Genomic DNA, 57,671 nt, shown 5'->3' on the forward strand with positions numbered 1-57,671 from the left:
GGTTGCTCAGGTCAAGGTTCAGGTCGGTCTGTTTCATGCGCTTATTGTGCCTGGCAGGCTTCGGGTTGAACAGCATGATATGGGCGAGTTTTGAACACTTTCCTTAAGCATGACTACGCGCATTTCAACTACTACTCCGACGAAGATACTATGATCGTAGAAGGAACCAGCTCGGGTACGACCAAAGATGGGGTACAGTTCACAGGCGGTCTGACATACGCCGGTTTCTTCACCGATGTTTTCGAAATTCGGGATTTCAAGATTCAGCGTCTCTATGTTTACCTGGATCCCGACTATTGGGGAAAGAACACTGCTCCTTATCCTTGGCTGACTCGCGACGAGGAGTGGCCGAAACATTAAATCGACATTCCGTAGGTGCTTGACTTAATTCTTATAAGGCGAGCACCTTTGGCATTTTCTCTACGAGAAAATCCATAAAGGCTCGTACCGATGGAAGCATACCTTGTCGAACGGGAACAAGTGCAGTAAGAGTCGATTCTCCGGCGGACCATTCAGGCAGAACGTTAATTAATTCGCCCGATTCGATTGCCCCTTTGCAGACGTAGGCGGGCAGCGCAACAATCCCCAAACCTGCCTCTGCCGCGCTCTTAAGGCTCAAAATATCCTCTGATATCAGACGCGGATTAACGCTCACTGATTGCTTGAATCCATCATCGCTTTGCAAATTCCACCCAACCGATTCCGCACACGACATCGCTACCAAAGTATTATGTTCCGACAAGTGATCGGGTTTGCACGGTGTGCCATATTCTTCCATATAGCTACGTGCAGCAAAGAGCCGCCAACTTGCAGTTCCGAGGGTTCGTTGTACGAGACTTGAATCAGGGAGTGGCTCGCTATGGGAGCGAATTGCAAGATCGAAGTTTTCCGCGACAATATCGACCGAGCGATCAGTAAGATGCTGCCAAACATCGACCTCAGGAAATCGCCCCAAGAATGCCGGTAAGAGCTTTCCAATAGCGAACTGTGCGGCCGCCACTGGCGAGGTCATTCGTATTGTACCTCGCGGCGCTACGACACGACTTCGGACAATGGTCTCCGCGGCCTTAGCTTGCCTCAGCATAAGGACCGCTTGTTTATAAAAATCAGTACCAACGTCGGTCACGCTAAACTGACGTGAGGTTCGATTAATGAGCCGAACACCTAACGCGCATTCCAGCTGCCGAATACGGTTACTAATAGTGGACTTCGATGCGAGAAGGCTCTTGCTTGCAGCGGTGATGCCACCCCGCTCGACAACTTCCACATAGTAGTGGAAATCGTTGAGATCCAACATGATTTTCCTTATTGCCTGTTACAAACGATAACAATCCACTGATATCCGACCACACCGGGTCGTGTACCCTGTCTCGCACTACCATTTGAGTTATCGAAACATCCGCAGAGACGCCCATAGCTACGATCAACACGGACATCTGATGCGCCCTCATTGCGCCGTATAACCACCGTCAATGTATAGCTCCGTACCAGTCACGAAGCTCGATTCATCCGAAGCCAAAAAAAGTGCGCCATACGCCACCTCGATCGGCTGCGCCATACGCTTCATCGGTGTTCGTGCGACAACCTCTGCACTCAATGCAGGATCCTGGCCGTCGAGAACAAGAGGGGTCGCGATAATGCCAGGGTGAATCGAGTTGGCTCGAACTCCGTCAGACGCGTATGTGATTGCTGCATTCTTGGTCAGGTTTCGGACTGCACCTTTGCTGGCATGATACGAAGCAGCGCCAACGACCGACACACTGCCCCAAATCGAGGAGATGTTGATTATCGAACCGCGTCCCTTGGCTTGCATATGAGGAATGATAGCGCGCATTCCAAACAGGACACCATCGAGATTTACTGCCATTACTTTTTGCCACGCCTCGTTCGATGCTTCGGTAATCGTGAGGTAGTCGGCAATGCCGGCATTGTTAATCAATACATGCACAGAATCAAAGGTCTCCGCGATCTCTAAAGCCAGCTCCTCCCATGCTTTCGCATCGGCGACATTAAGGCGCCTGAAATGCTGATTCTCTAGCGAAGCAAATTTAGGCTCATCACGATCGCACATAATCACTTGCGCACCATGTTCCGAAAACAGATTCGAGATCGCTCTTCCAATACCTCTGCTTGCACCCGTGACAATTGCCACCTTATCGTGAAGCCTTCCGTTTTCGGCCATTCAATGCCTCCACTCAATTCTTTGTAATATGGCGCAGAAATTAACGTCTTCCTTTTGATCTTTTCCGCTCTATGCGTTGAGGCCGCCGTCCACGGTCAGTGTTGAACCTGTGATATAGGTCGAATCTGGTCCTGCAAAAAATGAGACTGCACCTGCGATCTCGCGCGGCTGCGCGTGGCGACGTAGGGGAATTCGCTCGCGGGCTGCAGCTGCGTACTCCGTAGTTTCCGGATTCATGTCCGTATTAACGTGCCCCGGCTGCACGGCATTGACGAGGATGCCTTTAGGTGCCAAGTCTATCGCCCAGCTTTTTGTCAGCATGCTGACACCCGCTTTGGAAGCGTTATAGACGCTAAGACCAGCTACTCCGGAGCGTTCTACGAGAGAACTGGAGATCGATATAACTCGGCCTCCTGGTCTCATAACCCTGACGATCGCGTTTGTGAGCCCAAATACCGCCTCCAGGTTCACGCGCATGACGCGTCTGAACTCTTCGTGCTCGACTTCACCAATGATTCCCATTGAGAATACGCCTGCGCAGTTAACCAGGATGTCGATACGTCCAAATCCTTCCAGAACTTGCTTGACAATTCCTTGAAAAGTTTCAGGCTGGTTCAGATTGATCCCGTATGCCTGAGCCTTCACTCCATATCGCGTGATTTCCTCGCGGAACAACGACGACTGTTCAGCACTTCCCGCTTCCCCAAAACTCAAATCGAGCGCTGCAACGGCTGCCCCGTCTCGCGCCAGTCTACGTGAGATCTCACGCCCGATCCCGCGTGCTGCCCCTGTGACTACAGCCACCTTCGACTCCAACGGCTTGTATATGCCCATTTTCCGTTTCCCCTCTTGAATATCAAATTGAAACCTTTCAAGCTTGACTCAGCGTTCACTGTGCGTTCAAGGTCAGCCAAGTACTACGCTGCCTTAACCTTCCCGCCTTGCAATAGACCAAAGATCGCTGCGCCCAGTAGAGTCGCTCCGCCAACGAGAAAGTACTGCCACGCGCTGTTCATATTCAAAAAGGCCGTAATATTCAGACAGAGCTGAACAAAACATGCCGCGACTACTGTTGCCATAAATGACAGTTTTCCTCCGGTCACGCTCGCTCCACTAATGACGACCGCAGTTATTCCCATTAGCGTATACTCCGACCCTGTCGCCGCCGACCCGATACCGACTTGAGCGGCGAGCAGTAGCCCGGCTATACCAGAAAGTAATGCACTCAATACGTAGGCGCACGTGGTAATACCAGCCGACCTGACACCGAGCTGAGCCGCAACGTTGTTGTCCGATCCCCAAGCCCGCATTTGACGGCCCAGTCCTGTAGAGCGACTGAGTATGCCAAGGGCCACCATCGCAAGTAGTGCAAAAAGCAGCTGTACCGGCATTCCGAAAGACTGACTTTCGACGAGATCAATATAGTCCGGATTGATGACACCCTCCGGTTTCGGCCGTAGGTACAGAGAAACGCCACCGATTGCGACGAAGGTCGCAAGGGTTACAACGACGGACGGCAACCTCAACGCAAGCACTCCAAAAGCATGAAGTACGCCGACGCCGATTGCGATGAGCAAAATGATGCAGACTCCACCAGAAACTGACTCAACAGAGTTTCCGAGCAAAAAGGACGAAAGCACAACGACCAGTCCCGCAAGGGGACCAGAAGATAGGTCGATGCCTCCTATAATGAAAACGCAGGCCTGCCCGAGCGACACAAAAACTAGTATGGAAATCAGCGCTGCCAGCGATAGCAAGTTAATCTCTGTGAAGAAGAAGGAATTCAGTGTCGCTGTACACCCCAGAATAGCGAGACTAACAAGAGCCACCGGAAAAATCGGGAACAAATCGCCGCGACTAAATCGCTTCCACGGAGTCGACGGACGTAACGGAGCGACGCTGCTCTTCTCGTGTCCGTCGTACCCGTGACTAACCATGGCAGCAGCGATTTTGGCCTCGGTTACGTCGCTTCCTTCTAGAGTTTCGACGATGGTGCCGTTCGAGAACACGTGAACCTTGTCGCACAACCCCTGCAGTTCCAGCGAATCCGAACAAAGAACAAGTATTGCTGTCCCTTCCTCACTCAATGAGCGGAGTGCCTGGTAGATCTCGAAGCGTGCACCTACATCCACTCCCTTTGTCGGCTCATCGATTAGCAAAACCTTGGGGCTTGCCGAAAACTCTCTGACCAACAATACCTTTTGCTGGTTGCCACCGGAAAGCTGCTTGGGAGTAGCAAAAACATCATGAGCTTTTACGGAAAAATTACTGATGGCTTCCCGGGCAGAATCAATTTCCGCTCCAGTTGACAGAAAACCCCACCTGGTCATCTTGTCCAACACAGATGCCGTTACATTCTCGACAAGTGAGTGGGACATGAAAAGTCCGTCAGCGAGACGGTCATCGGTAACGAATCCGATCCCTTTCTGATGCGCACCAGCGCGATCCCCACTTTTGACTCGAACGCCGTCGCAAACGACTTGACCGTTCGAAACGGATTCCAATCCAGCCAGGGCGCGTAGAAATGACCGCTGGCCTTGCTCCTCAATACCGGCAAGTCCTACGACCATTCCTGAACACAGGTCCATATCCACAGATTTGAAATTTTTTCCAGATAGTCCTTTAACAGAAAGAACTGAGCGACCGGGGTGTACCGCTTTCTCCGGAAAAAAACGATCCATTGGTCTACCCGCAATCTTCGCGACAATTTCGCTTTCGACAACGTTCGCGCGATGGATCGTTTCGATCACTCGACCATCGCGCAGTACGGTAATGGTATCCGCGATCGTCATGACCTCCTTGAGACGATGCGAGATATAGACAACTGCAACTCCCCTGATCACCGCCCTACGAATAAGTTCGAAGAGACGCTCCACCTGTTCGCGACCGAATGGCTCAGTTGGTTCATCCAATATGAGAACCTTTGGTACAAGATATAACGCCTTTACAATCTCAACAACGTGCCATTGTGCAATGGACAAATGGGACAAGCGATCGTCGGGGTCGATGCCCATCCCGTCTTGGGCGACTTCGGCAAGTTTCTCCATCACCATCCAGCGGTTTGGAAGACCCCTTGATAAGCCGATCGCAACGTTTTCACGGAGGGTCAGGTCCGGAAGAAGTGCTGGATGTTGATGCACGACGGCGACGCCGAGTTCGCGCATAGCCGCAGTCGTGACGCTGTCGACGATTCGCCCATTAAAGAAAATCTCCCCCGTAGTTACTTCGACCGTGCCGGACGCTACGTTAATCAGCGTTGACTTCCCTGCACCGTTTTCTCCCACGATCGCGTGCACAGAGCCCGGCATAAAATCGATTGAAGCATCGGACAGCGCCATGACTGCGCCATAGCGCTTCGTAGCTCCGTCGAGCCGAAGGACAGGCGCATTCGATGTCCCGCAAGCAGTGCACGAATCGGAATTGGATGTTGGTTTCATTTTGCGGGCATCGAAGAGCGTGAAGAGAGAATGCGAGGCACAATTGCGTGAATACTCGCGCCGGCAACAACGATGATTCCTTGCATGACGTTCTGGACAGAACGATCAAATCCTGCAGCAACAAGCATCTGACCCAGTTGTGTCATAAACAGGGCCCCGACCAGTGTCGACACTGCGCTCGCTCTTCCACCCGTAAGAGAATTACCACCCAATACCACTGCCGCGACCGAGGTCAGCAAATAGATCTGGCCGACGGTAAGACTTGGAACGCTCAACAATCCCGCGAGAAGCATGCCGCCGACGCCATAGCAAATTCCTGCAAGTGTGTAGGCGCCGATCTCGATTCGTGCAGTACGCAGTCCAACTGCTTCGGCAGCAGGCCCATTGGTGCTCGCCAGAACAAATCTTCGCCCAACCTTTGTCCGCTCCAGGACCACACTAGCAATCGCGATTACAACAGCAGCAATCAGGAGCGTGTTTGGCATTCCGGCACTTCGTCCAAGTGAGAACTGTCCCAAGAGTTGCGGAGCATTGCCGGGGGTGCCGTTGGAAATCCATAGAACGAAGCCCATCAACACTCCGTTTACGCCAATCGTCGTCACAAGCGACTGCAGTTTGAACTTGACGATCAGAACCCCGTTTACGAATCCCACCGCCGCTGCAGCAAGGACGACAAAGATCAATCTGATCACGATGTCAGAAGGCGAAGCATCCGTCGCGATGCCATGGGTGCAAAGAACGCAGACAAGCGAGATTGCTCCGCCCACTGAAAGGTCAAGTCCTCGATGTTGGATGACCAACTGCTGTCCCAATGCCGCGATTCCCAGAATGCACGCAAATGGCAACATCAACAGAATCGCTTCAATATGGATTGAACTCGGAGCAACTACTGCCGAGACGACAAAAAGGAGAGCTAGACCCATCATTGCCAAGCCTGATCGACTGGTCAACAAACGGCCAACAACAAACGTAGTATTCGACGATGTTGAAGAGTCCGCGTGAGCTTGCGATAACTCCGAGCGCATCATATGTTCCTCAAATATGCGAAAGCATCTGACCGGGACCTGACATATTGGCTCCAACCCACTGCCTTGCTCCACGCAAATCCTGTTTAACGTCCGAATAGCGTCTTAAGCTGATCCGTAGTGAGATGTGAAGACAGCAGTGCGTCTGGCGGCAGTGACGTACTGCAAGCGGGCTTAAGCTTCGGATCAGGCGATAAACTATCCTCGATGAGGGGGAGATTAATGATGCTGGGCTCCGGGTCCGGGATTCCCTCGACCGCCGCTACCCCTTTACGCAACGCGATACGGACAATCCAGTTTCGACCGGAAATGTTGCCTAACTGGAAATTGGGGTTGTTAGCCTTATGATCGCGCCAGAAACAGCCAAGCTCATTTGCGTCTTGCGACGTCCAAAGGGGAATCGAACGTCCTGCCGCGACGAAGGCTCGAAGCGCGCCCACCGAACCCAAGCTGTAGTCCGAGTAGACCGCATCAATTTTTTCGTGCTTCGCCAGAAGTCCCGACATGACCCGCTGGGTTTCTGCAGGGTCCCAATTCGTCGTAACAGGACCTTCGAGCACCTTGATTCCAGGATATTTTGCAAGGTTTTCTTCCAGCCTACCGACTCGGCGAGAGTCGTGGGATTACCTGGAGTGCCCCCAAGCACAATGACGTTTCCTGTCCCATTAAGGTGCTTGGCAATCCATTCTGCCTTCACCTCACCGTTGTACTCAAGGTTCTCGGTCGCAACCATCTCGTAGTCGCGGCCACGCTTACCCGGAAAGTTCGTGCCTACCATGTACGGAATCACGACCGAACCACTCGACGTCGCTTGACGCATGGCGCGAATAACTGCTTCACCCCCATCGGGATAAACGAGAATGACATCGAATTTCTGTGCCGCTAGTCCCTGAGTCCGTATACCGGATTTCCTTGATATTGGGACACTTCTTCGCCTCATCCTCAAACTCTGCTCGCGTAATCTTTCGCCATGAGTTGCTTCCGAACCCATCTGCCAGCGCAACTTTGATCGGTTTGGTTCCGCACACCTTCGAAATATCAATCATCTGGTCTGGCCAGCCCACCTTATCTTTCGCCAGATTGACCGTGGCTTCATCTGCGGATGCTTGCGGAAGGTAGGTGCAGGTGCTGGCCGCAAACGTCATCAGCAACGCTCCCCAGAACCGCGGAGCTACCGGCTTTTTCGATGACGGCTTGAAGTACGTATTTTTGACAGCAGATTTCAACTTTATCTCCAAATATCTTCGCTGACGAAAGATGTAGTTATCGCCAACCTAATAAGGTCGCGGCGCTATCGATGTAATTTTATTTTTTTGCCTGATGGTGTGCTATTTTGGAGTGACTCTCAGTTTCACCCTTTTATTTTGTCTGCATTCCTAATCACGTTGCAGAATGAATTCCCTGTTTTGGCGCGGGGGGGGTGATTCCACTTTTAGTACGCTAAAATTGTTATAAGTATCGTTCCCGGGAATCAACACATACTAACAAACGATGGCTGTACGCCTTCGCTTCGCGGAGGCACTTACGTCGCAGCCCGTCGACGAAAGTGCCCCCGATACACCGGCGAACGGGTCAAATCAAATTTCCCATCGATGCCTGAAGGGTTAAATTTCAGTTCGCAATACGATACAGGTTGTTTAGAACTTGAGCGGCTCGAGGAACGCCATGATCTCTTCACGACGCTTAGCAAATACCGGCGGGACCTGAAACGAGCTTCCCAACGATTCATAGGGTTCGTCGATGGTAAATCCAGCCGGCTTGGAAACAGCAGCCTCGAACATCCCGCCACCGGGCGCCCTCACATAGATCGAGTCGAAGTAGCCGCGATCTTTGCGTTCGGAGGTGTCGGTCAGACCGATTGCCTCGAGTCTGGCCTTGACTGCGTCTTGCGCAGCAAAGTCGTCGACCTGGAACGCGCAGTGGTGAACGATGCCTTCACCGTACGTCCAGCTCGCTTGCGGCAACGTCGGTTCGAGTGCGAGATCAACAATCGTTCCAGTGCCGCCGTTACCAAGCTCATAGCGGCGATACTTCCCATCGCTGGCCGTCTCGCGCCCCGTCCAGCCGTCTTGCATGAACTCTTGACAGGGCTCGAATTCCCGAACCTTCACCGTGATGCCATGCGTGCCACGAATGGCGAAATCTGCAGGCACTTCGCCGTTCGAGTATGGCTTACGTGCATCGTCAGCGATTCCAACCAGCTCATATTCGATGCCACACGGGTGCGCGAACGCAAGGAGCTTCTCACCAAATCGCTCTTCGTAACGCGGGGTAAAGCCGTAGTTCGAGAGGCGTTTGTACCAGAAGTCCAGTGAAGAGACCGGCACGGAGAGACTGAGCGTACTGATGTTGCCGGCACCGCCATGTGACTTGCGACCCGATTGCCGCATCGGGAAAGCGGTGATCAGGGTGCTCTCCTCGCCGATGTCGTTACCGTAGTAGAGGTGGTAGATAGGATATGTTCCATCGTAAAGTGCGGTTTTCTTCACGCTCTTGAGCGACAGCACTTTCGTGTGAAAATCGTAGTCCTCCTGTGCGCCACCGGTACAGAGGGTAATGTGATGATGGCGGTGAATGACTGTGGAAGGGGTATTCATAACGTCTCCTTGAGGCGGGTGGGGAACCGTGCAGCCAGAAATCAACACCTCGTATGACGGTCTAGGTGGCTTGTTCGACCCGCTGCATCGCTTCAATCCGTGAATTGATATTAGGCGCGTTGAAGTTCCCTCACAATAGCTCCAACGAGAACAGACTGTTCTGGTATAAGGGTTTGCCCCACGGGCTGGGAACCCGATGCGGAATCGACGCTGAGAGCTAATAGTCGCGGTTCGGAGAGCGTCGAGGGAAGGTCTTGAGACACGCGATGCGTCGTGCGACCAGATTAAACAGCGCTGCAAAGCGAGATGCTGTCCGCGGGCCCTCGGCATCTTGGTTTCGACAAACGGGAGCCAAGCCGATAACGGACTAATGGTTACGAACTACGCAGCCCAGCAGGCATCGTGACACGCGAGACCACAGGGTCACAGTCGGTTCCCGCCGTTACTTTGAATTGCGCAAGGTCCCTCATGCGGATTGTACCTGCGAGGCAGATGCTCCCCACCGTTGCTCTGGTAGGTTTGTTGGCGGCTCGGTGGCCACCCTGGGAAGCGGTAGTTCAGTTCTCCGCGTGCCTGCGAGGGCTGGGAGCGAGAGCGCTGGGACGACCTGTTCGGCCTTACAACCTGTGCCGAATGCCGGCGTGCAGCATCGTGAGGCGACCGGTTCCGAATCGCGAAAGCCGAGAATGTCACCTTGACTCACTGCTGCATCGACTCGGCACCCAGTTCCTCTTGGCATTAGCAGCGTCTAGATCGCCGCGAGGCAGAGCTAGCGAGGCGGCTTCGCGAACTTCGGTGGCGATATAAGTCGCCGTTCATAAAGCTCCCGGTCCCAAGGCGGGTCCTCTCCCGGATTCGCGGCCAGCGCCTCGAGGAAAAGGCTAAGCTTGAGCTGCCCCCGCTGTGCAGCCGGATAGACAGCCGATAACCAGAACATGGGGATCTCATAGCCAGTCAGAACCGCCCTGAGTGTCCCGTCCAACAGCTCTCGAGCGGCAATGTACGTCGGGACGCACACAATACCGCTACCCGCTCGTGCGTAGTCCAACAGAAGCTGGACGCTATTCGTGCGGAGCGCCGCCTGGAGATTCATTTCCTCCTCTTCCGCCCCGTTCTGGAACAGCCATCGGTGCCCTGTAGGATATCGCGAATACAACCCAAGCCTATGGCCGCCTAGATCCGCAGGTCGGCACGGAACCCCATGTTCCGCGAGGTAACTGGGTGACGCACAGAATACGCCGCGCCAAGTGTAGAGCTTGCGCAGGATTAACGCTTTTGAGACTGGCTCAAACATTTGTATGACGCAGTCGAACCCCTCGCGGATTGGGTCTACGATCGCGTCGCTGACGAGTAAGTCCAATGTGATGCCGGGATAATTCCTCTGGAAACGCCCAATCACTTCACCGAAGAATCCGACAGCGAATCCCGGTAATACATGCACCCTGAGAACGCCGTGAGGTGTGCCACTTCGATCGCGCATTTCATCAAGCATTTCGGTTGCCCTGTCGACGAGCTGCGCGCACTCTTGATAGAACGCCATGCCAGCCTCTGATAGAACAACGTTACGCGTATTACGTAGCAGCAACGGCGTCCCAATAGACTCTTCCAGGTGCTGAACGCGCAAGCTCACCGCCGACTTTGCAACCCCAAGAATCCGAGCGGCGTCGGAAAAACTACGGGTTTGTGCCACTCGCACGAATGCTTCGATGCCTTGAAGTCTGTCCATTCTTTATTTGTCTGGCAAAAGTTCCCATCGTCGAAACAAGCTTGGTAGCCTTGCAAATCCTAGTCGCGCCACCAGCAGGTGGGACCTTCGACCATAACACAAATTATGATGCATAGATCATGCACCCTGCTTCCTGGTTTGACGCCTATGCGATCTCCGCGCGATGCACAGAGAATGCAGCGTCCCTCTACCGCCGCTTCTCACCCGACCTCCTTTGGCTCCGCTCTAGCTTAGAGGCCAAGACAAAATTTGTTATCAAGCTGAACGCAGCCGACATACATCGAGTGGACACACAGCCCAGCACATTCCCTACACCTCTATACGGACGTTAGCCATAACACGGACAGAACGCCCGACTGGAGCGTTCGTGCGGTGGCGATTCCAGTTGTCCCCGCCGCAGAGCGAATGCCAATCACCGTTCCGCCTTATACGATTCAGCTCATAGTGTCGCAGGGCGCCTCCATCGTTCGAATTCCTGGACGTTCCGTTCAACTAACACGTCCAATATAAGGGCTCGAACTCACACCGGAGGTGCCACAATAGAACCGATCAAGGGCAGCACTGGATTCACGCAACGGCGAGCGATCCGAAGCACGTGGATGCAAGCCGGCGTTTCGCGAGGCGCGCGCGGTGCCGTTGCATGATGGCGAAACCACCGCATCGGCCCGAGTTGTCCGCTTCTTGCTAGAAACAACCTCCACGGCCGTTCGGCGCGACTACAAGCGCAAAATTTCGCGCTGGCGCAGTGGTTAGGCGTTCCGGCGCTGCAGGCTAGCTAGACGCCCGCAACTTGAGCAACAAACATCTTTTGACCGGAGTGGGCTATGGCTTGCGAAGACTTGGACCTCTGTTACATCACGGCAACACAAGCCATCGAAGCATTCAAATCTAAATCTTTGTCGCCCGTCGAGGTTATGACGGCGGTTATCGCGAGATGCGAAGACGTCAACCCAACCGTTAACGCGTTTACTGATACGCACTTTGAACGCGCCTTGGAAATGGCACGTCACGCTGAGCGTCGCTACAGTACGGCGCCCGAGAGCGTCCGACCGCTGGAAGGCATTCCCGTCGCAATCAAGGACTTTCATCCCATAACAGGTGAGCTGACAACGTTCGGCTCAAAAGCGTTCCGAGGATTCCGCGCTGCTTACACGGCGCCAACTGTACAGCGCCTGATCGACGCAGGAGCAATCGTGCATGCGCGCACAACCACTTCTGAGTTTGCGTTTTCGGGAATCACTCGTACGCCGTTGTGGGGCGACACGCTAAATCCCTGGAATTTGAATTTCACGTCGGGGGGGTCATCGGGTGGTGCAGGAGTCGCGACTGCCGCCGGTATGACAATACTAGCTGATGGTACGGACGGTGGCGGGTCGATCCGGATTCCCGCCTCGGTCAATGGCGTCTTCGGGTATAAGCCCCCGTTTGGGCGCAACCCCCTTGACGCCAGTCACGCCGGTGAAACTTTGCTTCATTACGGTCCAATTACGCGCAGCGTCGTGGATGCAGCACTGATGCAGAACGTTATGTCGGGCCCGCACACGGACGACATCTGCTCTCTTCGAGAAAAACTTGAACTGCCAAGCACATTCGAAGGTATCGAAGGGTGGAAAGTCGGTTTCACGATGGACTTTGGCTTCATGGAAGTCGACAAGGAGGTTCAGAAAAACACGATGGCCGCCGTTGAAGTCTTTGAGTCACTTGGTTGCACGGTCGACAAGGTGGACTTCAACTGGAATCCAGGTAGTCGAGACGCATGGCTAACCCGCTGGGAAGGGATGTTTGCAGCATCGCTGGAACATCTCCTCCCGCGATGGCGCTTCGATCTGGATCCGGGACTGCTACGGCTGATTGAGCGCGGCAAAGCACTAAGTTCTACCCGATACTACAAAACGGACGAAATATGCCGCGAGATGTATCGAACACTGGGACCACTTCTTGAAAAATACGATGTAGTCATCTGCCCTACGACCGCAGTACCGGCCGTAAAAGCAGACCATGACGAGCTTGATCCTTCCTTTTCCATCAATGGAAAGCCGATCCCGTTGGGATTAGGATGGGCCATGACCAATCCCTTCAACCTCCTCAGTCAGTGCCCGGTCGCATCGATCCCTACTGGATTCGCAAGCTCTGGTGTCCCTACAGGTATGCAGATCATCGCTCGCACTTTTGATGATCTTCGCGTATTCCGAGCCTCAGCAGCTTTCGAGCGTGCCAAGCCTTGGCAGCACTTACGACCGAGCTTTGTCAAGTCATAGAGATCCCGCCATGCACCCAACCAGCACGCGCGTGCAATGGCTGGATAACGGTGCAACCTTCGCCCATTTCCCTACCGCCATCAGTGCAATCGGCAAAACTCCTTGCGCTCGTATGAGCTGTCCTCTTCATGCAGCAACAGCAGACTCTTCGTACGCAGCAAAGACGGTTCCGGTCGACGTCCATACCATGATGCCGTACTACGGATCGAGCCTTTTGCGGTCCGGTGGCTGGCGGTCGGATACCAGCGCTCCCTAGCCTCGCTCGTTACACTGCGGTCACCGCATCGAGCGCCGGATCCAGCGCCACTTATAGGTGTACGTGGCGCTATCGATGACGGGTGTTTGCCATCGCTGGACGAAAACAATCGGTCGGCTACGCGAATCGTGAGAACGCGCGCACCGTCCTGGGCCGGCGGCCCGAACTGGTGCAGAACGCAGGAGCAACTCCTCGTCACTGCGCACGAAAATAGTAGCAACGCAGGCGACCTTATGATCAGTGCATTCAGGACGAACTGTTGCAAAAATGGGCCAAAATTGCATGACGTTCATCAGTAGAATGTCTACACGCGTGTCAAAGTTTATAGAATTTCTTGCAAAGACCTTGTGACATATAAATTCGATGTGCAAGGAATCGGTGATGTTGTGGCAGACGTCGTCGATTTGTTAAAAGTCACCCTATCGACGGACCCGAACTGAGCGTGCATGACGATCCGGCAATATGCGCTGGAAAGCTGTTTCGATTCCGATGCATGTTTTCCCACGGACAATGTTTGATGCGAAGTCCAACATTCGACTGAGAGAGAAGGTTATGTCATGAAAAAAAATGACAATCAATACCTCATCGATTAACCTAATCGAATGGCAAACGACATCTACGATACATGTTTCATGGAGTAATCCCACACTTGGACGATACGAGGCTCAGACGTGGAGAGCTGGTTTAGCACGAATGTCGGGCGTTTGCGTGCTGACGGGTGCTCTGATATATAAGGGTGATGCAGTTTTCAGGCCGCTTCTTCGCACGCGCACCGATCCGGCCAATGCCCACGAAATGATCCTGATGAAAATGCTAACGCAGCAAGCTCAGATCGTCGTTCCGTAGAAGGTGCAGGATGAGAGATTGAGTTACGCGCAGCCGGTTTCTAAATTTGAGTGTCCTCCACACCGGATCCGATAGAGGTTCCTGGAGGTCGATAATCAAGTGTTCCAATAGACAAATGTCGGACGGCGCAAGTACACATTTCCTGATCCGAACATCTATGGCTCCCTGTAGAACGTTCGTGTCTTGGAATGCGCGACGCTTGAAGCAGGCGAACCCGTATCTATCAACCGTCGCGCGAAACCGAGTCGTAAATTTGTCCCCACCCTGACGGGTGGAGACATAGCATACAGCGGCAAACTTCGCTCAGATATAAATCGGCTCCAGACGACCAAGCAGCTCGTCCTTACGTCCGTGCAGCCACGGCGGCAACTGGAAATCCTCGCCATAGTGCCCCGGCTCTTCATCGACCGAGAAGCCGATGTCCGTCGTAGCGGCTTCAAACATTACGCCACCGGGCATTTTGAAATACATCGAGCGGAAGTAATTACGGTGAACGGACTCCGACGTATCGATATAGCCCAAAGCCATGAACTTCTCTTTGAGAATCATCTGTTGGTCAACGTTATCAACCGCGAATGCGACGTGATGAACCGTACCCTCACCGTAGATCGAGGAGCCTTGTAGTCGGTCCGGTTCGTGCAAAAACTCCACCACCTTTCCGGGGCCCCCACTGTCCGTTTCAAACCGGTGATACGGGCCAGATTCAGCGACAACCCGGAAGTCCAGTACTCCCCTCATGAACAGCTTAGACTCAAAGACTTCCCGCAACGACAGCGTAACGCTGTGCACGCCGCGAATCGCCACCTCGACTGGGATATCCGCAGTCGAACAAGGTTTCCGGTTGTCTTCGTCCGTTTCTACCAGGTCGAACTCAATACCGCATGGATGATGGAAGCGTTGGCGCCGCTCACCAAATCGCTCAACGGTTTCTTCTGCGTACGCTACCCCAAACCTGTGAAAACGCTCTCGCCAGAACTCTATCGAGTCGCCAGGAACCGAATAATTGATGACACGAACCTGTCCCGATCCCGGTCGAGCTTTCACGCCCCTTTGCCTGAAGGGAAATGACGTGACGAGCGACCCCGGCTCTCCGTCTGGATTACCGTAGTAAAGGTGATAAATCGGGTGCTCTCCATCCAGGAGAACCGTCTTCTTCACCAGCGCTTGGCCGAGCAATCGAACGTAAAAATTGATATCTTCCTGTGCACCGCCAACGCCTGCGGTGAGGTGATGAAAGCCTTTGATAATTGACATTTAGCGTCTCCCGCCAGTTGATCGATAACCCGTGAACTATCGGACGATTGCTCCAATGAAAGCATCGACGAGCTCTGCCCAAGTCTATGTCAGACAGAAACTATCAAGCTCGAGGTCTTCAGCAGAACATCGGCATACGTAGATTAAACGGTTCTATCTATCTGAGAAGCTCATATAGCTTAGACGCTGAGTCCAACAAGCCTGAACGATGTCGTGCTCGCGGTGAAACCCTCGACTCTCTCGAGAGAAGCGGGGAGATCGCCGGCACCACTCATGCCTCTCGCACTCCGACATGGCACGCCGCGTCGTCGTGTAATGAGCCGTAGCTCGCGCATCATGCCTACGCGCTGCCGGCGACGCTCTCTATGTCTAAAAATCTCCGCATCAATAAGAGCGCCTGGGTACGCGCGCCTGCGCAGTCACCAAAAAAGTAAAGCCAAGGATCCTTCTTCTCAAGCTCGGCTTAGCGGCTTATGCAACTTCACGACTCACCGGCGAACACCTGCCATTCTCCTCAGTGGAGGTACGCAATTTTTTGTACGATGCGTTCGAAAAAATAGACGATTCGACTGACAACCGTCGCACTGGCCAGCGAACGCGCCCATACTTCCCTCGGATCCCAGCCAGAAGAATATCAAGACTCGGATCACGTATTGTTTTTCCTCGCATCACATGGTAAAGACTAAGTTTCCCTGTAAGACACTCGGCGTGAGAAGCTAGGAAGGAAAAAAATGCTCGATTTGAAGGATGTTTACTTCTTTGTACAGGTAGTTGATCACGGGGGTTTCACATCCGCCGGTCAAATACTTAGATTGCCCAAGTCGACACTGAGCCACAGGATCCAGGAGCTTGAAACGTCTCTTGGTGTCCGGCTGATCAATAGAACGTCGCGTCAATTTTCCATGACCGAAGTGGGTGCCGAGTTCTATCAACACGCCCAAGCCTTGCTGCAGGGAGCACAAGTTGCCGAAGAGGCAATGAAACAAAGGCGTGCCGAACCCAGCGGCGTCATTCGCATAACAACAACCACTGAGATTGCGCAGTTTGTTTTACGAAACGTCCTGCCGTCCTTCTTGCAAATGTATCCAAAAGTTAGCGTCCTTGAAATTGCGACGGATAGATTGGTCGACATCGTCGGTGAAGGATTCGACCTGGCCATTAGGGGCCACACGTCCCGTTTGCAAGATTCAAATCTGGTTCAACGCCTGATCTGCAGCGCCCCGTGGTACCTCTTCGCTGGACCACGCTACCTCGAAGATCACCCACCCGTGGAACAACCAGAGCATTTGAATGCACATTCAATCATCGCGATGGTGCGAAAGGGGTCGCCCCAGTGGCAACTACAAGGCAAGGACGGTCAGCTTTCGACGGTATCAGTAGAACCGAGATTTCAGAGCAACAATATGGTTTCACTGAAAGAAGCGGCCGTTTCCAACCTCGGGATCGTCGCCCTCCCTGGCTACATCTGTTGCGAAGAGCTGCAGAGTGGAGCGCTTCGCCAGATATTGCCGGATTGGATCGCAGCCGATGCGCGGATCTCTGCATTGATCCCCTATCGTACCGGCTTGCTTCCGGCCGTGCGGTCCCTCGTAGACTATCTCGCTATCGAGATACCTAAGATCACTACCTTTTGCTCAGGCTAAACCGCATCCAAACTGACGTGGGCCGCTCATGCCTGGATAGCGCTAACGTCAAATGGTCTCCTTATGAGACCGTTGGTTGGCCATAAAGCGCCGCTTCCCGCTCGCGCTTTATAGGCCAGTTGCGGTCATAGCGAGAGTCCGACCATGGACATTCAGACGGCTGCTTCACCTTCGCAAGCAGCCGTTCGAATCGGAGTAGTAGCTAGCGTTGCGTCTCCTAAGGGCTAGGAAGACTCGACAAATCCGGCCTGGCTCGAAATACCTGTCGAACAACCCGTGCCCTCTATGAAGGCGCGTCAACGCCAGGTCATAACATCCCCTGTTCCCTCTGTTTCAGCGCCCCTGCCGACTGCTCAACTGCAACCGCTCTGCGCGACGGCGGCCCGCAAGGCCAGCAGATAGCTCTCCACACCAAACCCGCAAATCTGGCCAACGACGACCTCCGAGAAAACGGAGTGGTGCCGAAACGCCTCCCGCGCGTGAACATTGGACATGTGCAGTTCCACGACCGGGCAGGTGAGAATCGCCAGCGCATCGCGTATGCCGTAGCTGTAGTGTGTCCACGCTCCGGCGTTGATAAGCACGGCATCGCAACGCTCTTCGAAGGCCTGGTGAATACGCTCGCACATCGCTCCTTCGCTGTTCGTCTGAAACGACTCCACCTGCACGCCAAGTTCGGCAGCCAGAGCCTGCAAGCGGTTGTCTATTTCGGACAGCGTGATCGTCCCGTACTGCACCGGGTCGCGCTTGCCGAACATGTTGTGATTGATGCCGTGAAGCATGAGGACTTTCTTCATTTGTCACTCCATCGCGAAGTCATTCGAGCGGCACCGTGAGCCGCTCGATCACCGCCCGCGTTGCAGGCCGAACGCCGCGCCACCAGTCGAAGGCTTCCGCCGCCTGTTCGACCAGCATGCCCACGCCATCCGCGATGGTGAACACACCCGCGTTGCGTGCAAGCCGCAGAAATGGCGTCAAACGTTTCCCATAGGCAAGTTCATAGGCGGCGCCGTCAGGACTGAAGACACTGGGAGGAACGGGCGGCAGGTCGCCCGAGAGGCTCGCCGACGTCGCGTTCACGACCAGGTCGAATCGCCCCAGTGCTTGCAGATCGCCATATCCGCAGGCGTGAAGAGCGCCATGCGCGCCGACCTGCGCCGCGAGATCCCTGGCTTTCGCGACATCGCGATTGGCAATGAACAGGCTTTCTGGCCGTGCCGCCAGAAAAGGCAGCAGAGCGCCGCGCGCGGCGCCGCCCGCGCCGAGCAGCAGCACCCGCTTGCCCGCCATCGGCAGGCCGAGATTGACTTCGATGTCACGCACGAGCCCGATGCCGTCGAAGTTCTCGGCAATGATGCGGCCACGCTCGAACTTCATCGCGTTGACGGCTCCAGCAAGCTCCGCTCTCTCGCTGCGTTCGTCGGCCATGGCAAAGGCCTTTAGCTTGAAGGGCGCGGTGACGTTCATTCCCTTGCCACCCGCCGAGGCGAATGCGCGCACCGTATCTGCAAAAGCCTGCTCAGGTTCGAGCGGCCCTTCGATGGCCGTATAAGCCATGTCCTGCTGCGTCTCCTCTGCGAAGAGTCCATGAATCAGGGGCGATTTGGTGTGTCCGATCGGATTGCCGATCACGGCGTACTGGTCCGTCATCATGTCCTCACTTTGAAAAAAGAACGCCATCGGTCTGCATCGCATCGATCTCGGCAGCTCCGAAGCCCAGCGATTGCGCCACTTCCACGTTGTGCTGTCCGAGGTCGGGCCCGACCTGGCGAATCGTCGTGTCGCAGCCGGAAAACCGGAACGGCAGGTTCGGCAGGCGCAGGGTGCCGAAGCGCGGATGCTGCTGTTCAACCACCATGCCGCGCGCGATGATCTGCGGGTCGGCGAGCACTTCGTCGATGCGCTGCACCTTGGCGCAAGGCACGTCGACGCTGTCCAGCAGTTCGAGCACCTGCGCGACCGGCCGCGCCGCAACCCACGGCTTCACCACCGAGAGAATCTCCACGCGATTGGCGTTGCGCCCGCCGAGGGTGTGGAATCGCGCGTCGCTGCCAAAGCCAGCCGGCCCGCCTTGTGCCTCGACGAGCGCGGCGAAACGCTTCCACGCGTCGTCTACCTGCGCTGCGATGACGAGATCGCCGTCGGCGGCACGGAATACGCCATAGAGCGTCGACGTCGGCATGTCGTGACCCGTCTGTTCGGGCAGAACGCCTTGCATCGTGTAGCACTGCACCGCGTACTCGTGCATCGACACGAGGGTGTCGTAGAGCGCCATGTCGATGTGCTGGCCGCGGCCGCTCTTCTCGCGGCCCAGCAACGCGGCGTTCACTGCAGCGACCGCGTGAATGCCCGTGTACATGTCGCCGAGCGAGATGCGCATCAGCGGCGGCGGTGAACCGGGCTCGCCGATCATCTGCATGATGCCGCTCTTCGCTTCGGCGATCAGGCCGAAGCCCGCTCGATGCGCATCCGGCCCAGTATGTCCGTACGCCGAAATCGAGCAATACACGAGGCGTGGATTGCGCGCCGAGAGCGCTTCGTATCCGAGGCCGAGTTTGTCGAGCGCACCCGGGCGGTAGTTTTCGATGAATACGTCCGCCGAGTCGCACAGACGCTGCATGAAGTCCTTGCCGCGTGGATCTTTCATGTTGACGCTCACGCCGCGCTTGCCCATGTTGAGCTGCAGGAAGTAGGCGCTTTGCTGGTCGTCGAGCACGGTGGCGTGCTGGCGCCCGGCGTCGCCGCTGCCGGGGCGCTCGACCTTGATGACTTCGGCGCCGAGTGCCGCGAGACACCGCCCCACATAGGGGCCGGCGAGAAAGTGGCTGTAGTCGACGACGCGAATACCTTCGAGTGGACGGGCTTGCATCAGTACGCTCCCGGACGGCGCGGGACCATCAGGCGGTGTTCGCCGCGCTGGACGACCTGGCCGTCCTGATTGATCAGCTCGGACGGCAGCACGACAATGCCCCAGTCCGGACGGCTCTTGCTCGCACGCATCGCGCCCACGCGGAACTTCACGTGCAGTACATCATTGACCTTGATCGGCAGCAGGAAGTCCCATGTCCAGCCGAGCGACATGCCAGGCAGGAAGCGGTATTCGCTTTGCGTCTTGAGACCATCGGCAATCGACAGACCGAACAGACCGTGCGCGACGATAGAGCCGAAGTGGCTGGCGTTCGCGTATTCCTCGTCGACGTGCACCGGCGTGTGATCGCCCGTGAGGTCAGCGTAGGCCAGGATGCGCTCTTTCGTGACCGTATAGGTTGGACTCACGCATTCGTCGCCTTCGCGGGCGTCGTCCCAGTATTTCTCGATGTTCGTCATGCTCACGCCTCCGAGCGTGGGTTGATTGCCAGCGCCTGCGCGACGCATGCGGCCGGTTTCGCCTGAATCAGTTCGACCGCGAGGCCGTCTGGCAGGCGCAGCCAGTTGCGTCCCTGCGGCATTTCGGTGACGCCAAAAGGCTGCGCGTCAGCGATCGCGGCCTCGAGGTCTTCGCACATCACGCCCAGATGCGCGAGCCGTCCTTCCGGGCCGTCGTAACGTGGATCGTGGATGAATTGCAGGCCGCCGAGCGTCCAGTACTGGCGAGGCGCTTCGCGCGTGCCGTCGACCTCGCGCATGGTCATGCCAAGGACCTCTTCGAAGAAGCGAACGTGCCACTGGATGTCCTTCACCCAGATCGCGACGTGCTCCAGATACGCTTTGGTGCCGCTCATGCCGTCACTCCTTCGCGTTGCCGGTCAGCCATCGCGCGCTCGATGCCCTTGATGCATGCGACGAGCGTCGAGTTGACGGGCGTCGGAACACCCAGCCGTTCACCCCAGCGCACGACCGCCCCGTTGATGAAGTCAATCTCCGTGACCGACCCTTTCTCCAGGCTCTGCAGCATCGAGGTCTTGAATGCGGGCGAGAGTCCTTCGGATGCGAGTGTCCAGGCCTGTTCCGCATTCGTCATCGACAGACTGACGCCGGCTGCCTTTGCAGCCGCCATCGCCTCGGCTACGGCTGCCAGCGCGGTCGCCTTGAGAACGGGTTCTTCGTAGAGTTGCCCGTAGGTGAGCCGCGTAATGCCCGTCAGCGCGCCCGTCGCGACATTGATCAGCAACTTGTCCCACATCGTGCCGAGGATGTTGTCGCTAACCGTGGTCGCGAGGCCCGCCGCATTGAACGCATCGGCGATGGACTGCACCCGGTCGGTGAGCTGGCCATCCAGCTCGCCGATGTAGGTGAACTTTCCGGTCACACCGCGCTGGATATGGCCTGGCGCCCGCAGCACCCCGCCGACATAGGTCTTGCCGGCGAGCACACGCTCACGGCCCACGATGTCGCTTAGCACGTCTTCGTGGCCGAGGCCGTTCTGCAACGACAGCACGAGGGTGCCGGGTCCGATGAGATCGAGCGCGCCGCGCATCGCCGAATCCGTGTGAAACGACTTGACCAGCACGACGACCAGATCCACCGCCCCGACTTCAGCGGCGTGCGTCGCCGCGCGGACGGCGACGCGGTGGGAACCGTCGGCATCGTCGACTCGCAGGCCGTCGCGACGCATCGTCTCGACGTGTGCAGCCGACCGGTCGATCAGCCAGGTCTCGTGGCCACCTTGAGTCAGTGTGGAACCGATGGCGCAGCCCAGCGCACCGGCCCCCAGAATTGCGATCTTCATTGGCGTCTCCAGTCGGTCAGGGTGAGCGCTTTTGCGCTTACCCTGGCCCCATGCAAAGTCGATGGGTTGACGCAACGATAGAAGTCGCCGCTCATCATGGCAATGCAATGACTACAATGACCTCATTGCGTAACGTAATAATGGCCATGATCCCGACCGAACTGCCCGATCTGAAGCTGTTGCAGCTTTTCGACCTGCTGTATGACGTCCGCAGCGTGACCCGCGTGGCGGAGCAACTTGGACAAAGCCAGCCGACCGTCAGCATCTGGCTGGGGCGGCTGCGCGAATTCCTTCAGGACCCGCTGTTCATCCGCACGCCCGGCGGCATGGCGCCGACGCCGCAGGCGGACGCGCTGATCGGGCCTTGCCGCGAGATTCTCGAGTCGCTGCGGCGCTTCGCGGCGTGGGAAATCGCGTTCGATCCCGCTACCGCAAAGCGCCGGTTTCGCATTTGCATGACGGATGCGAGTCACATCACGCTGCTTCCCCGCATGCTGGCGCACATACGCGCACAGGCGCCCGGCATTCGTCTGGAGGCGGCGACGATAGATGGCAACACGGAGCGGGCGCTCGAATCCGGTGAGGCCGATCTGGCGATCGGCCATGTGCCGTGGCTAGGCGGCGGCATTTACCAGCAGCAGTTGTACACACAGGACTGGGTGTGTCTGGCGAATCCGCATCATCCGCGTGTGCGTGCCCGGTTCGGCGTGAAGCAGTACCGCGCAGAAGGGCATGTCGCGATTACGGCGGGGACAGGCGCCCAGCTGCTGGAGCAGGCGCTCTTGCGGGAACAGATTCAGCGAGACGTCGTGCTGGAGTTGCCGGGATTCCTGGGGCTCGGTGCAATTATCCGGACGACCGACCTGATTGCTACACTGCCGCGACACATCGGTCAGACGCTCGCTCAGGTCAATGACCTGTCGGTTCATCCGTGTCCGTTTCCCGTGGACGGCTTTGCCGTGCGGCAGCATTGGCACGCCAGGTATCACCACGAAGCGGGCAATCGGTGGCTGCGTGAGACAGTGGTGCAGTTGTTTGGTGGCGCGCGTTGAACGTTTGCGCATGGCTTTCGCAAAGGAATCTTTAAATGAAGGCTTCAATCCTGTGTAGGCGTCGGTTCACGATTAATATCAGGCCGGGATGGTCCACGGGTCAGTCGGTTCCGAGCGCGATCAGATTGGATAAACGATTTTAAAAACAAAATAAACTTGCCGGAGTTGCACTATGAGGGTCGCCGTTGCAGGAATTGGATTCCGTTCGAAAGACATTGATCAGGCTATCGACGAACTCTTGTCTACGCTCTTCGAGCGCCCGTGCCGGAGATTGCGCAGCCGAACCCCCATGCTTTATGAGGCGTTGGTGAAGAGTTCCAGCTTGCGGCGAAAGTCCTTTCACCGCGGCGAAGATATCTGCCGGCAAGTCCTGCAACTATGCGCGCCCCGTTTCCGTAACCGCCTACTCTGAACGTTCCATGGAACTCCGACAGTTACGATATTTCGTCAGCGTCGTCGAACACGGCAGCATGGGTAAGGCAGCGCTTGAGCTGGGCGTCGTGACGTCCGCCCTTAGCCAGCAGATCAGCAGGCTGGAGAGCGAGCTCTCGACGCGCCTGCTGCAGCGAACCTCGAGCGGGGTCGTCCCTACCGATGCAGGTCTTGCATTCTGGCGTCAGGCGCAACTTGCACTTCGCCACATCGACGATGCAGCCCTCGCCGCGCGTCAGGCTCGCCTTTCGGGCCATGTCAGCGTAGGTCTCGCACCGAGCACGACAGGGGTGCTCGGTCTCGCGTTCATGCAAGCGATGCGCGAGCGCTATCCGGATGTACGGCTGCGTATGGTCGAAAGCCTCTCCGGCTATCTGGGCGCGATGCTCGGCGCGCGGCAAATCGATCTGGCGATCCTGTTCCGTGAAGAACCCGCGCAACGCTGGAGCGTCATCCCTTTGCTGGACGAACGCCTGTTCGTAATCGGCGCTTCGACACTGCCCGGCATGCTCACGCAATCTCGGACATCAATCGCAAAACTGGCCGCTCTTCCCCTGATCCTGCCTAGCGGATCGCATGGCCTTCGGGCATTGCTCGACGCCGCATTCAAGCGCGCGGGCTACGTCCCTTGTATCGCCGCCGAGGTCGATGGTCTCGCCATGCTCATGGACGCCGTGCGCGGTGGGCTCGGCGCGACGATCCAGCCGGGAGCGGCGCTCGCACGCGCGGAGAATGCGTCCCTGGCGAGCGTCCCGCTCGTCGAGGCATACGCGACGAGGCCGAACCTGATTGCGAGCGTCTCGGACGACGAACTGTCGCCCGCAGGGCTTGCCGCACGGGTCGTGCTGGCCGACGTTGCACGCGACACCGTCAACGCGGGCCGCTGGCCCGGCGCCACGCTGCGTTAATCCGCCCTTCACGAAAACTGAAGACCCCTTGCCGCCTCCATGATGGCGGCGCCGACCGCTGCTTCTTATAGTTGTCTCAAAGGAGACAACTCAGATGGTCGACGTTCTTGTAATCGGCGGAGGCAATGCCGCGCTGTGCGCGGCTTTGATGGCGCGAGAAGCCGGCGCCTCGGTCCTGCTTCTCGAATCGGCGCCGCGCGAATGGCGCGGCGGAAACTCCCAGCACACCCGCAATCTGCGCTGCATGCACGACGCGCCGCAAGACGTGCTGGTCGACGCTTATCCCGAAGAGGAATATTGGCAAGACCTGCTCAAGGTGACCGGCGGCATCACGAATGAGGCGCTTGCGCGGCTCGTGATCCGGGCGTCGTCGACATGCCGTCCGTGGATGTACAAGCACGGCGTGCGCTTTCAGCCGCCGCTTTCTGGCGCGCTGCACGTCGCGCGGACCAACGCGTTCTTCATGGGCGGCGGCAAGGCGCTCGTGAACGCTTACTACCGCAGCGCCGAAGCGCTCGGGGTGCAGATCCGCTACGACACGCCTGTCGACGCAGTCGAACTCGATGCAGACCGATTCATCGCCGCGCGCAGCGGCAGGCAACGCTTCGAGGCGCGCGCCTGCGTGCTTGCGGCCGGCGGATTCGAATCGAATCGCGAATGGCTGCGAGAAGCGTGGGGACAAAACGAACGCGGCGAATGGCCCGCCGACAACTTTCTCATTCGTGGCACGCGCTTCAATCAGGGCGTGCTCCTCAAGCACATGATCGACTCGGGCGCGGATGCGATTGGCGATCCGTCGCAGTCGCACTGCGTCGCCATCGACGCCCGTGCGCCGCTCTACGATGGCGGCATCTGCACGCGTATCGACTGCGTGTCGCTTGGCGTCGTCGTGAATCGCGACGCGCGCCGTTTTTACGACGAAGGCGAAGACTTCTGGCCGAAGCGCTATGCGATCTGGGGACGGCTCGTCGCACAACAGCCGGGCCAGATCGGCTACTCGATCATCGACGCGAAGGCGATCGGTCGTTTCATGCCTCCCGTCTTCCCGGGCACGAAAGCCGACTCGCTGCACGAACTGGCACGTCAACTGCAGCTGCCCGAAGCGACTTTCGTCGAGACGATTCGCGCCTACAACGCCGCGTGCCGCGCCGGCACCTTTGATCACACGGCGCTCGACGACTGCCGCACCGATGGCCTCACGCCAGCGAAAACCCACTGGGCGCGGCCGATCGATACCCCTCCCTTTTTCGGCTATGCATTGCGGCCGGGCATCACGTTCACATACCTGGGACTCAAGGTGAATAACCACGCCCAGGTGCACTTCGGCGGACGCCCAAGTGAAAACCTTTTCGTAGCGGGAGAAATGATGGCCGGCAACGTGCTCGGCAAGGGTTATACGGCGGGCGTCGGCATGTCGATCGGCACCGCATTCGGACGCATTGCCGGTACACAGGCCGCGATGGCCGCCACTCATCACACTGGAGTTCAACGTGCAGAAGCTTGAAGCACTTGCCCGCGAGGCGCGGGAACTTGCCTCGCCTTCCGTCGCCGCTCGCCACACCGCTACGGCCGAGTCCGCGACGTCGATAATCCGCGTGCTCCCTCTTACGCAGAATGAAACTGAAGTCGCACGGCAGATGCAGATCTGCAATGCATGCCGTTACTGCGAAGGATTCTGCGCGGTCTTTCCCGCGATGACTCGGCGCCTCGAATTCTCCAAGGCGGACGTCAACTACCTCGCCAACCTGTGCCACAACTGCGGCGCGTGCTATCACGCATGCCAGTACGCGCCGCCACATGAGTTCGCTGTGAACGTTCCGAGGGCGATGGCCAAAGTCCGCGCCGAAACCTATGCTGAATACGCGTGGCCCGCGCCGATGGGCGCGCTATACAAGCGCAATGGATTGACCGTCGGGCTTGCGCTCGCGATGGGACTCGCGCTCTTCTTGATACTCGGCATCGGGTTTAGGGACCAGTTATTCGCGGGCGCATTGGGCGGCAATTTCTACGCGGTTTTCCCTCATAACCTGCTCGCGGCGATGTTCGGCGCGGTCTTCGGCTTCGCGACGCTCGCGCTGGGCGTCGGCGTGTCGCGATTCTGGCGTGACGTGTCGGCGGGAACGGCCAGCACGCCAGCCATCGCCGAGGCCGCGAAGCACGCGCTCACCCTGACGTATCTCGACGGAGGTCATGGCGACGGCTGCAACGAGTCGAACGATGCCTTCACGCTTGCGCGGCGGCGTTTCCATCATTTGACTTTCTACGGCTTCATGCTGTGCTTCGCGGCTACCGTGGTGGCCACCTTCTATCATTATGCGCTCGACCTGCACGCGCCTTATCCGGTGCTAAGCCTGCCCGTGCTGCTCGGCACGACGGGCGGAATCGGCTTGCTCGTCGGACCGGCCGGCCTGCTCTGGCTCAACCTGCGTCGCGACCCCAACCGGGGCGATCCGAAGCAGCGTCCGATGGACCGCGGATTCATCGCGCTGCTGCTCCTGACCAGCGCCTCAGGCCTGGCGCTCCTTGCGTGGCGCGATACCGCCGCGATGGCCTCGCTGCTGGCCCTCCACCTCGGCGTCGTGATGGCGCTCTTCGCGACGCTGCCTTACGGCAAATTCGCCCACGGGATCTATCGCTGTGCGGCGCTTCTCAAGTCATCAATCGAAAAGCGGCAGGTCAGCCGCCTGCAAGCCGGCTCGGATTGACAGCGGTCCTCACGGCAATACGTTCGATGGGTGGCCGCACTCGCACAACACATTCATGGAGACAACTCATGCATCCTTCATCGCTCAACGCCGGGGATAACGCGCACGGTCGAACGTCGAAGACGGGCGCGGTCCTGCGCGTAACCAGCGGCAATTTTCTGGAACAGTTTGACTTCTTTCTCTTCGGCTTCTACGCGACCTCCATCTCGCGCATCTTCTTTCCGTCGACGAGCGAGTTCGCGTCGCTCATGCTCACGTTTGCGGTGTTCGGCGCGGGCTTCCTGATGCGTCCGCTCGGCGCGATCGTGCTGGGCGCGTACATCGACGAAGTGGGCCGCCGCAAAGGGCTGATCGTTACACTTTCAATCATGGCGAGCGGCACGATCCTGATCGCGTGCGTCCCCGGATACGCGACGATTGGACTTCTCGCGCCTGCCCTCGTGCTGCTCGGGCGCCTGCTGCAAGGCTTTTCCGCAGGCGCCGAGCTAGGGGGCGTCTCTGTCTATCTCGCGGAGATGGCGACGCAGGGGCGCAAGGGCTTCTATACGAGCTGGCAATCCGCGAGCCAGCAGGTCGCAATCGTGGTCGCGGCTGCCCTCGGCTATCTGCTCAATCATCTGATGACAGCGAGCGAAATCGGCGCATGGGGATGGCGCATTCCGTTCTTCGTCGGTTGCGCGATCGTGCCGGTTATCTTCCTGCTGCGACGCACGCTGCAAGAAACGGATGAATTCAAGGCGCGCGCTCATCATCCGCGCGCACGCGAAGTATTCGCCGCGATGCTGCAAAACTGGCGGACGGTGCTCGCCGGCATGCTGCTCGTCGCCATGACCACCACCACGTTCTACCTCATCACGGTCTACACGCCGACCTTCGGCAAAGCCGTTCTGAAGCTGACCACAGCGGACAGCCTGATCGTCACGCTCTGCGTGGGTCTCTCGAACTTCTTCTGGCTGCCCGTCGGAGGCACGCTCTCGGACCGCATCGGGCGCAAGCCGATTCTCATTGCCATCACCGTGCTCGCCATCTGCACGTCGTATCCGGCGCTCTCCTGGCTGTCATCGGCGCCGAGCTTCGGCCGCATGCTCATTGTGCTGCTGTGGCTCTCGTTCTTCTTCGGCATGTACAACGGCGCGATGGTCGCCGCGCTCACTGAGGTCATGCCCGCCGAGGTCCGCGTGGCCGGCTTCTCACTCGCATTCAGTCTGGCCACGGCGGTTTTCGGCGGCTTCACGCCGGCCGTATCGACGTATCTCATCGAAATGACCGGCGACAAGGCTGCGCCCGGCTACTGGCTTAGTTTCGCCGCTGCATGCGGACTCGTCGCGACCCTCGCGCTGTATCGCCGGGGCGGCGCTGCCGAGCGGTCGGCATCGCTCGCCTGAGCGTTTCCCTCGCTTCTGCACCACCGCGCTGCCTCCCATTCCGGCATTGATAACGTTTGGACATCAATGCTTCGAAAAATTGCACTTCTCGTTTAGGGCGTCTTGAGCAACTATCGATTCTCAAGACGTTCATAAAACGCATCGACTGAGAAACGCATCGGAGACAGGCGCGAAGCGCAGACCAGCGCTTCGCCGCATCTAAGTGCAGGCCTCGCTCAAGGGCGCCGCCTACCGTCGCCGACGCACATCTCGACTGATCCACCTCGCTATATGAATCCTGCCGCCGCTTTCGAGCGCGTCCACGGCAGCGGAGCAACTCGCGCCCGCCGCAGCGAGCCGAACGAATACCTGGTACGTGCTTCATTCGTCATTTCTTTTGCAATTCAGGAGACACTTCACATGCAGATCACCGGAATGTTGCACGGCGCACGCCTGCTGCAATTTGTCGGCTTTCCGTCCAGCGAAGTGCTGGGTCCCGGCGCCAGCGAGGAAGAGATCAAGTCGCTCATCGACCGACACGGTCAGATATTCATCAAGCCGGTGTTCAAGGGCGGTGTGGGCAAGAAAGGCAAAGCCGGCCTGCTCGGCCGCGCAACTGATCTCAAGACGGCGCTCGCGGAAAAAGAGCGGCTCTACTTCGCGGAGCACGTTGTAGGCTATGTGAGGGCAAAGGCGAACGGCGTCACATTCGAAGCGGGTGTACCCGCCAAACACGAAGTTTACTTTTCGATCACCGATTCCACGCGCTTTCGCGCTCCCACCATGACGCTATCGCACATGGGCGGAATGGACATCGAGGAGGTCGATCCGAAGCATGTCGCGATGGTGCCGTTCGATGCGCTGACGGGACTGAAGGCGTTCGTCGTCGCGAATGCGCTCAGCGAGATCGGCGCGCCGCGCGAGATCATCTCGCCGCTCGTGCAACAGTTGCCGAAGCTCTGGGAACTCTTCCACAATTTCGGCATGACGACGCTCGAATTGAACCCGATCCGCATGCGCGAGGATAAGAAGGGCCGGCTCACACCCGTCGCCTGCGACTTCAAGTGCGGATTCGATCGCGACGATCCGCGCTTCTCGCGGCTCGGACTGCCTCCGCATCTGTTCGCCGCCGATTACTCGGACTTCGAGCAGGAGATCAATCAGCTTCGCACGCACCAGGGACAAAGCGATGTCTACGTGATCAACGAGCGCGGCACCATCCTCGCACCCACCTTCGGCGGCGGCGCAAATTCGCTCGTCACGGAAATGTTGGGCGACGCGGCCATCATCTCCTCAGACTTCGGCGGCAATCCGCCATACGAAAAGATGAAGGAAGTGGCGCGCATCTGCTTCCGTCATTGGCTCAAGCAGTCCAACGTGCTGTTTATTATCGGCGGCAAGTCCAACAACACTGATATTTACGAAACACTGCGCGCGATGGCCGACGCGCTACGCGAGCACTTCAGTGAGCACGGCCCGACGCCACTCTACGTCGTCCTCGGGCGCGGCGGCCCGAACCTCGTGCGTGGCATGTCCGCGCTGCGCGACACCTGCGATTCACTAGGCCTGCCTTATCGCCTCTTCGGTTTCGACTCCGACATCAGCGAAGTAATCCAGTACGCACGCAAGGCCGATGCATGGATGCAGGCGGGTGGACGCTCGCAGGTCGCGGCGCGTATCGGCGCGCGAGACGTTCAATTGCAAACGGCATCGGCCTGAGGAGATCGACATGCACAAACAAGGCAACAGCCACTTCAAATACTTCGTCGGAATTCACTCCCTGGCAGATATTGCCACGCGCGAAGATCGCGTCTGCGTGCTCAATATCCTCGGCGGCGAGTCGTCCGACGTGACACCAGTGAGTCATGCCTTCTCAGGCGCGAATGTGGTATTCGGCACGGCGCCCGGCAAAGGAGGACAGGTGCTCGCGACGCCCGCGGGCGACATCCCTGTCTTCAACAATGTGCGAGATGGTCTGGAAGCCGGCCATCGGTTCAACTGCGGCGTCGTGTATCTGCCGCCTTCCGCCGCGCGCGACGGCGTGGCCGAGCTGATTCGCGTAAATCCGGATCTGCGCAAGATCTTCATCATCACGGAGAAGATCGCCGTGCACGACGCGCGTGAGATCCGCGCGATGGGACAGCAGGCGGGCATCGACATCTTCGGCGCAAACGGGCTGGGCGTCGCGGACTCATGGCAGCGCGTGCGGATCGGCGGTGCGCTCGGCGGTGATGATCCAGGCGCGACGCTGCGCCAAGGGTCGATCGCCATCTTCTCGAACTCGGGTGGTTTCAGCACCACGATCGCTCAGTATCTGCGCATGAGTGGCTGGGGCACATCGACCGTCATTTCCAGCGGCAAGGATGTCTACATCCACTATGCCGCGCCAGAATTTGCGTTTGCCCTTGCCAACGACGCGCGCAGCAAGGCCGCTGTGCTGTACTGCGAGCCCGGCGGATACTACGAGGCCGACGCGCACTTCAACAAGCCCGTGGTCGCGTGCGTAGTGGGCCGGTGGAAAAGCCGTCTCACGCGCGCAGTCGGACATGCGGGCGCGATGGCGGGTGGCGCCGACGATGCGCTCGCGAAGGAACGCTGGTTCAAGGAGAAGTTCGGCGTCGAACGGCTCTTCACGCCCGACGATCCGTGCTGCTCGGCGAAGGGCGCGGTGGTGACGAACATCGCCCATATCCCTGCCGCGCTCACGGCGGTGATGCGCGCGAACGCAACGATGCCCGACTTCGAGCCCGAAGGTAGCCTCGCGCTCAAGCCGTGGTTCGGCTCGGATCAGGGGCTCGACCTGCCCGACGATCTCGCGCTTGCAGTCGTGAGAGCGGTAGCACCGTATGACGAACAGGTCGCGCGGGTGAATGACCAGATCGGGGCGATCCCGCCTCGGCAGCCGTTGAAAGACGCCTCGGGCGCCTCGCAGATGGATGCAAAGACTCAGGTCAGCAGCCTGCACGGCGTATCGATGCTCGAAGCGGCGACGCATTCCTTCGAAGCGAACGTGTGCCTCGCACTGTTGCACGAGTTCGGCGGCGCAAACGACGAGAAGCTGATCGACGTAGCGGTCGGCGCGGCCGTGAACCTGTACGGCACGCCTGAACTGGCGGCAGCGCAAGCGGCACGAGAAGCGGGTAATGCACCCAACGCGGTGCTCGCCGCCGCAGCGGCGATCGTCGGGCCGAACCGCCAGCGCGCGGCGCGCGAGGCAGCCAGGCTGATGATCGACCGGTTCGCCGCTGCAAAACTCGCAGACGCGTTCGATCGCGATTTCGACGTCGACGCGATAGACACTGAAGGCAGCGCGGTACTCTTCTCCGACGCACCCGACCCGAAGGCGCAAGCCATGCTCGCCGGGCTCGCCGCACGCGGCGTGAGTTCGGCATTCGTGCGGTGGGTTGCCAACGGCCCGGGGCATCCGCGCGCGGACGCCGTGCTCGCGGCGATCACGACGACACTCGCCTGGGGCCCGCTGATGCGCAAGCGCATCTCGCGTCTGACGGCGGAGAACCTGCCGTGGTGGACGAAGCTCTTCGGCACGCTGATCGGCGCCTCGGCGGACGCGTCGCGCCACCATCCTGATAGCTTCTGCGATCTTTCCACCGAAGCATTGCTCGGCGAACGCTCGTTGACGGAAACCGCGTTCGCTGCGTTGCTCGGCCTGAAGCCATCCGATGACGACCTGTTCGCATTCAGCACGCTAACCGGATTGCTGCTCACGAACGGACCCGGCGCGATCTCGGCGCAGGGCGCCAAGGGCGCGGTGTCCGCTGACGGCCCCGAATCGCCCGAACGCGTGCAATTGAATAAGGCGCTGACAGGCTTTCTCACGCACACCGGCTATACGCACGGCGGCAACGGCTATGAAGGTATCGCGTTTCTCAACGAGGCATTTCGCGACAGCGGCCTCGACGATCCTGCCAACGCGCAACACGGTGTTGACCTCGACGCGCTCGCGCGGCGTTCCGTCGAGCACTACGCACAGTACAAGGCCCGTCAGAAGCATGCGGGCAGCCTCGACATCGCCAAGCTGCCGGGCGTGAATCACCCGGTGTTCAAGGACAAGCCGGTAAATCACGATCCGCGCGAGGTGTTCATCGCCGGGCTTTACGAGAGGCGAGGCGAGTACAACGCGTTTCATGCGTACTACCGTGCGCTGGTACAGGCATTGTTCGACGCGGGCGTCTCGCGCACCGTCTACTGCGTCAATGTCGATGCTGTGATCGCCGCGCTGCTGCTGAAGATGCTGTGGCAGCCGCTTAGACGCGGCGACATCAGCGAGGCGGATCTCGAAACCGCAGCGTTCACGATCTTCCTGTACCCACGCATGCTCGGCTGTGCCGCGGAAATCGACGATCACCTCAACCGTGGTCGCAATATGGACACGCGCACACCCGCTTCACAGTGTCGCTTCGTGGCCTGATAGCTGGCATCTGAAGCGCCGCCGGGCGCTGGTTCAACCCTAACGCACGGCGGACTCAGAGGCAATGTGGATTGATAACGTTAAGACATCAATCATTCAGAAAATCGCACTTATCGTTTCGGCGGCCACGTGCCAACATATGCGAAATGACAAAGAGCCGATGGCCGCATATTTCGGAATTTCAGGAGACACATCGATGCACCCCTCACCCTCTACCCTTTCACCGGGACGATCAAAGGCCGCAGCGGTCTTCCGGGTAACGGCCGGAAACTTTCTGGAGCAGTTCGACTTTTTTCTGTTCGGCTTCTATGCGACGCAAATCGCCAACGTCTTTTTTCCCGCCGGGAGCGAATTTGCATCGTTGATGATGACGTTCGCGGTTTTCGGCGCGGGTTTTCTCATGCGGCCACTAGGCGCGATAGTGCTCGGTGCCTACATCGACGACGTCGGCCGCCGCAAGGGTCTCATCGTCACGCTCTCCATCATGGCAAGCGGCACTATCCTGATTGCGTTCGTACCGGGATACACGACGATCGGCCTTCTGGCTCCAGTGCTGGTGCTCGTTGGCCGGCTGCTGCAGGGCTTCTCGGCAGGCGCGGAGCTGGGTGGCGTGTCGGTGTATCTCGCCGAAATGGCTACGCCCGGCCGTAAAGGCTTCTTCACGAGCTGGCAGTCCGCGAGCCAGCAGGTAGCGATCGTCGTGGCTGCGGCCCTTGGCTTCGCGTTGAACCAATCGCTGAACACCGCAGCCATTGCGGCGTGGGGATGGCGAGTTCCCTTCTTCGTCGGCTGCATGATCGTGCCGTTCATCTTCATGCTGCGTCGCAATCTCGAGGAAACTGAGGAATTCAAGGCGCGCCAGCATCGCCCGAGCATGAACGAAGTGTTCCGCACGCTGGTCCAGAACTGGCCCGTCGTGATCGCTGGCATGATGCTGGTCGCAATGACCACCGCGAGCTTCTATCTCATCACGGTCTACGCGCCGACCTTCGGCAAGACGGTCCTCCATTTGAGCACTGCGGACAGTTTGCTCGTGACCCTGTGTGTCGCCGTGTCGAACTTCATCTGGCTCCCGGTCGGCGGAGCGCTCTCGGACAGGATCGGCCGCCGGCCGCTTCTCGTCGGCATGACGTTACTTGCCATCGCGACCGCCTACCCGGCGCTATCGCTGCTCGCGCACGCACCGAGCTTCCTCAACATGCTGCTCGCGCTCCTGTGGCTCTCGTTCATGTACGGCATCTATAACGGCGCGATGGTCGTCGCGCTCACGGAAGTGATGCCGGTTCAGGTACGCGTTGCGGGCTTCTCGCTCGCCTATAGCCTCGCGACGGCGGTGTTCGGGGGATTCACGCCAGCGATTTCGACAGCGCTCATTCACATGACCGGCGACAAGGCCGCACCTGGCTACTGGATGAGCTTCGCCGCAGCGTGCGCGCTTTTGGCGACGTTCGCACTCTATCGCAGGCGCGCAGCAACGCTGACGCCGGCGCACTAACGGGCATGTCATTGCACGAGCGTCTATTCCCTGCTATCTGACACCACCTCGATCATGAAAAATCTGCTTCTGAAACTATGCGCGACAGCGCTCGTGGCAACCTCGGCCGCTGCGGCCAACGTGCAAGCCGCCGATCTGCACGTCATGAGCTCTGGCGGCTTTACCGCGGCGTATAAGGTGCTCAGTCCGAAGTTTGCATCCGAGACGGGCAACACGCTTGACACCGCGCTGGGTCCGTCGATGGGCAAATCGCCTGAAGCGATCCCCAACAGGCTCGCGCGCGGCGAACCCGCGGACGCCGTCATCATGGTTGGCTATGCACTTGACGAGTTGATCAAGGAGGGCAAGGTGATGCCCGGATCGCGGGTCGAACTGGCCGATTCGCGAATCGGCATGGTCGTGCGCGAAGGCGCGGCGAAACCCGATATCAGCTCGGCAGACGGACTCCGGCAGACGCTGCTGCATGCGAAGTCGATCGCGTACTCGGACAGCGCGAGCGGCGTCTACATCGAGCGCGAGTTGTTCCGGAAACTTGGCATCGAGGATCAGGTCAGCTCGAAAGCGAAGATGATCCCGCGAATCCCCGTAGCCTCCGTGGTGGCAAACGGCGACTACGAAATCGGTTTCCAGCAAGTGAGCGAATTGCTGCCCGTCAAGGGCGCGACCTTCGTCGGCAAAATTCCCGAGTCGTTGCAATCGGTGACGCGCTTCGCCGCGGGCATTCCCGTGAGCGCGCAGCATCCGAAGGAAGCGAAAGCCCTGCTCGACTATCTCGCGTCACCTGGCGTACAAGCGGAAGTGCAATCGACCGGGCTCGATAGCGTCTCGGCTCACTGATTCAGATCCGGCTGTATACCGAATGCGCGTCGGAAAGAGTTCGAGCAGCGTGGCAGCGATGGGACCGTACACCAGCGCTGCCGACTTGCGGTTGGAGAAATAAATCTGGCGTCGGATTCCAGTTCAGTGCTTCATGACGTGACTTACCCGATCGCAACTGGCGATCGGGTGATATGGTTCAGGTGATATGGGTCCGGAAATATCAATGCAGGGTATGGACACTGCTGATGGCCTCATCATCGTCCTCAGCGGATGAGGCTTGATCAAGGATCGCGCATCGGAAGTCGAATTTGACGCGAAGGATGGCTGATTCGATACGTGCATCGCCGCGATGGCCGCTCAGGCGAGTATTGATCGCCTCCTCGACGGCGAGAATCGCCCGCTCGATGCTCTCCGGGTCATCGCTATCGAACCCGATCTCAACCTCAATGCTCTCCAGCAGGTTCAACGCTGTTGCAATGTCCTCGGAAGCGACGAAAAGCGTCTTGGCGTTTTCTCTCATCTACCCTCCCCGTTTGGCTTGTCTAAAGTATTCAGACACGTGCAAGTTGCGCGACTATCGTTGCACATCGAGAGCAAACCTGCCGGGCGGAGAAGGCGGGTGGTGGGTTCTAAACAACGGACGGGTTGCTGTACGTTGTGAAGCGAATAAAATGACACTTCTGCGCTGATGTACGGCGTGGCACGCGTAGCGACACATGCATCCGCCTGGATGTGCTTCTGCCTGGGCGGAAGCTTTTTCGACCTTTTTGCCGCGCATTGTGGGCCGCCACATGTTGACAGAAGAGTCATCGCGGTCCGCGCCCCTCTCTTCGCGCGGCGCGGTTCAGCAAGGCAAGACCGTCAATCGGTCACGGAAGGTTATAAATGGCGCGTCGAATAGCCGCTGTCGTTAAGGCTTATTCGATGCCTGCCAACACACGCGAAACAAACGAGACTGCGATCCCACATCGCCACCTCACTCGGACTCCCCTATCGGAGCACAAGGTTCATGTGAGTGGACTCCGACCACGCCCGCTGCCCTGATCATCAGGAATGGGGAACTCACTATCCCCGCCACAAATTTGCCTGAGGCGACGTTCGGCGTCGATTACCTTATGCAGGGGTGCGGTGGCGAGCTGTGAATCATGCTGGACGGTAACGCGCTTATTGGCTCCGGAGTTTTCTCTCCTTTTGGTGCCTTGTCGCGACGGCTTGCTCGTCGTGACTCAAACCGAAATGGCTCTGACTTAAAATAAATGAAAGATGTCGATTCGGAATCCTTATAGGGTGGGAATTTCCCGCTGCCTGCGCTGCCACCACAGTCCTCTGAAGCGTGTACAGCACATCTTTCCCTTCGTCCAGCAACAGGCGGATCTTCTCCTGTTCAAGTTGGCGATAGGGACCTTCGAGCTGACAGATTTCGAACGTATCTGTTTCATCCCAATCGGTGGTAATCTCAACGCGAATTGTGATTTTCACCCCAACCTCCGGCGGCCAATGATGCGCCCTGCTCTGTTTGTAACGCTCCCAAATTTGTATCGCCATTGAACGCCTCAAGCGCCTATGGAACAATGCAGAGATCACATATAGCAGGACGTGACGTGCATCATGGCCCATGACCAACAGCGCCGCCGGACCGTTCCGCATTTCGCGCTCTATGGCGGGGAAGCCGGCCAATCCTGGGTCGACATGGTGCATTACGAACGCATTCCCCTGCGTGCCGGCCGTTTCGACTTCGACATCAAGCCGCACGTCCACGATGCGCTGATCCAGGTGCTCTACGTCACCGGCGGGGGCGGCGAGACCTTTATCGACGGCCGGACCTGGACAGTCGAAGCGCCATGCCTGATCGTCGTGCCAGCACGCTCGGTCCACGGCTTTCACTTCCGGAGCGACATCGACGGTCACGTCATCACCGCCGCGCAGTCCGCGCTGGAATCGCTGGCGATGACGGCCGCGCCCGAGCTGCTGGAATTCATCCGCACGCCGACGGTGCTGTCGATCGATCCCAATGTCGAGCGCGGCACACCTCTGGATACCCTGTTTCAGTCGATCGGGCACGAGGCGGAGAGCCACGAGCGCTGGCAGTTCACCGCAGGCGCAGCACTGACGATCGCCCTGTTCGTCAAGATCGGGCGCCTCAGCGAGAGCGCGCGGCTTTCAGCCAGTTCCGAGCAGCGGATAATGGCCGCGCGGATCGAGCGGTTCCGCGCCCTGCTCGACCGCCATTGCCGCGAGCGGCGGCCGGTCGCCAGCTACGCCGACGAGATGGGCGTAACCACCGGCCAGCTCTCGCGCATCTGCCGCGCCACCTTCGGGGTCTCGGCAATCGAGGCGATCGATGCACGCTCGATCCATGAAGCCAAGCGGCTGCTCGGCTATTCGACGCTCAGTGTGAAGCAGATCGCCAGTGAACTGGGCTTTCAGGACGAGGCCTATTTTGGTCGTTTCTTCCGCAAGCAGACGGGACTCCGGCCAACCGAATACCGCTCTGCGGCCCACGATCGATCCTTGCCGCCTGAAAAGCGGAGAGCGGGCTGACTCGACGTCGCCCGCTCATCATCGGGTTTAGGCCGATGACCCACCCAGCTTCACGAACAGGTGCTCCGGTCCGGAGTTGGTCAGATTGTTGCCCCGCACATACTGGATCGGTCTTGCCGGATCGAGCGCGATGTCGCCGACCTTGCGGGCCAGAGCCTTCGTCGCGACCAGCGTCTCCAGCTTCGCGAGCGGCGCGCCAAGGCATTTGTGCATGCCGTTGCCGAAACCCAGATGGCCGCTGGAATCACGGTCGATGTCGAACGTCTCACCGTCGGCAAACTTGCGGCTGTCGCGGTTCGCAGCCGACAGCAGCAATCGCACCACCGCGCCCTTGGGCAGATCGACGCCCGCAACAGTGGTCGCCTCGGTGAGGATGCGGCTCACGCGCTGGACGGTACCACGATAGCGCGCCACCTCCTCGACGAAACGGTCAGCGTCAGCGGGGTTTTCGCGGATACGCCCCAGCAGATTCGGCTGTTCGGCGAACATGCGAAAAGCGTTCGCGACAAGGATAGTCGTCGTGTCGTGCCCGGCGATGAAGACGAACGCACACAGCTCCTTCGCTTCCTTTTCCGAAAGCAGCCCGTCCTTCCACATGCGCGCGATATGCCCGCCGATCGACTGGCTGTCGGTGCGCGCGAGCCGCTCCAGCGCCTCCTTCAGGTAAGCGAAGAAAGCCTGCGCGCTCTGCTCGTCGGTCCCGGTCCCCGGCGCATTGCGGGCGAGGCGCCCGAAGTAGCTAAAGGTCTCGTCCGACCAGAACTTCATCTTCTCCTCATCCTCATTCGGCACGTCGATCATCGTGGAGATGGTCGAGATGCTGAGCGGGATGGCGAAATCGTTGACGACATCACCGCCACCTTTGGCAATCATCGCGTCGAGCAGGTCCTCCGCCCTCTGCGAGATCTGCCCGATAAACGGATCGATCGCGAGCGGCAGGAACGACGGCTGCACGACCTTGCGTAACCGCGAATGATCGGGCGCATCGAACAGCGTCAGGAACGTAAGCGGGGGCGGGCTGACGACCTCGGAGGAAAACAGCTTCGGGTTGCGGATCGCCTGGTAGACATCGTCATAGCGCGAGAGGAACCACACGTCCGAAGTCGCCGACTGGCAACGCAGCACCGGCGAGTGCTCCCGCATCCAGCGGTAGTGCTCGTAGGGGTCGCCTTGCGAGCCGTCGTCGACCACCTTGAACGGCTCCAGCCCATCGGGCCAGTCCAGTTCGTGTGAATAGGCCGGAAGTGTGCTGGCCGTGAATGGGCAGACCTGCGGCGCGCTGTCCGGCACAACAGACGGGGGAGCGGGGGGCACTGTGGCCATGGGGGCCGTCTTGTTCAGCGGCATACGCTCCAGCGCCCGGCTCATTGTGGCCTTGGAATGGAGCGCATGCAGCGCAATCACGTCTCGCGCCTTGTTCAGGTCGCCTAGTTCGAACGCGCCGACAATGTCCCGGTGCTGCTGGACGATGTCGCCGACGATCTCGATCTGGTCGGTCAGCGCGCGAGCGATGTAGTCCTGCACGGCCAGTTGCCGGTAAAGCGCGATCAGCTGCGCGTTCCCGGAAGCCTGGATCGTGAACATGTGAAAGGCGTGGTTTGCCTCGATGTAGCGCGCCACGTCGGTAAAGCGCTGCCCGGACACGAACGGCGCCGTCGCCTCGGCGAGCTGGCGGAAGCGGATCAATTGCTCGCTCGACAGCCGGCCCATAGTCAGCTGTGCCGCCCCCAGTTCGAGAGCCATACGCAGATCGAAGGCTTCATCGACATCAACAGGCGCGATGTGCTGCTCGCCGGTCTGGACCACCAGGCCGGTGCCGGCGAACTTCTCATAATAGAAGCTGCGCGGCGTCAGCCCTTCGGACGAGAGGAAATCGCGCACCGCATCAACCATCGGCGGCGGGCCGCAGAGGTAGACATCCGCATCGCCGTCGTTGAGCTGGGAGGGGACGATGTGGTGGGTGACATAGCCCTTTTTGGGATGGGCACTGTCGGGGCTGGCGACAGTGCAGGCATAGGTGAAGTTCGGCAGGCGCTGCGCATAGGATTCGAGCCGGTCGACGCTAACCAGATCCTCGTCGCTGTTCACACCCAGGATCATGTGGATCGGATACGGGCTGCCGCCGTCCTCGACAATCTTGTCCAGCATCGAGAGGAACGGCGCGAGGCCCGTGCCACCCGCCAGGAACAGCACCGGCCGCTCGATGGGGCGCAGGTAGAAGCTTCCCATCGGGCCGCGAAACTCGATCGGGTCCCCTACCTTGGCGGCTTCACAGAGCCAGGTCGACATCACCCCTTGAGGCACATTGCGCACAAGGAAGGACAAGTGCGGCTCGGACGGCCCCGAGCTGAAGGAGTAGGACCTTGTCTGATCGGTCCCGGGCACCTGAATGTTGACATACTGCCCGGGAAGGAAGCTGAGATCTGCGCGGTTCTCGAGCTCGACCGAGAAGGCGATCGTGGTGGCTGACGCTCGTTGGCAGGCGACAATCCGTCCCCTGTGGAAGGACGGGCCGGTACCCGAGACATCGGAGTTCGTGGCGATCTGGATCACGCAGTCGGAACGTGGGCTCATCTGGCAGGTGAGAACCTTGCGGGCGCTCGCCTCCTCCGGGCTAAGCGCATCTTCCACGCAGTCGCCCAGAACGTACTCGCCGGACTCGCAGACCGCCTTGCAGGTGCCGCACACACCATCACGGCAATCGAGCGGAATATTGATCCTGGCGCGAATGGCGGCATCGGTAACGCGCTCGCCCTCCTCGCACTCGATGAAGCGGGTCACTCCGTCCTCAAAACCGAGGGTTATCTGATGGGCCATGGCGGTGTCTCCTCTAGAGTCGCCCGAAGCTGCTCCGCTGGCGGCATGTTCGGGCGAGGGCGCGCGAGGTAACCTTGCTTCTCGCAAGCGCCGGTGGGTTTAATGACGCCAATTTAGAGCCTGAACCGCGTTCCCCTCAACGGACAGAGACGACGTTAACCCGGACAAAACGTGCATTGTGATGGACGCCGGATGACCGTAGCTGCGTCCAGAAAAAACCCCGCTTACCAGGACGCTCGGACCGGTAATCCGGCCACACAGAGCGGCGCCGGCGAGCGGAAGTGGAGTCAGCGTCTTGACATGGCACGCGACCTCATCGGCTCCCCAGATATGCACATTTTCACCAGAGCATGGCCCCCCGGGTCTCGGAAACGGAAGCGCTGGCGTTCCGCCTGGCAGGGTTTAACGTAAAAGTCGCGTTCACTCTTGTCGCGTCTGGCTGGACGGACGACGCGACGGCATTGCAGCATTGCGAGGCACGGCGCGCACCGCTGTCCACAGGACGCAAGAATGCCTTACAGTCGGAGGACCGATCGATTCTGTGAACGCATTTTTGAACTTCTACAACGCCAATCTCGCCGTCCGCAACGTTGCCAATAAGCACGAGATCACAACGATGAGGCGCTTGGTCCATGAAGCAATGATTCGGGGAGCTTGCACCCTGCGGGGCGCTTTCGATTCGACTTTGTGTCGAGTTTGCCGTGTGTTTTTCCCGCAGCCCCTCACCGGCGTCCAAACGATTGACGATCTGATGGGAAACAGGATGACGACGCCCCAGCGGCGCGTTTATCCATCCCTCAACTGTATCCCGTGCAGAGCTACGAAAAAAAGCTGGGCCCAACGGAGATTAAACTTCATCACTCGCCGACGAATGGATAAAGCTCACACGCCGCGCGCGGCGCTCAGCAATTTTCCCCATTCGTAGTCGATGCGATCAGGAGTGAAAGGCAATACACCGCCGCCCGGCGTGAACGTCAATTCGCCGAAGTAGAGTCGATTGTCAAAGGCATAAAGATCGACGCGAACGTATTCGAAGTCGCTCGCCAGAGTCGCAGCCGCTTTCAGGAGCGCATCGAGGTTCTCAGGCCGCGCCAACAGATGATCGCTCCGCTTGTACGGCCCAATTGCGATTTCCATGCGATTCCAGCTGGCGTCATACACATCTCCACGTGTGTTGCTACCAAACCGGTCGGTGATGACAAGGATATACATCACCGGTTTTCGGAGGTTTCCCGAGAAGCAATGAACCTTGAAGTCGGCCGGAATGTGTCCGTCGCGATCGAGCAGCAGGGTCTCGAAGAAAATGCGTGGTTTGATCTCACGGTAATGCCGCTCCCGATCCACCCAATAGAAATCCGTGGAAAGCCACTTCTCTTCAAGCTGCTTCAACTCTTCAAATGACGTTTCGGATTTGCTTCTGACTAATTTGACGAAACTGCTGCCATGATTTGCCTTCATGACAAACTGATCCGGCAGTCTATCGTAGACTTCGCGGCAAAAATCGGCGGGCACCGCAATCAGTGGAACGACATGTTGGCGGCCCAGTTTCTTTTCGACGTACGCACGTGTGGCGAGCTTGTCGCTCAATACCGCGTAGCGTGGATCGGGTCGCAGATTGCGCTGAAGTATCTGCTCATTGAACGTCACGGGGTTGCGCAGTTGTGGGAAGCGCCCGATGCACTTCTTGTGCAACAGGCGAAGGAACAGGGTATCGGGCAAAAGGGATTTTCCGGCCTCCTTGAACCTGCGAGTGAGGCTCGGCGGTTTGGATTGACGCAACTGCCCGTCGGCAAGAACGTGATTGCCATCGCAAACGCTGGTCAGTCTGTCAAGAAGCCGTACCGCTTCAATGCGCGAGTTGAACCGCTCCTCGATCTTAAGGCGCGCGTTCGCTGCTATTTCCACCAGGTTGTACACGCCTGACGCAATTTCATCGACGACCTTCGCCAAGCCAACCGAATCGCGCTCATTCACTAGAAAGCCTGACACACCGTGATCAATCAATTCAGGAATGCCGCCATGGCGTGACGAAACGGTTATTACGCCGGAGGCCATCGCTTCCATGAGCGCTACCGGTACACCTTCCATGTCGCCATCCGACGCAGTCACCGAGGGAAGCATGAAGACGTCGGTTTCATCCATCAACATCCGCACCTTGCTGTGAGGCTGCGCACCCAGAAAGCAGACACGCGATTCGACCTTCAGTTCGACCACCAAAGCTCTCAGCGAATCTTCCAGTTGACCTGAACCGACGATGGTCAGCTTTGCCGCTGAACTGACATACGCCATGGCCCGAATCGCATACTCGATACCCTTCTTTTCTGTCATTCTTCCAACGAGCAGAATACTCAACGTGGTCGATGACGGATCGCACCTCGAGAACGGGAATCTGTCGATATCGATGCCCATACGGCCGACATGGATCTTTTCCGGATCGCACCCCCAATCCCGAATGCGATCTGCAAAGAACTGACTCACCGGCAAAAAGAGTTGGCCGCGTCCGAAGAGTCGCAGATACTCTCGACGATAAGATTCAACCAGTTTGCGGCTCGTCAGGTCATGGCCGTGAAAGACAGTAGCCAGGGCTCCAGAAATCAGTCCTGCCTCGCGCAAATATTGCGCACGAACACCGACCATGCCGAAATGGGCGATTACCGCGTCGCACTGCATAGTGGAATTCATACTCGAGACGCGCGCAATATCGACCGCCGCTGCCCACTTGCGCCGAGACACGGCCCGCGCCGCGACCCGGCACGCACGGTGTGCGCGCCGATTGTAAAGTCCCCGAAACGCGAGCCGGGCAACAGCAAGCATTTTCGCAGCGCGACTCGCGCCGCACCTCGGACTCACGAAGGACGGACACTCGCCGTCGATCGCCCGGACAAGCGAGTCATCTCCGCGCGTAAGACTGAGAATCGAGACGTCGGCGCCAGCCTCGCGTAGCGCCCTCGCCTGCTCGATGATGAACGTCTCGGAAAGCACGGGAAAGCGTTGCGCAATGATGAGTATCCGCATTGGTTGTCCCTCGTCGTTGAACGCGCCGGGAACTGATAGCCGCGTGCGCCTATCAAGAATGAAATCACCGCTTATCCAGGGGCCCTTCGCGAGACGCAACGCGCATGTCAGCGCCTTCTGATTTCCCAAGTCGGCCTTGATTCGCGCGTCCGGTCTGAAATTTGGCGAGCCGCACAAAAACCAAAATCTTCCGGGTAGCCAGAGATGCAAACATTGCAGCGCGATGCGGAAATCGATGTCTTGCCCATGATGTCACGGACCAGGGCTGGGTCGCAATAAGGCGCGGGGTAAAATCCGCGCTCTTACACCGGCGGCGACCACGATGGCCAAGACGTAACTATTCAGCACGGCAATGGAGAAGGCGCATTGCCAGCGAATGCCTGACTCAACGCTTCTAGCGCCTCAGCCGGTCATTTGATGACGAAGCGTCACTCATCTTTCTGTATGTGTTCGGCGAGATGGTCGATCAGCAGACGCACCGAGGGCAACAGTCCCCTGCGTGACGGAAAGACGGCATGAACCAGCCCCCTTTCGGTTTCCAGCCCGGTATCACCTCGACAAGTGCGCCTTTTGCGAGCGCATCCTCGACGACCATGTACGGCAACTGCACGACGCCCACGCCTTTGATGGCCGCCTGCTGAAGCACGGTCATGTCGTCGGTGATGAAGCGCGGCGCGTGACTCACGCGCGCTTCCGCTCCGTCCGGGCCCACGAGCGCCCACGCATGATCGCGCTGCGGTCCCCAATCGAGGCTCGGCATGCCCGCCAGATCCGCGGGATGCGCGACTTGCCCGTGCCGCTCCATGAGCTCCGGCGCGGCAACCAGACGCTGCGGACTGCCCGACAGGACACGCATGACGAGACCGCTGTCTTCGAGCGGCGGGAAGCGAACTCGGAGCGCGAGATCGAGACCTTCGCCTAGCACATCGACCCGGCGATTGGTTGCGTCGAGAAGAACCTGCACCTTCGGATATTGAGTCATGAAGTCGGCAACCAGATTGCCGATGCGGTACGCGAGCAGCGTCGTGGGGCAGCTCATCCGCACCACGCCTTGGGGCTCGGAGAGCCTGCGCTCCATCACCTCACGGGCTGCATCGGCTTCCACGAGCACCGCGACACAGCGCTCGTAGAACTCCCGTCCCGTCTCCGTCATCGAGAAATGCCGCGTAGACCGGTTGAGCAGACGAACGCCATATCTCGATTCGAGTTCGGCGATGCGCCGGCTCAGCCTGGACTTAGGCATGTTGAGCGCCCGGCCGGCCTGCGTGAAACCGTGGTTGTCGACCACTTTCACGAAGTAAAAGATGTCGTTAAGGTCATCCATCACCGTTCCTCGGCAGAACAATAACGGCATCTTAGAGCAATGAAAGCGCACGGCATCGTCATTGTTCCGCTCATAGAACACAGTCGGCAGTTTTTTGGGACTGGAAGATGGTTCGGCGGCCGCATAGCATTAACGTTGCATGCAGATCCGACGCATCGTGCGTCGATCCGGAATCCCCTTCCACTTACCGCAGTGTTTCGGAGGCAAACATGGCAAGCGAACCGATTCGCGACCCCGCGAAAGATCATCTTCTGACGCCGCAGAATGCGGCATTCATCGTCATCGATTACCAGCCGGTCCAGGTGAATTCCATTGCGTCGATGGATCGTCAGCTGCTGATCAACAACATCGTCGGTGCCTCAAAGGCGGCAATCGCATACAAGCTGCCGATCGTCCATTCGACGGTCAACGTGAAGACGGGCCTGAACAAGCCGCCCATCCCGCAACTGCGCGCGGCACTTGGCGACTATCCGACTTACGATCGCACCAGCATCAACTCGTGGGAAGACGTCGAATTCCGCAAGGCCGTCGAGGCCACCGGCCGCAAGAAGCTGATCATGACCGCGCTCTGGACGGAAGCCTGCCTGACGTTCCCCGCGCTGGATGCGCTGGCGGCCGGCTACGAGGTCTATGTCGTCGTCGATGCGGTCGGCGGCACCTCCGTCGCCGCGCACGAAGCGGCGTTGCGCCGTATCGAACAGGCTGGCGGCAAGATGATCAGCGTCGCCCAGATGTTCTGCGAGCTGCAACGCGACTGGGCACGCAGCGAAACCGTCCCGGCGTTCATCGACCTTTTCATCCAGACCGGCGGCACGGCCGGCATCCAGTTCTCGTACGACAAGAACTGATGCGTCACGCGCGCGGCCGGATGCTGGTCCCGTCCGCGCGCTTGCGCCATGTCCGGCGAATGTGCAGCGCCGACACGCAATGCACATGGCCCCGACGACACAAAAGCTCATCATGAAGAAACAGACCGCGCCGATAGGCTTCGCAGGCTGCGTGATCGCGGCATGCTTCCACACCGATCTGTACGCCCAGAGCAGCATCACTTTGCAGGGCAGGATCGACGGCGGCGTGACCTACGTGAACAACCCGCATGGGGTGGCGCGGTAACGCCGCTCGCTCGATAGCGGAATCATCCCGTCCCATCGTCCTATCAGTGGGACACAGAAGTTGCCTTCCGGCCTCTACCGCCGTCATCGTCCCGCCACTACTCTGTATCCATGCAAACAAGGCCGCTGGCCTTTCAACAGGAACATTCGACGATGAAGAAGATTCTCGGCACTTACGGCAACCCCAACTCGCATTGGGTCGGCGACGGCTTTCCGGTGCGCACGCTGTTCTCGCATCAGACGATGGGCCGCCACCTCAGTCCCTTCCTGATGCTCGACTACGCGGGCCCGAAACACTTTGCACCGACAGCGCGCCGTCAGGGCGTTGGACAGCATCCGCACCGCGGCTTCGAAACGGTGACGATCGTGTATCAGGGCGAACTGGAGCACCTCGATTCGACGGGCGGCGGCGGCCAGATCGGCCCCGGCGACGTGCAATGGATGACAGCCGGCGCAGGGATTCTGCATGAGGAGTTTCATTCGCGCGCGTTCGCGAAAACAGGCGGGACGCTCGAGATGGTCCAGCTTTGGGTCAATCTGCCCGCGAAGGACAAGATGACGCCGCCAGGCTATCAGGGCATCCTGGCGAACCAGATTCCGTCGGTCGAGCTGCCCGAAGGCGCTGGACATGTGCGGGTGATCGCCGGCAACTACGCGGGCAACGCGGGTCCGGCGCGCACCTTCACGCCGATGGACGTCTGGGACGTGCGGCTCAACGCGGGACGCGGCGCCACACTGACGCTGCCGGCAGGCAGGACGCTCGCGCTCGTCGTGCTGCGCGGCCAGGTCCGGGTCAATGGCGATGAGCGCGTCGTCAACGACGCACAACTGGTTCTGCTCGGGCAGGAAGGCACTGACGTTCGCGTTGATGCCATCAGCGATGCAACCGTGCTGGTGCTGAGCGGCGAGCCAATCGACGAGCCTGTTGTTGCATATGGTCCCTTCGTCATGAACACGACCGAAGAAGTCCGCGAAGCGGTAGACGATTTCAACAGCGGGCGTTTTGGATCGATGGCCGCAACAGACGAGCGGACCGCAACCGCCTAAGCGTCGCCAAGGCAGTAGAAGCGCTCCTGTTCTGCGTTCTCGAAATGCGGAGGTCGAACAGGAGTGCACCCCGCTGACGCTCCGACGCGTCCGCGACTGCTTTTGCGATTGCTCTTGCGACGAGCAGTCACTCGTGCCCTTCTTCGGTTTCCATGCGGTGCGCCGTGCTGGCACGGCGAGGATTGTGCTTGCTAATTTAGCTGCTGCAAGCCCTTCGTCGCGAGCTGATCCGCAGCGACAATTTCATCGATGGCAAGTGGGTGGCGTCGGCGGGCGGCAAGCGCTTCGACGTCACCGATCCAGCGACGGGCAACGTGATCGCGCAGGTCGCCGACAGCACGGCCGCCGACGCGCGCGCCGCCACCGATGCCGCCGCGCGCGTTCCCCGCCTGGCGCGATGCGCTGCCGAAAGATCGCGTAGACGTGCTGCATCGCTGGCATGCGCTGATGGTCGAGAACGCCGACGCGCTCGACCGCCTGATTTCGCTCGAACAAGGCAAGCCGTTCGCCGAAGGACGCGGCGAGGTGATGTACGGCGCGTCGTATGTCGCGTGGTTCGCGGACGACGGACGCGCATCTACGGCGACCTCATTCCGCAGCAACAGCGCGGCAAGCGCATGAGCGTGATCAGGGAGCATGAAGCCGGCGTGCCGGCGGGCGTGCTGAACCTGATCTCGGCCTCGCGCGAGAACGCGGTGCCCGCTGTCGCCGACTGGCTTGCCGACAGCCGCGTGCGCAAGATCACTTTCACCGGCTCGACGCCCCCCGCACCCGAGGCGCTACAAATGCTTACAAAGCAGGCGCCTCTCCGTGTGCACCGCCGTCGTCGTCGCGACGTTATTGCTGGCACATTCCCAGTGGAGGTCGCAAATGAACGACACGAACAGCATCGCGGGACGCAGCCGCATTCATCCGTTGATCGCGGGCGCAGCTGTGTCCGTCATCCTCGCCTGTGCGACAGGCGTCGCAGCGATGACAGGTATCCTTCCCCTATCACATGCGGTGCCGCCGCCCACCGCGCAGATCGCGGCAGCCAATGCGCAGCCTGCGAGCTTGCCACAGGCGGCACAACAACCCAATCCTGCTCAACCCGCTGTCGAACCGGCGGCCCAGGCTTATGCGCCACAGACGGAACCTGCTGCTCCGCCGCGCGTTCATCATGCACACAAGCCGCACGTCGCACCCGCTCCGCAGTACGCCAACGGCGACTACTCGCAGACGCCTTCGCAACCCTCCGGCGCACGCCAGGTTGCCGCCGATCCGTACGCCGGTGAAGTCGTCGCGATTACGCCGGTTCAAACGTCCGAGCCGACGACCGGCCTTGGCGCAGTCGGCGGCGCTGTTGCGGGCGGACTCATCGGCAATCAGATCGGCGGTGGGCGCGGCCGCATTCTTGCTACGGTCGCAGGCGCCGTCGGCGGCGGTCTCGCGGGTAACGGTATCGAGCATGCGGTACGCAAGCAGACCAGTTATCAGGTGCAGGTCCGCATGGAAGACGGCAGCTACCGCAATTTCAGCTATTCGACGCAGCCGCCCGTACAGATTGGGCAGCGCGTTCATGTGTCGGGCGATACGTTGACGGCTTCGTGACCGATGACGTTGGCTTTGGCTTCTCGCAGACGCCACCGGTGTGCCCAGTGTCAAAGACGTGGTGCTCGTTCGAGTCCGGGCAAAACATGCACGGCCATCGTAGGTGCAGTCCGTTATTGCAGGCAATCCGGTGGCATGCGACATTTTCCTGGGCACGTCCCAGTCGGCTCGACGGAGCCACTTACACCGCGAGCGCTCCGCAGGGGCGGAGCCTCGTTAGGACTGTCGAGTGCCGGGGCTCTTCATTCAGGGTTGACGTCGTTATGCTTTCCGTGCTTCCAGCGGTCGACAATGACTGTCGCAAACAAGCCGGCCTTGGTGAACGGATCGTCCGCGATAAATCGCTCTGCCTCCTCCCATCCCTCGGCGTCCAAAATGAGGAAGCTCCCAGTCATATCTTCATCGCCAGTGCCAGCTCCCGCGCCGAGCGTCGGTCCGCCCACCACGATGCTCGCCGCGTAAGGTCCGAGATATTCGAGATGCGCAGCATAGTTCGCAATCCGGATCGGCAGGCTGCCGGGCTTATCCTTGCGATAAATGAGAAATAGCATGTCTCTTCCTTGCTTCGTTTCGCTCCACGATTTCGCGGAACAATCAATTTGAAAAAAGCCTGCCGCAAGGCTGCGGCAGCACCCATCGGCGTCACAAAATCACCTGCTATAACGTCCCGCGAACGGACGGACTGCCCAAATTGTTCGCCGAGACGGCGACTTTTCGCGACCTGGCGCCACAGCGCCTTGAATCTGCGCATCACTTGGTGCTTTTGACATAATCGCGTACGGGTTCGAGGAACTCCAGCGTGCGCGTGCGCTTGAGCAACGTCGGCAACGCAGCTTCGTATTCGCGCCGATATGGCGCCTTCAGGTGATGAGATTGGAAATGCTCGCGGCTGCAGGCCCATGTTTCATAGAGAACGAGCGTGTCCGGATCATCCACTGACCGGTGCAGATAGGTGTTGATGAAGTCAGGCTCCTCGGCCATCCTCTCCAGGACCGCGATAAGCTTGCTTTCGAGCTCTTCGCGATGCTCCGGCTTGCCGGGCAGATGAACGATGAACGAAGTTTTGTCACTCATGGCATTGCTCCTTGAAATGTGATGGCGCGCCTTGGGTTTCCATCCAGATGTATTCAGGCGCTAAGGTTGTACGGCTGTCCTAGGGGGACCGAATACCGCCAGAGACACCGCCGTAGTTCTGGCGAGGTGTAGACAGCGAATGGGCCGCCAATCACTCGTGGAGCCCAACCAACACCACCCCGTTTCCGGCCGAGCGTCTTCCACACGCGCAATGGATTCCGCGCCGTAATGATTGAAGCGCCGCAAGGTCGCGTCTCCCATACGATTACTGTAGGCTGAAGTCCTACTGGGAAAAATGCGTCGCAAGAAGAAGATATTTCCACTGTACGGACGAATCGACCTTGCAAGGCGCGGAGCGCTTGGGCCGCAACAGCCATTGGTAGAGCCGATAACACTCGTTCGATATTCTCGAACGTCCTCGGTAAGAGCTTGGAACGTCAAACGAGACCCAGCGGTTCATAGTTTCTCCACGCCTTGATCATCTTCGACCAAGCTTCACAGGACACACACCATGAATCGCTTCAACAGCCTGAGCGCCACCCGGCGTCGCCATTGTCTGCACAGCGGCTATGGCCAAACAGGCACAGTCGGTAGCACGCGGAGCAGGCAGCGTCATTGGTCAGTTCACGCGGGCCGTTTCAAGCAAACACCTCGCGCTTAAAAGTAGTGCATGACGCCGAAGTACCCGCCCTGTTGGTGGTGCCCGGCAAGAGGGGGTTGATCCGCGGTTTCGACCGGAAACGCAGCACTGCCACCGTTGAACATCGCGCCGAACGTTCCGTAGAACGAGGTGCGTTTCGAGATGTAGTAGTCGGCGCCGACGACGCCGAGGGTGCCACTACCGCCTCCGTTATTAACGTTCGCGTGGAAGACACCGGCCCGCAAGAGGAGTGCTGCCGAGGCTTGCCAATTCACACCAATCCATTCCTGCTGGCTGCGAGTAGATGCAGTGGGATTGTTGGCCTCGGCAATCGTGTCGTGTCCCGACGAAACCAACTGCTCAAAGCCGCCCAGGATCTTGATCTGCTCCCAAGTAAAGGTTCCACCAACCATGTACTCGCGGGAAGCGCTATACAGGCTGGAAAACTTTCCGTTCGCGTCACGAATCTCTTCGTAGACGCCGCGCAAGTTCAACCCGCCGGCCGTATAGCTCGCACTGGCGCTCATCTGTCGGCTACCGCGATAGTTGCCAGCCTCATTGCCGAAGCCATATTGCCCGCGGAACTCCAGCCCACCGTATTTGAGAGAGTTGTATGTGACGGTATTCGCACGCGAGCCCCAGGAGCGCCCGTACACCAACGTCGCGATACCAATGGACTGTTCGCCGAGCGGGTCGAGGTAGAAGCCAGTTTCGTCAGTCAAGCTCATGGCGCGTCCTACCCACAAGGAACCGAACCTGTCGCTCGCCAGACCGACATAGGCATAGCGGTTAAACAAGCTGTCTCCGGGTAGTTGGCCCGTGCCAGCCGAAAACATGCTTTCCAGGTTGAATACTGCGTGAAGGCCGCCGCCCAAATCCTCCGAGCCCTTTAGCCCCCACCAGCTAATGCCGTACTGGTTACTCCCGAATCTGTACACGTTTTTGGACTGTGCGCTTGCCGTCGCCACGTTGCTGACGAAGTCGAATCCAGACCCTACGCGTCCGTACAGTGTCACACTGCTTTGCGCGTGAGCCGAACATATACCGGCCGCAAACAACGCAGCGAAGCGCATCAATCGTTTCACTTAGGTATCCTTATATTAATCGATGTGTTTTTCCAAGCTACCTTGTTATTCACAGTGGGCTTTCTACGCTGCGAAGATCGACATGAAGCAATTGCTGTTTTTTATTTTGGAAGCAATCGCCCGAAATCGCCTTCACGGCTCTTTCGGAAAAACGATGCCGACATATCCGAGAGGGTTGGACTGCGTGAATCAACACGCGGCTGCCTCGCGGCAGCCGTCATGTCAACGATTGTCGACGCGCTTCAAGAACGGACGAATCTCGACGCTGCGCCAAATGCCGGCCTTATTGAACGGATCATCCCGGTTGAAATGCCTCACGGCGTCGAGATCGTCGCTTTCGTACAGAAAGAAGCTGCCGATCATCGTCTGACCATCTTCGTCGAGGAGCGGGCCCGAGATGATGGTCGCGATCGGCGAAGTCGCCAGATATGCCTTATGCGCTTCGTAATATTCGCGGCGCTTGTCGACCATTCCTTCGTGATCCAGGCAATAGACAGTGAAATGCATGTTCTCGCTCCAAATGTTTTGCGGCCGTCCGGCCACTGTTCAAGAATTTGGTAGGCTCGGCGTTGGTCGTCCCAGCCCTGTGTCGTTGCTCACGGATTGCTTTTATCCGCGTCGGCGATGTGCCCGGGCGCGAGCGCCGGTTCGTCGTTAATTGCAGCCATCCACTCGAACAGCTTGATCACCGAGATGTAGTCTTCCTGCGCACCACCATGGGCAATACGGGTCTCGAACATCTGTTGTGACAGTGAACACAGCGAGACCGGCACACTGTTTTTCCTGGCCGCAGCGAGTATCAAGCCGATATCGTTGGCAAGCAGTTCGGTGGTCATCTGCGGCGCGAATTCGCGCGCGCGCAGCAGCGGCAGTTTGTAATGCAACATGGGCGAACCGACCGGACTTGCGGCGATCACGTCGAGCATCTGCGACCAGTCGAGGCCCCCGCGACGGCCTAGTGCAAGCGCCTCACCGAGCCCGCACGCCGTCACCGCGATCAGCAGGTTGACGACGAGCTTCGCGTAACGAGCCTCCTCGGCACCGCCGACGAAGAACTGGCGGCTGCCGAACACGTCGATCAGCGGGCGCGCGTGTTCGTACACCGCGGGATCGCCGGAGACCATCAGCATCAGCGTTCCCTGTTCGGCGTGGGTTACCGTTCCTGACATCGCGACACGCAGGTAGCTGATCTGCCAGGACTCGGCGGCCCGCGCAACCTCTGCAGAGACGGCGGGCGAAACCGTGCTCGTATCGATGAACACCGCGCCCTGTCGCGCGTTGGAGAGCAAGCCCTGCTCGCCGATCGAAATTGCTCGCAGCGCATCGTCGCCAGGGACGGTCGACACGATGATGTCGGCGTTGCGTATTGCTTCCGCGACCGAATAGGCGGGTAACGCGCCGAGGGCCACGATTTCAGCAAGACACGCCGGGTCCGTGTCAAAGGCCGTCACGCGATAGCCTGCTGCGATCGCGCGGGCGCAGAGCCGCCGGCCCATTGTTCCTACACCGATCCACGCGATGCGCGATTGTGGATCCAGTTGCGCAGGCTCGGTCACACCAGCACCATCCCGCCATCGATTGCAACGATCTGCCCGGTCATGTAGTCAGAATCACTCGATGCCAGGAACAGCGCCGTACCGGCCACCTCGTCGGCCTGGGCGGGCCGGCCAAGCAGGATTGCCGAAGAGAACGACTCGATGGCCTCGCCGGGCTTCGAGCTGGAGCCGATTGCCATTAGATCCTTGTCGAGCGTTTCCCACAGCGGCGTGGCAACCACGCCGGGCGCGAAGCCATTCACCGTGATCCGATGCTGTGCAAGCGCTCGCGCGCCAGCCTGAATCAATGCCACGACCGCGAACTTGCTTGCGCAGTATGGCGCGAAATCGGGGTAGCCCTGCCGGCTGGCGATCGATGCCGTATTGACGATCTTGCCGCCATGCCCCTGTTTGATCATGACCTTGGCCGCTTCCTGCATACCGATCAGCACGCCGAGCGCGTTCACTCTGAGTACCGCGTTCCAGTTTTCCTCAGTCACTTCAAGAAAGGGCATGGGCTTGTTAAAACCCGCGTTGTTGAACATCAGATCGAGCTTGCTGTATCGCTCGGTCGTTCGCGCGATGGCTGCGCGAACCTGCTCGCGATCCGCTACATCGGTCTGTGCGGCGAGCGCCTCGCCGCCATCGTCGCGGATCCGCTGCGCCGCCGACTCAGCCAGATCGCGATTCAGATCCGCAATCGTCACGCACGCCCCCTCGCGCGCCAGCCGCTGCGCGATCGCGAGGCCGATACCCTGAGCTCCGCCCGTCACTACTGCTACTTTTTCCTTAAGTCTCATCGCTCGCTCACTGTTAGTTTCGACTCCGTGCGCTAAGTAAATACTGCGCCCCGATCACCCTATTCCACAGGCCTACAGTACTCGCCAATCAACCGAAAGTCGCCTGTTCGAGTGCCACCCGCATGGGCCCGCAGCCTCAGGCCGCGAGATGCCAGTTGAGATGCCACTAGCGCGTTGCCGCGCCCGTTTGGCGGACCGTCAACGCACTCATCGAGTAATCCCAGCGCTTGATCTTTACTTCCTTGAACAGTCCCGCCAGGGTGAATGGATCATGCGCGACGAAATCGCCAACATCCTTGAGGTCGTCAGACGAAATGATCATAACGGCGCCGTTCACATTGCCCGCCTCATAATCGAGCGTCGCTCCGCCGTGAAGTACCTCCACCCTCGTCTGTTCGACGAGGTAGCGCAGGTGTGCATTCAACGTCCGCTCGCGGAGTGACAGAAGATCGGGCTTGTCTTCGAATATCAGTACATAGAGGCGGCTCATGAGGCTTGTCCTTCTCGCGACATATTTGATCGTGACTCCACGATATCTTTTACGCGCTCGAACAAAAAGTGCAAAAAATGGCACCGACTGATCAATAAATTAAATGTATAGTGGACGCGAATGCACGCATCGGAGCGCAACCGAGGGATTGCCCGAAGTGCGCGAGAGCGGATGCTGTCGCCTCGCCGTTCGGAGCGGATAATCGTTCTGGTAACCCGATTGAAACATTCCACGAGGATGATCAATTGTCGACTCCCCGCACCTCGCTTGAAGAATGGGCCGTGCTCAGCGCGGTCGCCGAAGAAGGGAGTTTCGCGCGCGCCGGCGTCAAGCTAAGCCGAAGCCAGAGTTCGATCAGCTATATGCTTACGAAGCTGCAGGAACGCCTCGGCGTCGAGTTGCTTCAAATCGAAGGACGGCGCTCGGTATTGACGACGGAAGGCCGAGTACTACTCGGCATGGCGCGCGAGATATTGGTAGACGCACATCGGCTGGAGGCTGTCGCGCGGCATCTTTCGGCTGGTTGGGAAGCCGAAGTGCGCCTGCTGGTGGATGGCGTGTTTCCCACCAATCTATTGCTTCAGGCGCTCAGCCGGTTTCGCAGCGAAGTGCCGCATACGCAACTGCGCATCGAAGAAAGGGCAAGCGACAGCGTGGATCGAGCGCAGTCGGGCGAAGCCGACATCGTGGTCAGCGCGGACGAGTCGCATCGCAATATCGGCGAGCCGTTGATGCAACTGGACTTCGTGGCCGTTTCGCACCCCGCGCATGCGCTGCAGACACTGGGACGGCCGATACAGGACAGGGATTTGTCCGATCATACCCAGATCGTCACGACCGACACGGATTCGCTGTTCCTGAAGCAAGAAGAGCGCGCGAATCGCACGCCGCAGTGGACCGTTCAGAATATTCACACTTCGATCGCAGCCGTAGTGCAGGGCCTCGGTTTCGCCTGGATGCCCCAGCACGTGGTCCAGCCGCTCGTCGATCAGGGCAAGCTCAGGCTGCTGCAATTGCCTCAAGGCAACCGCCGTACGGTGCAAATTTATATGCGATTCACCAATCCGGAAATCGCCGGGCCTGCGACCCGCGCGTTGGGGACCATGCTGCGCGACGCCGCCGCTGCGGGCGGCACACGCCGTACTACGGGCTAGTCGAGTTGTGAGTCGGCTTCGATGGCGCGCAGAATCGAAAAGAAATCGAGTTCCGCGCCGTCGCCGCCCGCGTAGGCCGCGAACTTGTTTTTCACCAGCGTTGCCGCTTCCATTCGCACACCGGCGCGCTCGCCCGCGTCGACCACGAGAGACATATCCTTCAGCATCTGCGTGGAAGAAAACGCCGGTGAGAAATCACGCTGCCTGAGCGATTCGAGCTTGTATTTGATCAGCGGCGATGCCACGACGCTGTCGCCGATGACATCCAGCATCTGCTTCCAGTCGAGCCCGCCCTTGCGGCCGAGCGTCAGGGCCTCGCCAAGCAGCACGGCCGTCGACCCGACGAGATGGTTGATGGCGAGCTTGAGATATCGCGCCTCCTGGTCACCGCCCACGTAGTACTGTTTCGATGAGAGGGTGTCGAATACCGGTTTCACGATCGAATAGGCTTGCGTGGGACCAGATGCGAATACCGTCAACTGCGCCGTTTCAGCAAGCACAGTGCTGCCCGACACGGGGGCTGCGACGTAGTGCACGCCGCGCGAGCGCGCCGCGTCGCGCACGGTTTCGGACGCCCTCGGCGAAACCGTGCTCATATCAACATACACCGTGCCGGCGCGCGCCGCCGCAATGACGCCGTCCTCACCGAGCGCGATTGCCTTGAGTGCGGCGTCGTCGGGAATGATCGAAAAGATTACGTCGACCGCGCCCGCCAGGTCGCGCACGCTCGGCGCGACATGCGCGCCTTTCGCGGCCTGTTCGCCGCAGCGCGCCTGATTGATATCGAACACGGTCACGTCAAAGCCGCCCTTCAGCAAGTTGTCGGTGATCGGTACGCCCATCTTGCCGAGGCCGATCCAGCCCACTTTTAGGCCGGTGTGAGTCATTGGATTGCTCATAAATCATTCCTCTTCGAGGCAGTGATGCCCTGGTTCACTGCGGGTTGGTAAGAATTTTCAGCTTGAACACCTATTTGGTTGTCCACGCCGCGCGAGATCAAATCGTGAATGTCCACAGCGCTGCTTCGCGTCGTCGTGGTTCGCGATGGTGATCATCACCTGCTTGTTCTTGCCCACGTTCTCGGAGACTTAGTCCCGCATTCGAAAATGCCGATCACACAAGGCGGCCCCTTCTTGGGCGAATGCGTGCGAACTGGCCGCAATCGAGAGAGTGAGCAAAGCCCATTTAGCGTACCGTGCGAAGCGGTTCAGGATTTTCATGTTTCGTCTCCGTGGATCCGTGCTATCGGTCCGACTGCCCGCAGGCGAGGTCCTTCCGACGTGGGTTATTTCGTGGCCACGATATCTTCAAAGACAATGAACAAAAAGCTCAAAGAATCGCCGTTATCGTGTGGATTTTTCGATGGGTCCGTGCCTGAAGGCTGTTTCTGTGGGCGCGCGCAAAGGATTGTCCTGAGGTCGGTTCACTCGCGGCCGCCGCGCGCATTGCAAGTGCCCCCTGCGTTCAAGAAAGTCGGTCAATGCAATCGGCTTATTCGATGATTTGATGACTCAAGGCAGGCGCGAATTCTGGGGCACCGATCCGGAGATGAAAACCGTTGCGCGGTTATCGTTGTGCCGTTGGACCGGACGGCTCACCGAGCGCAGCACCATGCCAGGCGCAAGCACGGCGACCGCGACGAGCGCCTCCACACCCTTTCCCTGATTACCTGCGTGTCTGATCACAGGACGCGAACGCCGACGACTGCGGTGTTGCTTTGGAAGGGCCTATGATCAGTCTCTAGCGACACGCGTCGATGGCTAGCCGGATCGGCGATCGGTTACGAGCCTTAATAGCGATCGCGAGGTGGCGCTCCGTCGAATGCATCCTGCAAGAGGGCACGCAAGCCATCGCGACCAATCGGGCGCGGGTTCCAATACGGGCGCTCGCTTGCGATGTCAGCGGCTCGGTCGAGATCTTCCGCGGCCATCCCGATATCCTTGAGCGCGACCTGCGCGCCATTGGCTCGCGCGAGCTCATACACGCCTGATGCGGCGGTCGCGGACCCGAGCGCGCGTGCAATTCGGCTCATTGCTTCCGGTGCTGCGCTCGCGTTGAACGCAAGCGCATGCGGCAACACGATGGTATGAACCTGAGCATGGGGCAAATTGAAAGTGCCGCCCAGCGTGTGACACAGCTTGTGGTGCAAAGCCATGCCGACGCTTCCGAGGACCGCGCCCGAAAGCCACGCGCCGTAAAGCGCTAGCGATCGTGCGTCGATGTCGCTGGCATTCGCGACGATTGCCGGCAGGGCTTTCGCGAGTGCGCTGATTCCTTCCTCCGCCATCAGACTCGTGACCGGATTCGCGTCCTGCGAGTACAGCCCTTCTGCGGCGTGCGCGATCGCGTT

46 protein-coding genes and 5 pseudogenes (1 of these 51 running past the window's edge) are annotated in these 57,671 nt (G+C 59.0%); 20 read left to right on the forward strand and 31 right to left on the reverse strand.

All coding sequences use genetic code 11. The features are described from left to right. Positions 1 to 150 precede the first annotated feature (150 nt). The gene (locus J8I87_RS06650) at positions 151 to 360 is read left to right on the forward strand and encodes a hypothetical protein (protein ID WP_209930658.1); all 210 of its coding nucleotides are present in this window, start codon (positions 151 to 153) and stop codon (positions 358 to 360) included. A gap of 31 nt (positions 361 to 391) precedes the next feature. Here J8I87_RS06650 and J8I87_RS06655 read toward each other — a convergent pair whose 3' ends face one another. The 9 genes and pseudogenes from J8I87_RS06655 to J8I87_RS06695 form a co-directional block, all read right to left on the reverse strand. Beyond that, on the reverse strand, positions 392 to 1,297 hold the full coding sequence (locus J8I87_RS06655) for a LysR substrate-binding domain-containing protein (RefSeq protein WP_209930659.1): 906 nt from the start codon (positions 1,295 to 1,297) through the stop codon (positions 392 to 394). 150 nt (positions 1,298 to 1,447) lie between these two features. Further along, positions 1,448 to 2,182, reverse strand: a complete 735-nt coding sequence (locus J8I87_RS06660; protein WP_209930660.1) for an SDR family NAD(P)-dependent oxidoreductase — start codon at positions 2,180 to 2,182, stop codon at positions 1,448 to 1,450. 69 nt (positions 2,183 to 2,251) lie between these two features. Then, entirely contained in the window at positions 2,252 to 2,986 is a 735-nt protein-coding gene (locus J8I87_RS06665) for an SDR family oxidoreductase (protein ID WP_209930661.1), read from the reverse strand. 113 nt (positions 2,987 to 3,099) lie between these two features. Continuing rightward, entirely contained in the window at positions 3,100 to 5,520 is a 2,421-nt protein-coding gene (locus J8I87_RS06670) for an ATP-binding cassette domain-containing protein (RefSeq protein ID WP_209930662.1), read from the reverse strand. Between the two features lie 95 nt (positions 5,521 to 5,615). Then, positions 5,616 to 6,647 (reverse strand): ABC transporter permease, encoded by a 1,032-nt coding sequence (locus J8I87_RS06675; RefSeq protein ID WP_209930663.1) that lies wholly within the window; start codon positions 6,645 to 6,647, stop codon positions 5,616 to 5,618. A gap of 83 nt (positions 6,648 to 6,730) precedes the next feature. Next, a pseudogene (locus J8I87_RS46250) lies at positions 6,731 to 7,584 on the reverse strand (substrate-binding domain-containing protein). After that, the gene (locus tag J8I87_RS44475; RefSeq protein WP_245253744.1) at positions 7,481 to 7,870 is read right to left on the reverse strand and encodes a hypothetical protein; all 390 of its coding nucleotides are present in this window, start codon (positions 7,868 to 7,870) and stop codon (positions 7,481 to 7,483) included. Before J8I87_RS44475 ends, J8I87_RS46250 begins: the two are co-directional and overlap by 104 nt. 411 nt (positions 7,871 to 8,281) lie before the next feature. Continuing rightward, positions 8,282 to 9,241: a VOC family protein gene (locus J8I87_RS06690; protein ID WP_209930665.1), complete on the reverse strand. Its 960-nt coding sequence runs from the start codon at positions 9,239 to 9,241 to the stop codon at positions 8,282 to 8,284. Between the two features lie 769 nt (positions 9,242 to 10,010). Beyond that, entirely contained in the window at positions 10,011 to 10,967 is a 957-nt protein-coding gene (locus J8I87_RS06695) for a LysR family transcriptional regulator (RefSeq protein ID WP_209930666.1), read from the reverse strand. A gap of 824 nt (positions 10,968 to 11,791) precedes the next feature. Between J8I87_RS06695 and J8I87_RS06700 the strand changes: the two genes are divergently transcribed. Together J8I87_RS06700 and J8I87_RS06705 are read left to right on the forward strand one after the other, a co-directional pair. Then, a complete protein-coding gene (locus tag J8I87_RS06700) occupies positions 11,792 to 13,225 on the forward strand; it encodes an amidase (protein ID WP_209930667.1) in 1,434 nt (477 codons plus the stop codon). Between the two features lie 823 nt (positions 13,226 to 14,048). After that, positions 14,049 to 14,327 carry a DUF3331 domain-containing protein gene (locus J8I87_RS06705; RefSeq protein ID WP_209930668.1) on the forward strand — a complete coding sequence of 93 codons (279 nt, stop codon included), beginning with the start codon at positions 14,049 to 14,051 and terminating at the stop codon, positions 14,325 to 14,327. Between the two features lie 303 nt (positions 14,328 to 14,630). Here J8I87_RS06705 and J8I87_RS06710 read toward each other — a convergent pair whose 3' ends face one another. Beyond that, the gene (locus J8I87_RS06710) at positions 14,631 to 15,581 is read right to left on the reverse strand and encodes a ring-cleaving dioxygenase (protein ID WP_209930669.1); all 951 of its coding nucleotides are present in this window, start codon (positions 15,579 to 15,581) and stop codon (positions 14,631 to 14,633) included. 731 nt (positions 15,582 to 16,312) lie between these two features. Here J8I87_RS06710 and J8I87_RS06715 point away from each other — a divergent pair. After that, the gene (locus tag J8I87_RS06715; RefSeq protein ID WP_209930670.1) at positions 16,313 to 17,224 is read left to right on the forward strand and encodes a LysR substrate-binding domain-containing protein; all 912 of its coding nucleotides are present in this window, start codon (positions 16,313 to 16,315) and stop codon (positions 17,222 to 17,224) included. A gap of 353 nt (positions 17,225 to 17,577) precedes the next feature. Here the strand turns inward: J8I87_RS06715 and aroQ are convergent, their stop codons facing one another. The 6 genes from aroQ to J8I87_RS06745 are packed head-to-tail and all read right to left on the reverse strand — an operon-like array spanning position 17,578 to position 21,893. Next, positions 17,578 to 18,021: a type II 3-dehydroquinate dehydratase gene (aroQ, locus tag J8I87_RS06720; protein ID WP_209930671.1), complete on the reverse strand. Its 444-nt coding sequence runs from the start codon at positions 18,019 to 18,021 to the stop codon at positions 17,578 to 17,580. A 19-nt stretch (positions 18,022 to 18,040) separates the two neighbouring features. Continuing rightward, positions 18,041 to 18,874: a shikimate dehydrogenase gene (gene aroE, locus J8I87_RS06725; protein ID WP_209930822.1), complete on the reverse strand. Its 834-nt coding sequence runs from the start codon at positions 18,872 to 18,874 to the stop codon at positions 18,041 to 18,043. Positions 18,875 to 18,881: 7 nt separating this feature from the next. Further along, positions 18,882 to 20,093, reverse strand: a complete 1,212-nt coding sequence (locus J8I87_RS06730; protein WP_209930672.1) for a CaiB/BaiF CoA transferase family protein — start codon at positions 20,091 to 20,093, stop codon at positions 18,882 to 18,884. Then, the gene (locus J8I87_RS06735) at positions 20,093 to 20,551 is read right to left on the reverse strand and encodes a MaoC family dehydratase (RefSeq protein ID WP_209930673.1); all 459 of its coding nucleotides are present in this window, start codon (positions 20,549 to 20,551) and stop codon (positions 20,093 to 20,095) included. The genes J8I87_RS06730 and J8I87_RS06735 overlap by 1 nt, the downstream gene beginning before the upstream one ends. 2 nt (positions 20,552 to 20,553) lie before the next feature. Further along, entirely contained in the window at positions 20,554 to 20,946 is a 393-nt protein-coding gene (locus tag J8I87_RS06740) for a VOC family protein (RefSeq protein WP_209930674.1), read from the reverse strand. Next, positions 20,943 to 21,893: a ketopantoate reductase family protein gene (locus J8I87_RS06745; RefSeq protein ID WP_209930675.1), complete on the reverse strand. Its 951-nt coding sequence runs from the start codon at positions 21,891 to 21,893 to the stop codon at positions 20,943 to 20,945. Before J8I87_RS06745 ends, J8I87_RS06740 begins: the two co-directional genes overlap by 4 nt. Positions 21,894 to 22,039: 146 nt before the next feature. Here J8I87_RS06745 and J8I87_RS06750 point away from each other — a divergent pair, with 146 nt between their 5' ends. The 9 genes from J8I87_RS06750 (at position 22,040) to J8I87_RS06790 (ending at position 35,115) form a co-directional block, all read left to right on the forward strand. Next, positions 22,040 to 22,945 (forward strand): LysR family transcriptional regulator, encoded by a 906-nt coding sequence (locus tag J8I87_RS06750; RefSeq protein WP_209930676.1) that lies wholly within the window; start codon positions 22,040 to 22,042, stop codon positions 22,943 to 22,945. A gap of 419 nt (positions 22,946 to 23,364) precedes the next feature. Beyond that, positions 23,365 to 24,285 carry a LysR family transcriptional regulator gene (locus J8I87_RS06755; protein WP_209930677.1) on the forward strand — a complete coding sequence of 307 codons (921 nt, stop codon included), beginning with the start codon at positions 23,365 to 23,367 and terminating at the stop codon, positions 24,283 to 24,285. A gap of 94 nt (positions 24,286 to 24,379) precedes the next feature. After that, on the forward strand, positions 24,380 to 25,789 hold the full coding sequence (tcuA, locus tag J8I87_RS06760; protein WP_209930678.1) for an FAD-dependent tricarballylate dehydrogenase TcuA: 1,410 nt from the start codon (positions 24,380 to 24,382) through the stop codon (positions 25,787 to 25,789). Next, positions 25,776 to 26,990 carry a tricarballylate utilization 4Fe-4S protein TcuB gene (gene tcuB, locus J8I87_RS06765; RefSeq protein ID WP_209930679.1) on the forward strand — a complete coding sequence of 405 codons (1,215 nt, stop codon included), beginning with the start codon at positions 25,776 to 25,778 and terminating at the stop codon, positions 26,988 to 26,990. The genes tcuA and tcuB overlap by 14 nt, the downstream gene beginning before the upstream one ends. 68 nt (positions 26,991 to 27,058) lie before the next feature. After that, positions 27,059 to 28,375 carry an MFS transporter gene (locus J8I87_RS06770; RefSeq protein ID WP_209930680.1) on the forward strand — a complete coding sequence of 439 codons (1,317 nt, stop codon included), beginning with the start codon at positions 27,059 to 27,061 and terminating at the stop codon, positions 28,373 to 28,375. A 399-nt stretch (positions 28,376 to 28,774) separates the two neighbouring features. Beyond that, the gene (locus J8I87_RS06775; RefSeq protein WP_209930681.1) at positions 28,775 to 30,073 is read left to right on the forward strand and encodes an ATP citrate lyase citrate-binding domain-containing protein; all 1,299 of its coding nucleotides are present in this window, start codon (positions 28,775 to 28,777) and stop codon (positions 30,071 to 30,073) included. A 10-nt stretch (positions 30,074 to 30,083) separates the two neighbouring features. Further along, positions 30,084 to 32,783 carry a CoA-binding protein gene (locus J8I87_RS06780; protein WP_209930682.1) on the forward strand — a complete coding sequence of 900 codons (2,700 nt, stop codon included), beginning with the start codon at positions 30,084 to 30,086 and terminating at the stop codon, positions 32,781 to 32,783. A gap of 196 nt (positions 32,784 to 32,979) precedes the next feature. Further along, positions 32,980 to 34,278, forward strand: coding sequence for an MFS transporter (locus J8I87_RS06785; protein ID WP_209930683.1), 1,299 nt, complete (start codon positions 32,980 to 32,982; stop codon positions 34,276 to 34,278). A gap of 54 nt (positions 34,279 to 34,332) precedes the next feature. Then, positions 34,333 to 35,115 (forward strand): substrate-binding domain-containing protein, encoded by a 783-nt coding sequence (locus J8I87_RS06790; RefSeq protein WP_209930684.1) that lies wholly within the window; start codon positions 34,333 to 34,335, stop codon positions 35,113 to 35,115. Between the two features lie 202 nt (positions 35,116 to 35,317). On the opposite strand, the gene J8I87_RS06795 is transcribed toward J8I87_RS06790, so the two are convergent. Beyond that, a complete protein-coding gene (locus J8I87_RS06795) occupies positions 35,318 to 35,617 on the reverse strand; it encodes a hypothetical protein (RefSeq protein WP_209930685.1) in 300 nt (99 codons plus the stop codon). A 782-nt stretch (positions 35,618 to 36,399) separates the two neighbouring features. Next, positions 36,400 to 36,576, reverse strand: a pseudogene (locus tag J8I87_RS06800) (ISKra4 family transposase); the annotation flags it as partial. 129 nt (positions 36,577 to 36,705) lie between these two features. Between J8I87_RS06800 and J8I87_RS06805 the strand changes: the two are divergent. Then, positions 36,706 to 37,638 (forward strand): helix-turn-helix domain-containing protein, encoded by a 933-nt coding sequence (locus J8I87_RS06805; protein WP_209930686.1) that lies wholly within the window; start codon positions 36,706 to 36,708, stop codon positions 37,636 to 37,638. Positions 37,639 to 37,665: 27 nt separating this feature from the next. On the opposite strand, the gene benC is transcribed toward J8I87_RS06805, so the two are convergent. The 4 genes and pseudogenes from benC to J8I87_RS06820 form a co-directional block, all read right to left on the reverse strand. After that, a complete protein-coding gene (benC, locus tag J8I87_RS06810; RefSeq protein WP_209930687.1) occupies positions 37,666 to 40,455 on the reverse strand; it encodes a benzoate 1,2-dioxygenase electron transfer component BenC in 2,790 nt (929 codons plus the stop codon). An 882-nt stretch (positions 40,456 to 41,337) separates the two neighbouring features. Continuing rightward, positions 41,338 to 42,234, reverse strand: a complete 897-nt coding sequence (locus J8I87_RS44480; RefSeq protein ID WP_245253761.1) for an ATP-grasp fold amidoligase family protein — start codon at positions 42,232 to 42,234, stop codon at positions 41,338 to 41,340. 153 nt (positions 42,235 to 42,387) lie between these two features. Next, positions 42,388 to 43,470 (reverse strand): annotated as a pseudogene (locus J8I87_RS44485) (glycosyltransferase); the annotation flags it as partial. A gap of 428 nt (positions 43,471 to 43,898) precedes the next feature. Next, a pseudogene (locus J8I87_RS06820) lies at positions 43,899 to 44,794 on the reverse strand (LysR substrate-binding domain-containing protein). A 209-nt stretch (positions 44,795 to 45,003) separates the two neighbouring features. Here J8I87_RS06820 and J8I87_RS06825 point away from each other — a divergent pair. From J8I87_RS06825 to J8I87_RS06845, 5 genes and pseudogenes are all read left to right on the forward strand, one after another. Then, on the forward strand, positions 45,004 to 45,642 hold the full coding sequence (locus tag J8I87_RS06825) for a hydrolase (protein WP_209930689.1): 639 nt from the start codon (positions 45,004 to 45,006) through the stop codon (positions 45,640 to 45,642). 112 nt (positions 45,643 to 45,754) lie between these two features. Further along, a complete protein-coding gene (locus tag J8I87_RS06830) occupies positions 45,755 to 45,907 on the forward strand; it encodes a hypothetical protein (RefSeq protein WP_209930690.1) in 153 nt (50 codons plus the stop codon). A 152-nt stretch (positions 45,908 to 46,059) separates the two neighbouring features. Next, on the forward strand, positions 46,060 to 46,953 hold the full coding sequence (locus J8I87_RS06835) for a pirin family protein (protein ID WP_209930691.1): 894 nt from the start codon (positions 46,060 to 46,062) through the stop codon (positions 46,951 to 46,953). Between the two features lie 200 nt (positions 46,954 to 47,153). Then, positions 47,154 to 47,717 (forward strand): annotated as a pseudogene (locus tag J8I87_RS06840) (aldehyde dehydrogenase family protein); the annotation flags it as partial. Between the two features lie 106 nt (positions 47,718 to 47,823). Continuing rightward, a complete protein-coding gene (locus tag J8I87_RS06845; RefSeq protein ID WP_209930692.1) occupies positions 47,824 to 48,543 on the forward strand; it encodes a glycine zipper 2TM domain-containing protein in 720 nt (239 codons plus the stop codon). Between the two features lie 242 nt (positions 48,544 to 48,785). Here J8I87_RS06845 and J8I87_RS06850 read toward each other — a convergent pair whose 3' ends face one another. The 7 genes from J8I87_RS06850 to J8I87_RS06880 form a co-directional block, all read right to left on the reverse strand. Then, positions 48,786 to 49,094 (reverse strand): YciI family protein, encoded by a 309-nt coding sequence (locus J8I87_RS06850; RefSeq protein ID WP_209930693.1) that lies wholly within the window; start codon positions 49,092 to 49,094, stop codon positions 48,786 to 48,788. 199 nt (positions 49,095 to 49,293) lie between these two features. Then, complete coding sequence (locus tag J8I87_RS06855; RefSeq protein WP_209930694.1) at positions 49,294 to 49,617, reverse strand: putative quinol monooxygenase; 324 nt, start codon at positions 49,615 to 49,617, stop codon at positions 49,294 to 49,296. Between the two features lie 657 nt (positions 49,618 to 50,274). Next, positions 50,275 to 51,342: a porin gene (locus J8I87_RS06860; RefSeq protein ID WP_313064073.1), complete on the reverse strand. Its 1,068-nt coding sequence runs from the start codon at positions 51,340 to 51,342 to the stop codon at positions 50,275 to 50,277. A 222-nt stretch (positions 51,343 to 51,564) separates the two neighbouring features. Beyond that, entirely contained in the window at positions 51,565 to 51,849 is a 285-nt protein-coding gene (locus J8I87_RS06865; RefSeq protein WP_209930695.1) for a YciI family protein, read from the reverse strand. An 89-nt stretch (positions 51,850 to 51,938) separates the two neighbouring features. After that, entirely contained in the window at positions 51,939 to 52,898 is a 960-nt protein-coding gene (locus tag J8I87_RS06870) for an NAD(P)-dependent oxidoreductase (protein ID WP_209930696.1), read from the reverse strand. Continuing rightward, positions 52,895 to 53,677: an SDR family NAD(P)-dependent oxidoreductase gene (locus tag J8I87_RS06875; RefSeq protein WP_209930697.1), complete on the reverse strand. Its 783-nt coding sequence runs from the start codon at positions 53,675 to 53,677 to the stop codon at positions 52,895 to 52,897. The genes J8I87_RS06870 and J8I87_RS06875 overlap by 4 nt, the downstream gene beginning before the upstream one ends. Before the next feature lie 166 nt (positions 53,678 to 53,843). Further along, a complete protein-coding gene (locus tag J8I87_RS06880; RefSeq protein WP_209930698.1) occupies positions 53,844 to 54,167 on the reverse strand; it encodes a YciI family protein in 324 nt (107 codons plus the stop codon). A gap of 110 nt (positions 54,168 to 54,277) precedes the next feature. On the opposite strand from J8I87_RS06880, the gene J8I87_RS06885 reads away from it, so the two are divergent. Next, entirely contained in the window at positions 54,278 to 55,321 is a 1,044-nt protein-coding gene (locus J8I87_RS06885; protein WP_209930699.1) for a LysR family transcriptional regulator, read from the forward strand. Here the strand turns inward: J8I87_RS06885 and J8I87_RS06890 are convergent. Then, positions 55,318 to 56,208 (reverse strand): NAD(P)-dependent oxidoreductase, encoded by an 891-nt coding sequence (locus J8I87_RS06890; protein ID WP_245253745.1) that lies wholly within the window; start codon positions 56,206 to 56,208, stop codon positions 55,318 to 55,320. The genes J8I87_RS06885 and J8I87_RS06890 overlap by 4 nt on opposite strands. Before the next feature lie 902 nt (positions 56,209 to 57,110). Continuing rightward, on the reverse strand, positions 57,111 to 57,671 hold the 3' portion of the coding sequence (locus tag J8I87_RS06895; RefSeq protein ID WP_209930701.1) for a maleylacetate reductase. It continues 513 nt past the right edge of the window; 561 of the gene's 1,074 nt are visible here — the last part of the coding sequence; its start codon lies off the right edge, out of view; the stop codon is at positions 57,111 to 57,113.

Source organism: Paraburkholderia sp. LEh10 (assembly GCF_017814945.1).
Classification (GTDB): domain Bacteria; phylum Pseudomonadota; class Gammaproteobacteria; order Burkholderiales; family Burkholderiaceae; genus Paraburkholderia.

What these genes read in the sequence shown, in the direction of transcription:
- J8I87_RS06695 (WP_209930666.1), bottom strand. Translation starts at nt 10,967, where the DNA reads ATGGACAGACTTCAAGGCATCGAAGCATTCGTGCGAGTGGCACAAACC.
- J8I87_RS06700 (WP_209930667.1), top strand. Translation starts at nt 11,792, where the DNA reads ATGGCTTGCGAAGACTTGGACCTCTGTTACATCACGGCAACACAAGCC.
- J8I87_RS06670 (WP_209930662.1), bottom strand. Translation starts at nt 5,520, where the DNA reads ATGGCGCTGTCCGATGCTTCAATCGATTTTATGCCGGGCTCTGTGCAC.
- J8I87_RS06890 (WP_245253745.1), bottom strand. Translation starts at nt 56,208, where the DNA reads ATGACTCACACCGGCCTAAAAGTGGGCTGGATCGGCCTCGGCAAGATG.
- J8I87_RS06790 (WP_209930684.1), top strand. Translation starts at nt 34,333, where the DNA reads ATGAAAAATCTGCTTCTGAAACTATGCGCGACAGCGCTCGTGGCAACC.
- J8I87_RS06780 (WP_209930682.1), top strand. Translation starts at nt 30,084, where the DNA reads ATGCACAAACAAGGCAACAGCCACTTCAAATACTTCGTCGGAATTCAC.
- J8I87_RS06650 (WP_209930658.1), top strand. Translation starts at nt 151, where the DNA reads ATGATCGTAGAAGGAACCAGCTCGGGTACGACCAAAGATGGGGTACAG.
- J8I87_RS06845 (WP_209930692.1), top strand. Translation starts at nt 47,824, where the DNA reads ATGAACGACACGAACAGCATCGCGGGACGCAGCCGCATTCATCCGTTG.
- J8I87_RS06865 (WP_209930695.1), bottom strand. Translation starts at nt 51,849, where the DNA reads ATGCATTTCACTGTCTATTGCCTGGATCACGAAGGAATGGTCGACAAG.
- J8I87_RS06805 (WP_209930686.1), top strand. Translation starts at nt 36,706, where the DNA reads ATGGCCCATGACCAACAGCGCCGCCGGACCGTTCCGCATTTCGCGCTC.
- J8I87_RS06740 (WP_209930674.1), bottom strand. Translation starts at nt 20,946, where the DNA reads ATGAGCGGCACCAAAGCGTATCTGGAGCACGTCGCGATCTGGGTGAAG.
- J8I87_RS06825 (WP_209930689.1), top strand. Translation starts at nt 45,004, where the DNA reads ATGGCAAGCGAACCGATTCGCGACCCCGCGAAAGATCATCTTCTGACG.
- J8I87_RS06705 (WP_209930668.1), top strand. Translation starts at nt 14,049, where the DNA reads ATGACAATCAATACCTCATCGATTAACCTAATCGAATGGCAAACGACA.
- J8I87_RS06880 (WP_209930698.1), bottom strand. Translation starts at nt 54,167, where the DNA reads ATGAGCCGCCTCTATGTACTGATATTCGAAGACAAGCCCGATCTTCTG.
- J8I87_RS06675 (WP_209930663.1), bottom strand. Translation starts at nt 6,647, where the DNA reads ATGATGCGCTCGGAGTTATCGCAAGCTCACGCGGACTCTTCAACATCG.
- J8I87_RS06830 (WP_209930690.1), top strand. Translation starts at nt 45,755, where the DNA reads ATGAAGAAACAGACCGCGCCGATAGGCTTCGCAGGCTGCGTGATCGCG.
- J8I87_RS06770 (WP_209930680.1), top strand. Translation starts at nt 27,059, where the DNA reads ATGCATCCTTCATCGCTCAACGCCGGGGATAACGCGCACGGTCGAACG.
- tcuA (WP_209930678.1), top strand. Translation starts at nt 24,380, where the DNA reads ATGGTCGACGTTCTTGTAATCGGCGGAGGCAATGCCGCGCTGTGCGCG.
- J8I87_RS06785 (WP_209930683.1), top strand. Translation starts at nt 32,980, where the DNA reads ATGCACCCCTCACCCTCTACCCTTTCACCGGGACGATCAAAGGCCGCA.
- J8I87_RS06850 (WP_209930693.1), bottom strand. Translation starts at nt 49,094, where the DNA reads ATGCTATTTCTCATTTATCGCAAGGATAAGCCCGGCAGCCTGCCGATC.
- J8I87_RS06745 (WP_209930675.1), bottom strand. Translation starts at nt 21,893, where the DNA reads ATGAAGATCGCAATTCTGGGGGCCGGTGCGCTGGGCTGCGCCATCGGT.
- J8I87_RS06835 (WP_209930691.1), top strand. Translation starts at nt 46,060, where the DNA reads ATGAAGAAGATTCTCGGCACTTACGGCAACCCCAACTCGCATTGGGTC.
- J8I87_RS06875 (WP_209930697.1), bottom strand. Translation starts at nt 53,677, where the DNA reads ATGAGACTTAAGGAAAAAGTAGCAGTAGTGACGGGCGGAGCTCAGGGT.
- J8I87_RS06775 (WP_209930681.1), top strand. Translation starts at nt 28,775, where the DNA reads ATGCAGATCACCGGAATGTTGCACGGCGCACGCCTGCTGCAATTTGTC.
- J8I87_RS06710 (WP_209930669.1), bottom strand. Translation starts at nt 15,581, where the DNA reads ATGTCAATTATCAAAGGCTTTCATCACCTCACCGCAGGCGTTGGCGGT.
- aroE (WP_209930822.1), bottom strand. Translation starts at nt 18,874, where the DNA reads ATGACGGACCAGTACGCCGTGATCGGCAATCCGATCGGACACACCAAA.
- J8I87_RS06690 (WP_209930665.1), bottom strand. Translation starts at nt 9,241, where the DNA reads ATGAATACCCCTTCCACAGTCATTCACCGCCATCATCACATTACCCTC.
- benC (WP_209930687.1), bottom strand. Translation starts at nt 40,455, where the DNA reads ATGGCCCATCAGATAACCCTCGGTTTTGAGGACGGAGTGACCCGCTTC.
- aroQ (WP_209930671.1), bottom strand. Translation starts at nt 18,021, where the DNA reads ATGAAGAAAGTCCTCATGCTTCACGGCATCAATCACAACATGTTCGGC.
- J8I87_RS06730 (WP_209930672.1), bottom strand. Translation starts at nt 20,093, where the DNA reads ATGCAAGCCCGTCCACTCGAAGGTATTCGCGTCGTCGACTACAGCCAC.
- J8I87_RS06750 (WP_209930676.1), top strand. Translation starts at nt 22,040, where the DNA reads ATGATCCCGACCGAACTGCCCGATCTGAAGCTGTTGCAGCTTTTCGAC.
- J8I87_RS06660 (WP_209930660.1), bottom strand. Translation starts at nt 2,182, where the DNA reads ATGGCCGAAAACGGAAGGCTTCACGATAAGGTGGCAATTGTCACGGGT.
- J8I87_RS06715 (WP_209930670.1), top strand. Translation starts at nt 16,313, where the DNA reads ATGCTCGATTTGAAGGATGTTTACTTCTTTGTACAGGTAGTTGATCAC.
- J8I87_RS06735 (WP_209930673.1), bottom strand. Translation starts at nt 20,551, where the DNA reads ATGACGAACATCGAGAAATACTGGGACGACGCCCGCGAAGGCGACGAA.
- J8I87_RS06655 (WP_209930659.1), bottom strand. Translation starts at nt 1,297, where the DNA reads ATGTTGGATCTCAACGATTTCCACTACTATGTGGAAGTTGTCGAGCGG.
- J8I87_RS06855 (WP_209930694.1), bottom strand. Translation starts at nt 49,617, where the DNA reads ATGAGTGACAAAACTTCGTTCATCGTTCATCTGCCCGGCAAGCCGGAG.
- J8I87_RS06795 (WP_209930685.1), bottom strand. Translation starts at nt 35,617, where the DNA reads ATGAGAGAAAACGCCAAGACGCTTTTCGTCGCTTCCGAGGACATTGCA.
- J8I87_RS06755 (WP_209930677.1), top strand. Translation starts at nt 23,365, where the DNA reads ATGGAACTCCGACAGTTACGATATTTCGTCAGCGTCGTCGAACACGGC.